The sequence below is a fragment of the Mesorhizobium sp. M1409 genome (assembly GCF_040317535.1).
GTDB lineage: Bacteria > Pseudomonadota > Alphaproteobacteria > Rhizobiales > Rhizobiaceae > Mesorhizobium.
Genome location: NZ_JAMYKV010000045.1, coordinates 1 through 56,731 on the forward strand (window position 1 = coordinate 1; position 56,731 = coordinate 56,731).

At 62.9% G+C, this 56,731-nt stretch carries 54 protein-coding genes, 1 tRNA gene and 1 other RNA gene (1 of these 56 cut by a window edge); 33 read left to right on the forward strand and 23 right to left on the reverse strand.

The annotated features are described in order from the left end of the window. Positions 1–81 precede the first annotated feature (81 nt). Positions 82–270 (reverse strand): YodC family protein, encoded by a 189-nt coding sequence (locus NKG99_RS27105; RefSeq protein WP_352872076.1) that lies wholly within the window; start codon positions 268–270, stop codon positions 82–84. A gap of 398 nt (positions 271–668) precedes the next feature. After that, a tRNA-Thr gene (locus NKG99_RS27110) sits at positions 669–744 on the reverse strand. Between the two features lie 323 nt (positions 745–1,067). Between NKG99_RS27110 and NKG99_RS27115 the strand changes: the two genes are divergently transcribed. Continuing rightward, positions 1,068–2,225, forward strand: a complete 1,158-nt coding sequence (locus NKG99_RS27115) for a hypothetical protein (protein ID WP_352872077.1) — start codon at positions 1,068–1,070, stop codon at positions 2,223–2,225. 24 nt (positions 2,226–2,249) lie between these two features. Here NKG99_RS27115 and NKG99_RS27120 read toward each other — a convergent pair whose 3' ends face one another. Next, a complete protein-coding gene (locus NKG99_RS27120; RefSeq protein ID WP_352872078.1) occupies positions 2,250–3,851 on the reverse strand; it encodes a cisplatin damage response ATP-dependent DNA ligase in 1,602 nt (533 codons plus the stop codon). 4 nt (positions 3,852–3,855) lie between these two features. Next, positions 3,856–4,866, reverse strand: coding sequence for a ligase-associated DNA damage response exonuclease (locus NKG99_RS27125; RefSeq protein ID WP_352872080.1), 1,011 nt, complete (start codon positions 4,864–4,866; stop codon positions 3,856–3,858). A 105-nt stretch (positions 4,867–4,971) separates the two neighbouring features. Between NKG99_RS27125 and NKG99_RS27130 the strand changes: the two genes are divergently transcribed. Further along, positions 4,972–5,889 (forward strand): class I SAM-dependent DNA methyltransferase, encoded by a 918-nt coding sequence (locus tag NKG99_RS27130; RefSeq protein WP_352872081.1) that lies wholly within the window; start codon positions 4,972–4,974, stop codon positions 5,887–5,889. Positions 5,890–6,006: 117 nt separating this feature from the next. Continuing rightward, positions 6,007–6,369: a hypothetical protein gene (locus NKG99_RS27135; RefSeq protein WP_352872082.1), complete on the forward strand. Its 363-nt coding sequence runs from the start codon at positions 6,007–6,009 to the stop codon at positions 6,367–6,369. Here the strand turns inward: NKG99_RS27135 and NKG99_RS27140 are convergent. The 10 genes from NKG99_RS27140 to NKG99_RS27185 form a co-directional block, all read right to left on the reverse strand. Then, a complete protein-coding gene (locus NKG99_RS27140; protein WP_352872083.1) occupies positions 6,366–7,307 on the reverse strand; it encodes a 2-hydroxyacid dehydrogenase in 942 nt (313 codons plus the stop codon). The genes NKG99_RS27135 and NKG99_RS27140 overlap by 4 nt on opposite strands. Before the next feature lie 129 nt (positions 7,308–7,436). Then, positions 7,437–9,065: an ABC transporter ATP-binding protein gene (locus tag NKG99_RS27145; RefSeq protein WP_352872084.1), complete on the reverse strand. Its 1,629-nt coding sequence runs from the start codon at positions 9,063–9,065 to the stop codon at positions 7,437–7,439. After that, positions 9,062–9,562, reverse strand: a complete 501-nt coding sequence (locus NKG99_RS27150; protein ID WP_352872085.1) for a type II toxin-antitoxin system VapC family toxin — start codon at positions 9,560–9,562, stop codon at positions 9,062–9,064. The genes NKG99_RS27145 and NKG99_RS27150 overlap by 4 nt, the downstream gene beginning before the upstream one ends. Beyond that, entirely contained in the window at positions 9,562–9,849 is a 288-nt protein-coding gene (locus NKG99_RS27155) for a hypothetical protein (RefSeq protein ID WP_352872086.1), read from the reverse strand. The genes NKG99_RS27150 and NKG99_RS27155 overlap by 1 nt, the downstream gene beginning before the upstream one ends. A 104-nt stretch (positions 9,850–9,953) precedes the next feature. Continuing rightward, positions 9,954–11,099: an ABC transporter permease gene (locus NKG99_RS27160; RefSeq protein WP_352872088.1), complete on the reverse strand. Its 1,146-nt coding sequence runs from the start codon at positions 11,097–11,099 to the stop codon at positions 9,954–9,956. Then, entirely contained in the window at positions 11,099–12,199 is a 1,101-nt protein-coding gene (locus NKG99_RS27165; RefSeq protein WP_352872089.1) for a microcin C ABC transporter permease YejB, read from the reverse strand. Before NKG99_RS27165 ends, NKG99_RS27160 begins: the two co-directional genes overlap by 1 nt. Before the next feature lie 30 nt (positions 12,200–12,229). Beyond that, positions 12,230–14,098 carry an extracellular solute-binding protein gene (locus NKG99_RS27170; RefSeq protein WP_352872090.1) on the reverse strand — a complete coding sequence of 623 codons (1,869 nt, stop codon included), beginning with the start codon at positions 14,096–14,098 and terminating at the stop codon, positions 12,230–12,232. Then, positions 14,098–15,975 carry an extracellular solute-binding protein gene (locus tag NKG99_RS27175; protein WP_352872091.1) on the reverse strand — a complete coding sequence of 626 codons (1,878 nt, stop codon included), beginning with the start codon at positions 15,973–15,975 and terminating at the stop codon, positions 14,098–14,100. The genes NKG99_RS27170 and NKG99_RS27175 overlap by 1 nt, the downstream gene beginning before the upstream one ends. A 262-nt stretch (positions 15,976–16,237) precedes the next feature. Next, positions 16,238–17,269: a hypothetical protein gene (locus tag NKG99_RS27180; RefSeq protein ID WP_352872092.1), complete on the reverse strand. Its 1,032-nt coding sequence runs from the start codon at positions 17,267–17,269 to the stop codon at positions 16,238–16,240. Between the two features lie 208 nt (positions 17,270–17,477). After that, entirely contained in the window at positions 17,478–18,155 is a 678-nt protein-coding gene (locus NKG99_RS27185) for a c-type cytochrome (RefSeq protein WP_352872093.1), read from the reverse strand. Between the two features lie 193 nt (positions 18,156–18,348). On the opposite strand from NKG99_RS27185, the gene NKG99_RS27190 reads away from it, so the two are divergent. Together NKG99_RS27190 and NKG99_RS27195 are read left to right on the forward strand one after the other, a co-directional pair. Next, entirely contained in the window at positions 18,349–19,077 is a 729-nt protein-coding gene (locus NKG99_RS27190; RefSeq protein WP_352872094.1) for a 3-deoxy-manno-octulosonate cytidylyltransferase, read from the forward strand. Positions 19,078–19,096: 19 nt separating this feature from the next. Continuing rightward, entirely contained in the window at positions 19,097–19,960 is an 864-nt protein-coding gene (locus tag NKG99_RS27195) for a prephenate dehydratase (RefSeq protein ID WP_352872095.1), read from the forward strand. On the opposite strand, the gene NKG99_RS27200 is transcribed toward NKG99_RS27195, so the two are convergent. Genes NKG99_RS27200 through NKG99_RS27210 form a run of 3 tightly spaced genes read right to left on the reverse strand, consistent with a single transcriptional unit; the run spans position 19,957 to position 21,705 of the window. Then, a complete protein-coding gene (locus tag NKG99_RS27200; protein ID WP_352604110.1) occupies positions 19,957–20,262 on the reverse strand; it encodes a Dabb family protein in 306 nt (101 codons plus the stop codon). The two genes, NKG99_RS27195 and NKG99_RS27200, sit on opposite strands and share 4 nt — an antisense overlap. Positions 20,263–20,299: 37 nt before the next feature. Next, complete coding sequence (gene nudC / locus NKG99_RS27205) at positions 20,300–21,244, reverse strand: NAD(+) diphosphatase (protein WP_352872096.1); 945 nt, start codon at positions 21,242–21,244, stop codon at positions 20,300–20,302. 41 nt (positions 21,245–21,285) lie between these two features. Then, positions 21,286–21,705: an HIT domain-containing protein gene (locus tag NKG99_RS27210; RefSeq protein WP_352872097.1), complete on the reverse strand. Its 420-nt coding sequence runs from the start codon at positions 21,703–21,705 to the stop codon at positions 21,286–21,288. Positions 21,706–22,015: 310 nt separating this feature from the next. On the opposite strand from NKG99_RS27210, the gene ffs reads away from it, so the two are divergent. The 12 genes from ffs (at position 22,016) to NKG99_RS27270 (ending at position 33,506) form a co-directional block, all read left to right on the forward strand. Then, an RNA gene (ffs, locus tag NKG99_RS27215) (signal recognition particle sRNA small type) lies at positions 22,016–22,112 on the forward strand. 105 nt (positions 22,113–22,217) lie between these two features. Further along, the gene (locus tag NKG99_RS27220) at positions 22,218–24,035 is read left to right on the forward strand and encodes a DNA polymerase III subunit gamma/tau (RefSeq protein WP_352872098.1); all 1,818 of its coding nucleotides are present in this window, start codon (positions 22,218–22,220) and stop codon (positions 24,033–24,035) included. Positions 24,036–24,065: 30 nt separating this feature from the next. Further along, positions 24,066–24,389: a YbaB/EbfC family nucleoid-associated protein gene (locus tag NKG99_RS27225; RefSeq protein ID WP_013527931.1), complete on the forward strand. Its 324-nt coding sequence runs from the start codon at positions 24,066–24,068 to the stop codon at positions 24,387–24,389. A gap of 26 nt (positions 24,390–24,415) precedes the next feature. Next, positions 24,416–24,823 (forward strand): hypothetical protein, encoded by a 408-nt coding sequence (locus tag NKG99_RS27230; protein ID WP_352872099.1) that lies wholly within the window; start codon positions 24,416–24,418, stop codon positions 24,821–24,823. 134 nt (positions 24,824–24,957) lie between these two features. Continuing rightward, complete coding sequence (locus tag NKG99_RS27235; RefSeq protein WP_352872100.1) at positions 24,958–25,884, forward strand: cell wall hydrolase; 927 nt, start codon at positions 24,958–24,960, stop codon at positions 25,882–25,884. Positions 25,885–26,086: 202 nt separating this feature from the next. Next, entirely contained in the window at positions 26,087–26,692 is a 606-nt protein-coding gene (gene recR, locus NKG99_RS27240; RefSeq protein WP_352872101.1) for a recombination mediator RecR, read from the forward strand. Positions 26,693–26,718: 26 nt separating this feature from the next. Next, positions 26,719–28,002 carry a lytic murein transglycosylase gene (locus NKG99_RS27245; protein ID WP_352872102.1) on the forward strand — a complete coding sequence of 428 codons (1,284 nt, stop codon included), beginning with the start codon at positions 26,719–26,721 and terminating at the stop codon, positions 28,000–28,002. A gap of 261 nt (positions 28,003–28,263) precedes the next feature. Continuing rightward, complete coding sequence (locus NKG99_RS27250) at positions 28,264–29,907, forward strand: ABC transporter substrate-binding protein (RefSeq protein WP_352872103.1); 1,644 nt, start codon at positions 28,264–28,266, stop codon at positions 29,905–29,907. Positions 29,908–29,924: 17 nt separating this feature from the next. Next, a complete protein-coding gene (locus NKG99_RS27255) occupies positions 29,925–30,986 on the forward strand; it encodes an ABC transporter permease (RefSeq protein WP_352872104.1) in 1,062 nt (353 codons plus the stop codon). Then, the gene (gene nikC / locus NKG99_RS27260) at positions 30,983–31,903 is read left to right on the forward strand and encodes a nickel transporter permease (RefSeq protein ID WP_352872106.1); all 921 of its coding nucleotides are present in this window, start codon (positions 30,983–30,985) and stop codon (positions 31,901–31,903) included. The genes NKG99_RS27255 and nikC overlap by 4 nt, the downstream gene beginning before the upstream one ends. Then, positions 31,900–32,763, forward strand: coding sequence for an ABC transporter ATP-binding protein (locus tag NKG99_RS27265; protein WP_352872107.1), 864 nt, complete (start codon positions 31,900–31,902; stop codon positions 32,761–32,763). The genes nikC and NKG99_RS27265 overlap by 4 nt, the downstream gene beginning before the upstream one ends. After that, complete coding sequence (locus NKG99_RS27270) at positions 32,760–33,506, forward strand: ABC transporter ATP-binding protein (protein WP_352872108.1); 747 nt, start codon at positions 32,760–32,762, stop codon at positions 33,504–33,506. The genes NKG99_RS27265 and NKG99_RS27270 overlap by 4 nt, the downstream gene beginning before the upstream one ends. A 52-nt stretch (positions 33,507–33,558) precedes the next feature. Here the strand turns inward: NKG99_RS27270 and NKG99_RS27275 are convergent, their stop codons facing one another. From NKG99_RS27275 to NKG99_RS27285, 3 genes are read right to left on the reverse strand one after another with little or no spacing between them, the layout of a single operon-like run. Continuing rightward, positions 33,559–36,660: an efflux RND transporter permease subunit gene (locus NKG99_RS27275; RefSeq protein WP_352872110.1), complete on the reverse strand. Its 3,102-nt coding sequence runs from the start codon at positions 36,658–36,660 to the stop codon at positions 33,559–33,561. After that, positions 36,657–37,730: an efflux RND transporter periplasmic adaptor subunit gene (locus tag NKG99_RS27280; RefSeq protein WP_352872112.1), complete on the reverse strand. Its 1,074-nt coding sequence runs from the start codon at positions 37,728–37,730 to the stop codon at positions 36,657–36,659. Before NKG99_RS27280 ends, NKG99_RS27275 begins: the two co-directional genes overlap by 4 nt. Next, a complete protein-coding gene (locus NKG99_RS27285) occupies positions 37,727–38,866 on the reverse strand; it encodes an efflux RND transporter periplasmic adaptor subunit (RefSeq protein ID WP_352872113.1) in 1,140 nt (379 codons plus the stop codon). The genes NKG99_RS27280 and NKG99_RS27285 overlap by 4 nt, the downstream gene beginning before the upstream one ends. Before the next feature lie 233 nt (positions 38,867–39,099). On the opposite strand from NKG99_RS27285, the gene NKG99_RS27290 reads away from it, so the two are divergent. Beyond that, positions 39,100–40,377, forward strand: coding sequence for a 4-aminobutyrate--2-oxoglutarate transaminase (locus NKG99_RS27290; RefSeq protein ID WP_352872114.1), 1,278 nt, complete (start codon positions 39,100–39,102; stop codon positions 40,375–40,377). 48 nt (positions 40,378–40,425) lie between these two features. Here the strand turns inward: NKG99_RS27290 and NKG99_RS27295 are convergent, their stop codons facing one another. The 3 genes from NKG99_RS27295 to NKG99_RS27305 are packed head-to-tail and all read right to left on the reverse strand — an operon-like array spanning position 40,426 to position 42,279. Continuing rightward, complete coding sequence (locus tag NKG99_RS27295) at positions 40,426–40,752, reverse strand: type II toxin-antitoxin system RelE/ParE family toxin (RefSeq protein WP_352872116.1); 327 nt, start codon at positions 40,750–40,752, stop codon at positions 40,426–40,428. Between the two features lie 5 nt (positions 40,753–40,757). Continuing rightward, positions 40,758–40,988, reverse strand: coding sequence for a type II toxin-antitoxin system ParD family antitoxin (locus NKG99_RS27300; protein WP_352872117.1), 231 nt, complete (start codon positions 40,986–40,988; stop codon positions 40,758–40,760). Positions 40,989–41,025: 37 nt separating this feature from the next. After that, complete coding sequence (locus tag NKG99_RS27305; protein WP_352872118.1) at positions 41,026–42,279, reverse strand: NAD(P)/FAD-dependent oxidoreductase; 1,254 nt, start codon at positions 42,277–42,279, stop codon at positions 41,026–41,028. A 433-nt stretch (positions 42,280–42,712) separates the two neighbouring features. Between NKG99_RS27305 and NKG99_RS27310 the strand changes: the two genes are divergently transcribed. The 15 genes from NKG99_RS27310 to lnt all read left to right on the forward strand — a co-directional run. Next, positions 42,713–44,002: an imelysin family protein gene (locus NKG99_RS27310; protein ID WP_352872119.1), complete on the forward strand. Its 1,290-nt coding sequence runs from the start codon at positions 42,713–42,715 to the stop codon at positions 44,000–44,002. A 111-nt stretch (positions 44,003–44,113) separates the two neighbouring features. Next, positions 44,114–44,425 (forward strand): (2Fe-2S)-binding protein, encoded by a 312-nt coding sequence (locus tag NKG99_RS27315; RefSeq protein WP_352629776.1) that lies wholly within the window; start codon positions 44,114–44,116, stop codon positions 44,423–44,425. After that, positions 44,391–44,876: a bacterioferritin gene (gene bfr / locus NKG99_RS27320; RefSeq protein ID WP_352629774.1), complete on the forward strand. Its 486-nt coding sequence runs from the start codon at positions 44,391–44,393 to the stop codon at positions 44,874–44,876. The genes NKG99_RS27315 and bfr overlap by 35 nt, the downstream gene beginning before the upstream one ends. Positions 44,877–44,888: 12 nt before the next feature. Beyond that, a complete protein-coding gene (locus NKG99_RS27325) occupies positions 44,889–46,490 on the forward strand; it encodes a di-heme oxidoreductase family protein (protein WP_352872120.1) in 1,602 nt (533 codons plus the stop codon). Then, complete coding sequence (locus tag NKG99_RS27330; protein WP_352872121.1) at positions 46,490–47,569, forward strand: imelysin family protein; 1,080 nt, start codon at positions 46,490–46,492, stop codon at positions 47,567–47,569. The genes NKG99_RS27325 and NKG99_RS27330 overlap by 1 nt, the downstream gene beginning before the upstream one ends. Before the next feature lie 352 nt (positions 47,570–47,921). Then, entirely contained in the window at positions 47,922–49,028 is a 1,107-nt protein-coding gene (locus NKG99_RS27335) for a DUF1513 domain-containing protein (RefSeq protein ID WP_352872122.1), read from the forward strand. A 108-nt stretch (positions 49,029–49,136) separates the two neighbouring features. Beyond that, the gene (tsaB, locus tag NKG99_RS27340; protein WP_352872124.1) at positions 49,137–49,814 is read left to right on the forward strand and encodes a tRNA (adenosine(37)-N6)-threonylcarbamoyltransferase complex dimerization subunit type 1 TsaB; all 678 of its coding nucleotides are present in this window, start codon (positions 49,137–49,139) and stop codon (positions 49,812–49,814) included. Positions 49,815–49,900: 86 nt separating this feature from the next. Further along, positions 49,901–50,395, forward strand: a complete 495-nt coding sequence (gene rimI, locus NKG99_RS27345; RefSeq protein ID WP_091579544.1) for a ribosomal protein S18-alanine N-acetyltransferase — start codon at positions 49,901–49,903, stop codon at positions 50,393–50,395. A 20-nt stretch (positions 50,396–50,415) separates the two neighbouring features. After that, the gene (gene olsA / locus NKG99_RS27350; RefSeq protein WP_352872125.1) at positions 50,416–51,216 is read left to right on the forward strand and encodes a lyso-ornithine lipid O-acyltransferase; all 801 of its coding nucleotides are present in this window, start codon (positions 50,416–50,418) and stop codon (positions 51,214–51,216) included. 73 nt (positions 51,217–51,289) lie between these two features. After that, positions 51,290–52,699 (forward strand): tRNA (N6-isopentenyl adenosine(37)-C2)-methylthiotransferase MiaB, encoded by a 1,410-nt coding sequence (gene miaB, locus NKG99_RS27355; RefSeq protein ID WP_352872126.1) that lies wholly within the window; start codon positions 51,290–51,292, stop codon positions 52,697–52,699. Positions 52,700–52,782: 83 nt separating this feature from the next. Beyond that, on the forward strand, positions 52,783–53,775 hold the full coding sequence (locus tag NKG99_RS27360; RefSeq protein ID WP_023758127.1) for a PhoH family protein: 993 nt from the start codon (positions 52,783–52,785) through the stop codon (positions 53,773–53,775). 18 nt (positions 53,776–53,793) lie between these two features. After that, positions 53,794–54,294: an rRNA maturation RNase YbeY gene (gene ybeY, locus NKG99_RS27365; protein ID WP_352872128.1), complete on the forward strand. Its 501-nt coding sequence runs from the start codon at positions 53,794–53,796 to the stop codon at positions 54,292–54,294. Positions 54,295–54,322: 28 nt separating this feature from the next. Beyond that, positions 54,323–55,417, forward strand: a complete 1,095-nt coding sequence (locus tag NKG99_RS27370) for a hemolysin family protein (RefSeq protein WP_352872129.1) — start codon at positions 54,323–54,325, stop codon at positions 55,415–55,417. Between the two features lie 16 nt (positions 55,418–55,433). Beyond that, positions 55,434–55,904 carry a VOC family protein gene (locus NKG99_RS27375; protein WP_352872136.1) on the forward strand — a complete coding sequence of 157 codons (471 nt, stop codon included), beginning with the start codon at positions 55,434–55,436 and terminating at the stop codon, positions 55,902–55,904. Between the two features lie 103 nt (positions 55,905–56,007). Further along, positions 56,008–56,731, forward strand: the 5' portion of a protein-coding gene (gene lnt, locus NKG99_RS27380; RefSeq protein ID WP_352872130.1) for an apolipoprotein N-acyltransferase. The gene runs 869 nt beyond the window's last position; only the first 724 of its 1,593 coding nucleotides appear in the window; its start codon is at positions 56,008–56,010; the stop codon falls past the right edge of the window.

Below are 56,731 nucleotides of genomic sequence, written 5' to 3' on the forward strand. Positions count from 1 at the left end.
CAACCGAACAAGCGCGCCTTAAATTGGCCAAGGCCTATCCAAAGCCAACGGCCAAAGAGTCATAATCCCTGTGCAGAGGTACTAGTCCGACTGTTCGGCCGCAACCAGTTGTTCAGGCTTGAACCCGGCATGTTGCGGGGTCCACACTTCGCCCTCGCGGTTGAACCAGTGGCACATATACATACCCGAGGCCGCGCCATCGCTCACCGTCATCCTGGGGCCCCCGGATTTCAGCCTGACGACGTCTCCGGTCTTGAAAGTATTGGGCATTTTGACCTCCCATGCTGAGGCCACGAGTTTCACACCAAACCAGGGTCTCGACAATGGCGGATGTACTTCGCCGGCGCCGCATTCCTTTGCACCAGCAGCGCGACGACGGCCGGAACGTCGTGAGCACGATCGGGCGCGAAGGCGATGCATCGCGGGTGGATTTCGGTGAGGTCGAGAGGGTCGTGGCGGAGCGGCTACGCTGGAGACGGCAAGTCTCTGAAGCCTCGGTTCGATCCCGAGGCGAGGCCTCCACCCCACACCAAGATGCTGTCGGACCAACAGGGACACCGATCCTGTCCGGCAAAGCATTCAGCCGAGACAATCGACAAAGAAGCGAGAGGCCGGCCGCAAGAGGCTTCGCGCATTGAGGGCGCCATTGACTGTTCGTTTGGGAGAAGTGGTGCCGCTTAGGTGACTCGAACACCTGACCCCATCATTACGAATGATGTGCTCTACCAACTGAGCTAAAGCGGCCCGGGAGGCCAGGGCCTCCAAGATGCGGGGGTGATAGACGCAACCGGCCGTGAATTCAAGATGTGACTTGGCGATTCATGCGAGCGTCTCGTGCCGCCATCGAAAGCCGGCCGCCGCGTCGTTCGCAAATCGGTCGCGAGGTCGCGCTGCGCACGCCTCCGGCGCGTGAAAATCGATGAAACATGCTGATTTCGTTGCCGGAACAGTGCCGCAATGGACTTTGCACACCTCTCCAAGGCAGAATGCGCCGCTCGCCCGTTGATTGATTGGCCGCCTGCGGCTAACGATCATGGCAAGGTTGGCGAACGGACAGAGGGACCCGCTTGGACGCGATCGAAAAAGCGATCCGGAACGCCTTGGAGAAAGGCAACGCCGAGGACCGCGCATTCCGCGAAAGGGTCTATCGCGCGGCTTTTTCCGCGCTCGACCGCGCGCTGAAGGCCAATCCGGACGTGACCGTGGAACTCGCCATCAAGCGCCGCAAGGCGATCCAGGTGAAAATCACTGAAATCGAATCCGAGTTCCTGCCGGCGGTGCCGGATGTCGGCCCGCGGGGCGATGCACCGGCGATCGAGCTTGGTGCGGACTCGGCGCCTGCGGTCGAGACCGGCCAGCAGGCACCGTCACCCGCTGCCGTCGATGAGCCAGTGCAATCCGCTGCCGACACGCCGCGCTCTGCCTCGGATGCGCCGCGCTCGCGTGTGCTGCCCGTCGTTCCCGACATCATGCCGGACGCCGCCCTTCCCGACGCCCCATCCATCGACAAGTCGGCTCCGGCCCCGGCCGGTGCCGCGGCGGAAGTGGCGCCCGATCGCGATGAACGGCGCATAAGGGGGCGTCGCCTGCCGCTGACCGCCATCTTCCTGACCGTGACGCTGCTTGCCGCTGTTGGCATCGGCCTGTTCTTCGCCGTACAGACCGGCGTCTTCAAGACACAGGCGCAACTCGACACCGCCCCGCCGCAAGCGCCGCCGACCGTCGACGACGACGATTTCACACCGGCCGAAGGCGGCCCGGCAAAGCCCGGCGCCGCGGACCAGGCGCACGACTGGATCAACGTGTTTTCGCCGACCGACGCGTCGCATGTCAGCGCCCCGTCGGACGCCAAGGCCGAGGTGATGAAGGACGATACCGGGTCGTTCCTGCGCATCCGTTCCGGCGCCTCCGGCTCGGCGATCAGCTTCGACGTCGGGCAAGGCGTGCTGGAGAAGCTCGCCGGCAAACATGCAGTGTTCGACATCATCGCCCGCTCCGAGGAGGGCAAGGAGACGCAGATCTCCGTCGATTGCAATTTCGGCGAACTCGGCGATTGCGGCCGCAAACGCTACGCGGTCGGCCAGCAGCAGAACGAATATCTGTTCGATGTGAAGTTTCCCGACAAGCGTCCCGGCTCGGCGGGCACGATCGCCATCAATTCCGATTTCGACAAGCAGGGCAAGGCCGCCGACATCTACGAGATCCGGGTTTCGGTCGAGCCGTAAAGCATCAGGCGCTGAAAGAGCGAGCTAACGATCGAGCAGCGCCTGCAGCGTCTCGATGCGATCGGCCTCGTTGGCCGGCTTGTCCCAGCGCAGCCGTGAAATACGGGGAAAGCGCATGGCGACGCCGGATTTGTGCCGGGTCGAGCGGTTGAGCCCCTCGAAGGCGACTTCCAGCACGAGGCCGTTGTCGCGGTCGGCCCGCACCGAGCGCACCGGGCCGAAACGCTCGACCGTGTTGTCGCGGACATATTTATCGATCTGCCTCAGCTCCTCGTCGGTGAAGCCGAAATAGGCCTTGCCGACCGGCACCAGCTCTTCTTCGCCTTCAGCACCCGACCAGACGCCGAACGTATAGTCTGAATAAAAGCTGGAGCGCTTGCCATGGCCGCGTTGGGCATACATCAGCACCGCGTCCACCGTGTGCGGATCACGCTTCCACTTGAACCACGGACCTTTCGGCCGGCCGGCGACATAGGGTGAGTCCCAGCGCTTCAGCATGACACCTTCGATGATTGGATGCAGCGGTACCCGCCGCAGTTCTTCCAGCGCATGCCAGTCTGAGAATTCGACGAACGGCGACAGATCGAACCGGCTTGGGTCGAGCGTCTTCACGAAGTTTTCGAGGCGGTCGCGGCGCTCGCGAAACGGCAGCGCGCGCAAATCCTCGTCGCCGATCTGCAGCACATCGTAGCAGCGCATGAAGGCCGGGTACTGCTGCTGCATCTTCGGCGTCACCGTCTTGCGGTTCAGCCGCTGCTGCAGATCGGAGAATGTCCCTGTCGCCTCTCGGGGATCGCCGACCAGTAGCTCGCCATCCAGCGTCGCCGAAAAATGCATGGCGTCGGCGAGGTCGGGAAAGGCGCCCGAAACATCGTCGCCGGTGCGCGAATAGAGCCGGCGGATGCCGCCTTCGGCCACCGCCTGGACGCGGATGCCATCCCATTTCCACTCGGCCGCATAATCCGCCGGATCGAGCTTTTCGAGATCGCCATCGCCGACCGGGTTCGACAGCATCACCGGGCGAAACGATGCCATCGCCGTATTCCGCGGCTTGTCGGCCTTGCCCTCCAGCCACGCGAACAGCGCCGTGTAGGGCGGCGACAGCCCGTGCCAAAGCTCTTCGATCTCGGTGACATCGACCTTGCCGAAATCCGCCAGCGCCTGTTTGGCCAGCCGCGCCGACACACCGATGCGCAGGCCGCCGGTGACCAGCTTGATGATGGCAAAGCGGGCCGAGATGCCGGCGCTGTCGAGCAGCCCTGCTAGCACCTTCGGCCCGTCGGAACGGCTTGCCGCCTGTAGCTTCGCGACGACCTCGCCCAGCGTCGGCTCGCGATTCGCGATGTTTCCGGGCGTTTGCGGCCAGACCAGCGAGACTGTCTCGGCCAAATCGCCGACATAGTCGTAGGAGTAGCCGAACAGCACCGGATCCATGCGCTCGGTGACCAACGTGCGCAGCATCGCCGGCTTGACCGCGGCGATGTTGAGATCGCCGGTGATGGCAGCCAGCGCCAGCCCGCGATCGGGATCCTCCACGGTGCGGAAATAGTCGGTCAGCAAGGTCAGCTTGCCGTTGCGCGACGGCGTCAGCACCAGGCGATCGAGAAGTTCGGCGAAGCGGTTCATGCCATCAATCGCCCTCGTCCTCGTACCCCACCAGGTGCAGTGGCCGGGCGGCGATGCCTTCGAGTTCGCACCAGCGCACCAGCGCTTCCTCGCGGCCATGCGTCACCCAGATTTCCTCGGCTCCGGTCTGCTTGATGGTGGCGGTCAGTTCATCCCAGTCGGCATGGTCGGAGATGATCAGCGGCAGTTCGACACCGCCCTGCTTGGCGCGCTGGCGGATGCGCATCCAGCCCGAAGCGAAGCACGAGATCGGATCGGGAAAGCGCCGTGCCCAGCGGTCGGCGAAGGCCGATGGCGGGCCGACGACGATGGCGCCGGTGAAATCATCCTTACCGCCACTTTCGACGGTTGCCGGCTCCAGGTGCCCGAGGTCGATGCCCTGGCTCTGGTAGTATTCGCTGAGTTTGGCCAGTGCGCCATGGATGTAGAGCGGCTTGTCATAGCCTGCGTCGCGCAACAGCCGCATCACCCGCTGAGCTTTACCAAGCGCATAGGCGCCGACCAGATGCGAGCGTTCGGGGAACTGCGCCGCCGATTTCAGCAGGCGAGCGATCTCCTCGGTGTCGGGTGGATGACGGAACACCGGCAGGCCGAAGGTCGCTTCGGTGATGAACACATCGCACTGGATCGGTTCGAATGGCGCGCAAGTGGCGTCCCTCTGCCGCTTGTAGTCACCGGAGGCGACGATGCGCATGCCCTGATGCTCGACCGATATCTGTGCCGAGCCCAGCACATGGCCGGCTGGGTGGAAGCTGACGCCGACGCCGTTGAGGTCGATCGTCTCGCCGAGCCGGGCTGCTTGTGTCGTTCCCGCGAAATCGTCGCCGTAGCGCAGGCCCATTATGTCGAGTGTCTGCCGCGTCGCCAGCACCGAGCGGTGGCCGGAACGCGCATGGTCGGAATGGCCATGCGTGATCAACGCCCGGTTGACCGGCCGCACCGGGTCGATGAAGAAATCGCCTCGCGGACAATAAAGGCCCTCGGGCCGGGGATGAAGCAGGTCGCTGGCGCGCATGGTCCCAAGATAGGATATAATTCCGCTGCGGGAAGCCTGTTGTAAGTGACTGCTGACTCCCGCATACAGCACCGCCGGCTCGATCCGCCGGCAGGACCCATCGCCATGAAACCGCTTCAGGCCTCGTCCGGCGACTTGAACGCCGATCGCCGTGCCGACTATGCCGAGATGCTCCATGCGGATGGCGATCACGCGGCAGCGGCGGAATTGCTGCTCGGTGCGCTGGAAATGACACCGCAATGGGCGATGGGCTGGTTTCGCCTCGGCGAGATCCAGCAGGCGGCGGGCGCGCCGGATCTGGCAGCACGGGCCTGGACGATGTCGCTGCAACTCGATCCATCGGATCATCAAGGCGCCGCACTGAACCTGCAACTGATCGGCAAGGCGCCGGCGGTCGACGCGCTCCCCAGCGCCTTCGTCGAGACCTTGTTCGACCACTATGCCGAGAGCTTCGATGAATCACTGGTCGACAGACTGGGCTACCGGCTGCCTGAGTTGCTCGATCAGGCCATTCGAACGGCAAGGCCAGGCCGCTTCCCGCTGGCGCTCGATCTCGGCTGCGGCACCGGCCTGATGGGGCAGAGGCTGCGGCCGATCGTCGATCGGCTGGAGGGTTATGACATTTCGGCAAGGATGCTGAGAAAGGCCCGTGCGAAGGGCGTCTACGATTTCCTTGATAAGGCCGATCTGCGGGATTTTGTCCATGCCGGCCCGAAAGCCGAGCTGGTGGCGGTGGCCGATGTCTTCATCTACGTCGGTGCGCTCGACGGCGTTGTGAAGACGATTGCCGGCTTGCTGGCCAGCGGTGGCCTGTTCGCGTTTTCCGTCGAGAGATTGGCCGGCGATGGCGATTTTGTCTTGCAGCCATCGCGCCGCTACGCGCATGCGGAACACTATGTGCGTGACGTCCTGGCTGCCAACGGATTTTCGGTCCTGTCCCTGGAAACGACCGTGATCAGGCAAGACCGGCGGGAACCCGTCAACGGGCTGGTCGTCGTGGCGGGCAAGCTGCCGGCGGCATGAGCCCGCTGTCTCGCCGTCCTCACAAATATCCGTGCTGCGAAAAAGTCCGATTTGCATGAGCGACTGATATTTGCGATCTGGTCGGATCAGAGCGGTATATCAGGAGGAGCATAGTCGATGCGCTGGAACATGATTGTCTTGGCATCTTGCGTGCTGACCGCCGGCTGCGTTGGCGGCAATTCGATGTCGGAACGGCAGGACGCCAACATCCAGTCCTCCCTGCGGTATGACAGCGTTCCGTGCGACCAGCTGCTGGCGCAGCGCAACGGGCTGGCGCAGCAATACAGACTTCCGACGACGGCCAAGCCGACATTCTCCAATCCGGCGATGGGCTTCGGCCCGTTCACGCCGGACATGCGCTCCAAGGCCAAGCGCGACACCGACCAGGCGAGTGGCGAGATCGATGCCATGAACCGGTCGATCGATCGCCGCGAATGCGGCCAGCCGGACAAGCAGAAGAAGCTCGCCCTGGCTGGTTAATACCCCGCCTTACGGTCCACCAGATTGTCGAGCTTTTCGCCGCGCTCGAAGGCGTCCATCTGGCGCAGCATGATCGGCACCAGATGGACGGGGTCGGAGGTCGCCGCCGCGTGCGGCGTGACGAACACTTTTGGATGCCGCCACAGCGGACTGGTCTTCGGCAGCGGCTCGACCTCGAACACGTCGAGGCTCGCCTCCTTCAGCGTGCCGTCATCCAGCGCCCGCAAAATGTCGGCGTCCTTCTGCAGGCGGCCGCGTCCGGCATTGATCAGCACCGAGCCGCCGAGGCCGTTGCGCTTCCGCAATTCCTTCAGCACGCCATAGTTGATGATGCCCTTGGTGTCCGGCGTCAGCGGCAAAAGCACCACCAGGATGTCGGTCGCCTTGAGGAAAGGGATAAGTCCGGCCTCGCCGGAATAGGTCGCCACGCCTTCCATGGCCTTGTCGCTGCGCGACCAGCCATTGACGGCAAAGCCGAGCGATAGCAGCACCGAGGCCGCCGCGCGGCCGAGGCTGCCGAGGCCCATGATGCCGACGGAAATGTCGCTGGCCGGCCTTTGCTGCGGCTCGTGCCAGACCTTCTTCGACTGCTGCGAGCGGTAAAGCAGACCTTGGCGATGATGGTCGAGCACCCGCCAGACGACATATTCGGTCATGTACTGGGTGAGGTTGTCGGCGACGACCTTGACGATCGGCACGTCGGGCAGGCCGGGGTCGGCGAAGATATGGTCGACACCGGCGCCGATCGAGAAGATGGCGCGCAGATTGGGCAGCGATGCGAGGATGTTCGGCTTCTGCTTCCACACCACGGCATAGGTGATCGACGGGTCGCTGGCGCCGTCCGGCTCCAGCACCACCTCGCGTTCGGCCGACAAAAGGTCGCGCCAGCGCTGCGGGTGAAAGCCGGTGACGGCAAGCAGGATGCGGCCTTTTTCCATAGCTGTACTTCTAGTCCCTCTTTACGCCACCGGTTCATAGTTTCATGGAAACGCTGAGCCGCTCTCTCTATTTGTTTGGCGCAATTCCGGACGGAAAACCGTTTCACACTTTTCCCGGAATTGCTCTAGTCACTCGCTGACGATGCCGACCGGTGCCGTCTCGATCTTGAAGGCGGCCGAGATCAGCGCCCGAGTATAGTCGGTTTGCGGATTTTCAAAAATCTGCTGGGAAGGACCGGCTTCGACGATCCTGCCATTGCGCATGACGATGACGTCGTTGGCGAGCGCGCGGATGACCTTGAGGTCGTGGCTGATGAAAAGATAGGCCAGGTCGTGCTTGGCCTGCAGGCCGCGCAACAGGTCGACGACCTGCGCCTGCACGCTCATGTCGAGTGCCGATGTCGGTTCGTCCAGCATGACGAAGCGCGGGTTGAGCACCATGGCGCGCGCGATGGCGACGCGCTGGCGCTGGCCGCCGGAAAACTCGTGCGGGTAGCGGTTGCGCGTCGCCGGATCGAGGCCGACCTCCTTCAGCACGGCGGCCACCTTGTCGTCGCGCTGGTCTGGCGACAGCTTAGGCTCGTGGATCTTCAGGCCTTCCTCGATGATCTCGGCGATCGACATGCGCGGGCTGAGCGAGCCGAACGGATCCTGGAAGACGATCTGCAATTCGCGCCTGAGCGGCCGCATGGCGTTGAAGGTCAGCTGGTTGATGTCGCGGCCGTTGAATTGGATGGTCCCGGTCGACGAGATCATGCGCGCCAGCGCCAGGCCGAGCGTCGTCTTGCCGGACCCGGATTCGCCGACCACGCCCAGCGTCTGGCCGGCCCGCACGGTGACATCGATGCCGTCGACCGCCTTCACATTGTCGACGGTGCGGCGGAAGAAGCCCTGCTTGATCGGGAACCAGACCTTTATGTCCTTGCCAGTCATGACAGGCTTGGCCGCGGCATTGGCGGCCGGCGGCTTGCCCTTCGGCTCGGCGGCCAGCAGATGCCTTGTATAGGCATGTTGGGGATTGGCGAAAATCTCCTTGGTCGGCCCGGTCTCGACGATCTTGCCCTTGGTCATCACGCAGACCCGGTCGGCAATCTTGCGCACGATGCCGAGGTCGTGGGTGATGAACAGCATCGACATGCCCTTGCGGCTCTTCAAGCCGGCCAGCAGCTCGAGGATCTGCGCCTGCACGGTGACGTCGAGCGCCGTCGTCGGCTCGTCGGCGATCAATAGTTCCGGCTCGTTGGCCAGCGCCATGGCGATCATCACGCGCTGACGCTGGCCGCCGGACAACTGGTGCGGATAGGCATCGAGCCGTTTTTGCGGATCGCGGATGCCGACCTCGTTGAGCAAGGCCAGCGTGCGCTCCTTGGCCGGGCGGTCGGCCATACCCTGGTGCAGCTTCAGGATCTCGACGATCTGCTGCTCGATCGTGTGCAGCGGATTGAGCGAGGTCATCGGCTCCTGGAAGATCATGGTGATCTTGTTGCCGCGCACCTGCCGCAACTGCTTCTCGCTCATCGCAAGCAGGTCGGCGCCCTGGAACAGGATCTTTCCTGACGGGTGGCTGGCGCTGGGATAGGGCAACAGCTTCAGCACCGAGAGCGCCGACACCGATTTGCCGGAGCCGGATTCGCCGACCAGCGCCACCGTCTCGCCCTTGGCGATGTCGAACGAGATATGGTCGACCGCCATCGACTGCTGTCCGCCTTGCGCAAAGGTGACGCTGAGGTCGCGAACGGAGAGCAAGGAAGCAGTCATGTATCAATTTCCGCTATAACTTTATCAAGGGCAGAAATCTCCGGTCGTATGATCGAAATTTGCGCTGTCAATTGGGGAGGGACAAGCCGATTTGGTGCGATAGAATAGGCTTCCTTCAATCTGGTATCGGCAGTCAGAAATTGCGTGCATCCGAAATGCATCGCCGTCGAAAGGTGAATAGCATCCGGCAGCCTGAGAGAAATGAATTGCGAGCGAAGCTGTGCTGCGTGCCAGAGAACCTCGCGAGTTACCGTCCCAATCGAGACAAAAGCGTTGCCAATCGAAACATTGTCATAGAGCTCGACAAGCGGCTCATTGCTCTTTTTCAGAGGGTCAACCATCAACTCTGCCAGCACGAGTTCGCTTGTCGCGAGGAAAGGCTGCTTTCTGCCCTCGTTCATTGAAATGAGCTGAAGCAGCTTTTTTGCCAGAGCATCGTTATTTTCGAAAGCGTAGATGAAAATGTTCGTATCGACGTAAAGCCGGAAGGCGGCCATCAATCCTCCCACTCATCGCGGAGGGCACGAACACGCGCAACAGCCTCGTCGAGACTTGTTCCCGCCGCGTTGGCCTGCGCATTCCGCATAAGTTCAAGCAATTGTTTGTGGCCGAGAGGCTGTTTGGCTTCCTCCTCTATCGTCACCTTAACCGAGGCGCTCAAAGCTATACCCTCTCGCAGTTCATCCGGGAGTTTGGATGCAGGGTAATGCTCAAGGATGACCTTATTCACACCTCTGTCCTTCCGTTGGTTCGATATGAGGATCTGCCGCTTCTGATCCGTCATTGACCATCGCCATCAGTCATCTCGACAATTAATGCATATGCTCATTTTCGTTTCGAACTGCCTCACCGGGAATATATCATGCTGAATGCCGATCCGCATCGTTGTCATCTGAACGTCTTGCGCGGATCGAAGGCGTCGCGTGTCGCCTCGCCGACGAAGACCAGCAACGACAGCATCAGCGAGATGACGATGAAGCCGGAAATGCCGAGCCACGGCGCGTTGAGGTTGCGCTGCGCCTGCTTGAGCAGTTCGCCGAGCGAAGCGGAGCCGGGCGGCAGGCCGAAGCCGAGATAATCGAGCGAAGTCAGCGTCGAGATCGAGCCCGAGAGCAGAAAGGGCATGAAGGTCAATGTCGCCACCATGGCGTTGGGCAACAGGTGCCGGAACATGATGGTGCGGTTGGGCACGCCGAGCGCGCGCGCCGCGTTGACATATTCGAAATTGCGGGCGCGCAGGAACTCGGCCCGCACCACACCGACCAGTGCCACCCAGGAGAACAGGAGCATCAGGCCGAGCAGGATGAAGAACCCCGGCGGCAGGATAGCGGCGACGATGAGCAGGAGGTAGAGCACCGGGATCGCCGACCAGATTTCGATGAAACGCTGGAACAGCAGATCCGTCCAGCCGCCGAAATAGCCTTGCACGGCGCCGGCCGCGACGCCGATCAGGGCCGATCCGGCGGTCAGGATCAGGCCGAACAGCACCGAAATGCGAAAGCCGTAGATGACGCGCGCCAGCACGTCGCGCGCCTGGTCGTCGGTGCCGAGCCAGTTCCAGTTGCCGACGACGCAGGCCGGGTCGTCAGCACCTTGCGGATACTGGTTGCATCGCGTCTTGGCGTCATACTCCCAGGACGGCTTGGCCGGGGCCGCCTCCGGAATGGCGTTGTTGACGGTCTGATAGGAGTAGCGCACCGGCGGCCAGATCATCCAGCCATTGGCGTTGATCTCGTCCTGGATGACCGGGTCGCGATAATCGGTGACGGCGTAGAAGCCGCCGAATTTTTCCTCGGGATAGGCAACCAGCACGGGAAACAGGATCTCGCCCTTGTAGGAAGCGATGATCGGCTTGTCGTTGGCGATGAATTCGGAAAACAGCGACAGCACGAACAGGACCAGGAAGATCCACAGCGACCAGTAGCCGCGCCGGTTGGCTTTGAAATTCTGCAGGCGGCGCTTGTTGAGCGGCGACAGAAACGGCCGCTTGATCCGCGCGGGTGGCGCTTCCGCGGTGACAGTGGCCTCCGACATCAGACGTCTCTCCGCTCGAAATCGATCCGCGGATCGACCCAGGTGTAGAGCAGGTCGGACAGCAGCCCGACGAACAGTCCGAGCAGCGAGAAGATGTAGAGGTTGGCGAACACCACGGGATAGTCGCGCTCGACCACCGATCTGAAGCCTAGCAGGCCGAGGCCGTCGAGCGAAAAGATGTTCTCGATCAGCAGCGAACCGGTGAAGAAGGCCGAGATGAAGGCGCCGGGAAAGCCGGCGATGACGATCAGCATGGCGTTGCGGAAGACGTGGCCGTAGAGCACCTGCCGTTCCGACAGGCCCTTGGCGCGCGCCGTCACCACATACTGCTTGCGGATCTCTTCCAGGAACGAGTTCTTGGTCAAAAGCGTCGTGGTGGCGAAGGCCGACAGCACCAGCGCCGTCAGCGGCAAGGTCATGTGCCAGAAATAATCGACGATCTTGCCCCACCAGGACAGCTGATCCCAATTGTCCGAGGTGAGGCCACGCAGCGGAAACCAGTCCCAGAACGATCCGCCGGCAAACAGCACCATCAGCATGATGCCGAACAGGAAGCCCGGGATGGCATAGCCGACGATGACGACGCCGCTGGTCCAGACGTCGAACGCACTGCCGTCCTTGACCGCCTTGCGGATGCCGAGCGGGATCGAGATCAGGTAGGATAGAAGCGTGATCCACAGGCCGATCGAGATCGACACCGGCATTTTTTCGAGGATCAGGTCGAGGACCGAAATGTCGCGGAAATAGCTGTCGCCGAAATCGAACCTGATATAGTTCCACAGCATCATGCCGAAGCGCTCGAGCGGCGGCTTGTCGAAGCCGAACTGCTTTTCCAGCTTCTTGATGAATTCGGGATCGAGGCCCTGCGCGCCGCGATATTTCGAACTGACATCGCTGGCGGCATCGAAATTGGCGCTGCCGCCTGCGTCGCCACCACCACCACCGCCGAGGCGGTCGCTGCCGCCCTGGTTGGTCAGCCTGGCTATGACCTGCTCGACCGGCCCGCCGGGGGCAAACTGGATCACGGCGAAGGATATCGCCATGATGCCGAACAGCGTCGGGATCATCAAAAGGATGCGGCGCAGGATATAGGCGCCCATCAGGCCTTTTGCCCTGCTTGAGCGAACATCTCAGCCTTTGCCAATTTTTGCCGCCTTGCCCTTATCGAACCACCACAGCGCCTCGACCGGAAAGCCGAAATCGGGCTTTTGTTCGGGAAAGCCGAACATGTCCCAATAGGCGCTTCGGTGATTCGCCAGAAACCAACTTGGAATCCAATCGCACCGCGCGCGCAAGACCCGGTCGAGCGCCCGCATCGCCACGGTCAGTGTTTCACGGTCCTTTGCCGCGCCGACGGCGTCGATCAGCGTGTCGATCGCGGGGCTCGAGACGCCGGGCAGGTTGCGTGACCCCGAGAGGTTGGCGGTGCTGGAATGGAAGAAGACCTCGACATCGTCGCGCGTCGGTGTCGCACTGAACGAGAAAGCGGCCGACAGCAGGTCGAAATCGAACGTTGCCTGTCTGGACTGGTACTGCGCCGAGTCGACCAGACGGATCGTGGCGTCGATGCCGATCGCCTTCATGTTGGCGACCCAAGGCGAATAGACCTGCACGAATGTGTCGTCGTCGACCATGAATTCGGCCGAAAGCTTGTTGCTTTTGTCGTTGACGACGAAGTCGCCGGACCGTTTCCAGCCCGCTGCGTTGAGAAGCTTCGCCGCCTTGCCAAGCAATTTGCGGTCGCGGCCGGAGCCGTCGGATGCGGGCAGAGCCACGGCCGCGCCGAACGCTTCTGCCGGAATCTGCCTGCGCAGCGGCTCCAGCAAGGCCAGTTCTTGCGGCGAAGGCGGTCCCTCGGCGCGGAAGTCCGATTTCTCGAAGCAGGATTGCGAGCGCTCGTAGGAACCGTAGAAGAAGTTGCGCCGGGTCCATTCAAAATCGAAGCAGAGAGCGATCGCCTGGCGCACGCGCGCGTCGCGAAACTGTTCGCGCCGTTGATTGACTGCGGTTCCCTGCATTGTTGGCCGCTTTTCCGCTGGGAATTCGTGTTTGATCACCTTACCGGCGGAAAATGCGGGGAAATCATAAGCGGTGGCCCAGACGCGTGAGGTGAACTCCTCGCGGTAGGTGATTTCGCCCTTCTTGAAAGCTTCGAAGCCAGCCGCCCGGTTCTGATAGAACTCGATGCGAATGCGGTCGAAATTGTTCTGGCCGCGATTGACCGGCAGATCGCGGCCCCAATAGTCGGCAACCCGGTCATACTCGATCCATGCCCCGGCCGAGAATTGCCTGACTTTGTAGGCGCCGGAACCGAGCGGCGGGTTCAGTTGCGAACTGTCGAATGGATTGGCCGTGTAAAAGGCCTTCGACAGGATCGGGAACTCGACGATGTTGAGCACGGTCCGGGCCGATTGCTTGCCGGAAAAAGTAAGCCGCAGCGTGCGATCATCCAGCGCGACGGCGTCGACCATATGTGTCAGTGACAGCGACAGATCGGGATGGCCCTTGTCCTTGTAGAGCTTGAGGGTAAAGGCCGCGTCCTGCGCCGTCAGCGGCGAGCCGTCGTGGAAACGCGCTTCGGGGCGAAGCGAGAAGGTGAAGCTGTTGCGGTCGTCCGACAGCATCACGCCGTCGGCGAGTTGGCCGTAGACGGCATCGGGCTCGTCGAGCGCCCGCACCATCAGCCCGTCGAAGCACATCTCCATGCGCGGCGGCGCATCGCCCTTTTGGGTGAAGGAGTTCAGCGTGTTGAAGGTCAGGGTGTTCTGGTTGTAGCCCCAGTTCGGCGGCGAGAAGTTGAAGGTGCCGCCCTTCGGCGCATCGACATTGACATAGTCGAAATGCGTGAAATCCGGCTTATATTTGAGATCGCCGAAGGCCGACAGGCCATGCAGCTTGGTGCCGGTCGCAATTTCGGCAAAAGCCTTCCCGGGCAGCAGGGCCGCGGCCGCGGCCGCGCCGCCCAGCGCCAGGAAATCACGGCGGGGCAGCACCGCCATCAATTGCTGCCCCTGTATTTGGCCGCCAGCGCCTTTTCCTTGTCGGGAATTATCCACCAGGAATCGATGTCGGCACCGACATAGGCGGGCTGCTTGTCCGGGAAGCCGAACTTGTTCCAGTAGGCCAGCCAGACCGCGGAGCGGTGATATTGCGGCACGACATAGAAGTTCCACAGCAGGATGCGATCGAGTGCGTGCGTGGCGGCGACGAGGTCGTCGCGATCGGTGGCGAAGATGATGCGGTCGACCAGCGCGTCGACGATAGGATCCTTGATGCCCATCAGATTGCGCGAACCGGGCGAGTCGGCGGCTTTCGAGCTCCAGAAGTCGCGTTGCTCGTTGCCCGGCGATTCCGACTGCTGCAGAATCCCGGTGACGACATCGAAATCGAAATTGTTGACCCGGTTGATGTACTGCGTCTGGTCGATGATGCGCAAAGTGGCGTCGACACCGATCTTGCGCAGATTGGCGATGTAGGGGCTGGCGATCACCTGATCGGTGTCGTTCCAGCCGAGGATTTCGAATTTGAACGGCGCGCCGGTCTTGGCATTGACCATCTTGCCGCCCTTGATCGCCCAGCCCGCCTTGGCGAAGAGATCGACCGCCTGTTTCAGGTACTTCCGTTCCGCTTGCGGCGAATCGTAGACCGGCAGCTTGAATTCCTGGGTGAAGAGTTCGGGTGGCAGCTTGTCGCGGTATTTTTCCAGGATCTCCAGTTCCTTGCCCTGCGGCAACCCGCTCGACGCCAGTTCGGTGCCCTGGAAATAGCTTGATGTGCGGGTGTTGAAGCCGAAGAACAGGGTGCGGTTCATGCTCTCGAAATCGAACGGGATGGTCAGCGCCTCACGCACCAGCCGGTCCTGGAACAGCGGCCGCCGCTGATTGAGGGCAAAGCCCTGCATCGGTTGCGGCGCCTTGGTCTGGAAGTCCTTCTTGACGACGTCGCCGGCCTGGAATGCCGGGAAGTTGTAGGCCGTTGCCCATTTGCGCGAGCTGAATTCGCGGTTGATATCCTCCAGCCCGCCCTTGGTGAAGGCGAGCCAGGCAGCGTTGTCGTCGAGGATATAGGTGTAGCGTCGCGTGTCGAAATTCTCGCGGCCGATCTTCACCGGCAGCTTGGCCGCCCAGTAGTCCGGCACGCGCTGCCAGATGATTTCCGAGCCCGGCTTGAAGCTGGCGATCTTGTAGGCCGCCGACCCGAGCGGAATTTCCAGCGTCGGCTTGGTGACGTCACGCTTCTTGCCGTTGGCATCGGTGCCTTCCCACCAATGCTTCGGCAGCACGGCGAGGTCGCCGATGATCTTGGGCAGTTCGCGGTTGCCCTTCTGGTTGAAATGGAACTCGACCTCGCGGTCCGAAATCGCCACCGCATCGGTGACATTGTCGAAATAGCGGCTGTATTGCGGGCTGTTGGCCTTGAGCACCTGGAACGACCAAATCACGTCGTCGACGGTGATCGGCTGGCCGTCATGCCACTTGGCGCGCGGGTCGAGCCGGTAGGTCGCCGAGGAATAGTCGGGGGGATATTTGTAGGCATCCGCGATCAGCGGATGGCTGGTGCTGCCTTCGTCGGTCGCCTGCTCCATCAGCGTGTCGTAGAGCAGGCCGCCGCCGAACCCGACCAGGCCGGCGGCCGGCGATCCCTGTACGATGTAGGGATTGAAACTGTCGAAGGTGCCGAGCACCACCGAATTCAACGTGCCGCCCTTAGGCGCGTCCGGATTGACGTAGTCGTAGTGCTGGAAATGGTCGCCGTATTTGGACTCGCCGATCAGCGATGAGGTGGTGCGCCATTCGTCGGCATGGCTCGTCTGCAATCCCGCCGCCAGAAGAGCTGCCGCCAGCATCGACTTGAGAAGCGTCCGGCCAACCGTCATGCACTATCCTCTTCGCAATGCCCGTTCATGGACAATCTAGACGATTTGGCGCTCGTGAAAACCGCCATGCGCGGCTTTGTCGCCGCCTATGCGGTTTTCCTAACGAAAAAGCCGGGCTGAACCCGACGAAAATATGTCACGTAGTGTCCGTTGCTATCCATTTTTTGAGGCGCTATCCGATACGGAAGCCGCACGACGCAGAGGCAACGGCCTAAGACCACGCAGCTTTCGAGAAGGCGCTAAGCTGCGCCAGCATCGAGACTTAGGATATTTTCGGGATGTAACGATCGGCAATTCCTGTCTGGCCAGCCGGCTCGACTCGATTGCCATCGATCATTGCCAAATAAGTGAATTTTCCAAACTTCTCTAAGGGTAATTCGGGCGCTTTCCCTAAAGCCCTGCAGAAAGCGTCTCGTGCCGCAAAAAACGCATGGACATCAGCCAATTCGAGGCAAGGGTGACTTCCTGGCGGTAGAAACGAGGGGGCAGGAATGTCTTGACCATGCGCGAGAAAGGCGTGGGCTAAAAAATTCTTCGACCCGAGAAAGCTATCGTAAGACCACCCCTCTATATGAGGGTAATTTTTCACAGGCTTACTCGCGTCCATCGTAAAAATTGGAAGAAGAGATTGGGAAGTTGCCATATAAATTAGATTTGACAGAATCGCGATATGAGAAATTATTTTCGCCTCTTTCAAGGCCTTGCCTCTAATCCTCCTATCACTCGGTGTTTTCAAAAAGCCAAAAATGTGAGCATTCCACAGGTACGGCTCTCTTGCGCGAAGTATATCGGCGCAGGAGCTGAAAAAATCGATAACTTCTGAATATTCAAAATTCTTGTAAGGAGATTTCAGAATCCTCTTCTTTGGATCCATCATCTCCGTCGTGTGTATTCGCCATTCCTTCGGATCTCGATCGGGAACATATTTGACCTTTAGCGCCGCCAATTCACGATCAATGTCCTGCAGCGGGCCAGATGTCGCGCCGATAAATGAATAAGCATGTTGATCATATGGCCCGACCTGTCTTTCAGCGTCGTCGCCGTAGAAAAAGACATGATGCTCAAAAGGTTTTGGATTCAAGTTAAAGCTGATTTTCGAACCGCAGGAGCATTCTTGCTCTGTAGTTTGTTGGAACCAAGCGCCCTTTTCACCTTTCGTCCCATCAGGATAAATAGGGATAAATGGCTCCTCGTGACGTGTCCATAAATCGGGCCGCACAATCGTTCCGCAATTGCCGCAAATTTCGGCTAGGTCAGCGATCTTCTGCGGCAAGAATGGTGGTTGAGTCGACATGGAGTCACAGTAGGCTCGTGAAGAGCACTAATCCACAAATTAGCGACTACTCCGACCCGCGCGCCGACGTTGGGGCCGATACACAGGAGCGGCGCAACGCCTACGGGGCAGAATAACGAGAAGAGCAGCTGCGGATCGACTAACGAAAAAGCGGGCCTTGGGCCCGGGCTGAACCCGGCTTGTTCAAGGTCGTCGAGATGATATCCGGTTATTGAGCGGGAGCCGGTGCGGGTGCGGCCGGAGCTGCCGGCTTGGCTGGCGCGGCACCTTCAGCCGGCTTCGCCGGGGCGGCACCATCGGCCGGCTTGGCGGGCGCGGTTGCGTCGGCGGCAGCGCCTGGCGCCGGCAGCGGCTTCGGATTGTCGGACAGCGTGCGTAGATAGGCGATGACGTTGGCGCGGTCCTCGTCCTTGGGCAGGCCGGCGAAACCCATCGCGGTGCCCTTCACGAATTTCTTCGGCGAGGTGATGAAGTGGTTGATGTTGTCGTAGGTCCACTTCTCGGCGCCGCCCTTGGAAAATTCCTTCATGCCGGCCGAATAGGCGAACCCTTCATGCTCGGCCACCGGGCGGTCGACGATATCCCACAGATCGGGGCCGACCTTGTTGGGGCCGCCCTTTTCGCCGGAATGGCAGGCCTGGCATTTCTTGAAGACGGCAGCACCTTGCTCGACATTGGCGGTCGCCAGCAGGTCGGCGATCGGCTTGGCTTCGGCGGCGGGCGCTGCCGGACCGCCCTCGGCGGGCTCGGCGGCCTCGATGGCGAAACCGGGCTTTTCCGGCGCCGGCGAGGCAAACAGCGCGTCGGACACAATGCCGACCGAGAAGACGACGAAAACGGTTCCGAGCAATCCGGCGAGCAGTTTGTTGACTTCGGTGGAATCCATACGCCCCTTGCTCCCTTTTCCGGCGGACCGAACCGTCCACTCCGTCCGTCGGTATCGTGACCCCACCCTGCCAGGGCGGTTAAATCGGGCGGAAACTAGGTCTTTTGCTGCGGCGTTGCAACACCTATAAGGGCGCTTCCAGTGAGACCTTTTGCCACTTTCCCTGCCCTCCTTGAGACGCCTTGCACCGCGCATGTCCACGCTGATCTTGATCCCGGCCCGCATGGCCTCGACACGCCTGCCGGGCAAGCCGCTGGCCGACATCGCTGGCGCGCCGATGATCGTCCATGTCGCCCGCCGCGCCACCGAGTCCGGCCTCGGCCGGGTCGTGGTGGCGACCGACACGCAAAGCGTGGCCGATGCGGTGCGTGCGCATGGTTTCGAAGCCGTGATGACGCGCATGGACCACGAATCCGGCTCCGACCGCATTCACGAGGCACTGGTCGCGCTCGATCCCGAGCGCAAGGTCGAAACCATCGTCAATGTGCAGGGCGACCTGCCGACCATCGATCCCGGCATCATCGCCGCATCGCTCAGGCCGTTCGAGGATAGCGCGGTCGACATCGCCACCCTCGGTGTCGAGATCGTCCGTGACGAGGAAAAGACCAATCCCAACGTCGTCAAGATCGTCGGGTCGCCGCTCTCCGGCACCAGGCTGAGGGCGCTCTATTTCACCCGCGCCACGGCGCCTTGGGGCGACGGGCCGCTCTATCATCATGTCGGCCTCTATGCCTATCGCCGTGCCGCGCTCGAGCGTTTCGTCGCGCTGAAGCCGTCGCCGCTGGAACGCCGCGAACGGCTGGAGCAGCTACGGGCGCTGGAAGCCGGCATGCGCATCGACGCCGAGATCGTCCAATCGCTGCCGTTGGGCGTCGATACACCGGAAGATCTTGAACGCGCCAGAACGATCCTTTCAAACTGAGAAACCCGAGAATTGGCCCATGCCTGAAAAGACCAACAGAATATCCTTCCAGGGCGAGCCGGGTGCCAATTCCGACACCGCTTCCCGCAACGTCTATCCATCGATGGAGCCGTTGCCGTGCCCGACCTTCGAGGACGCGTTCAACGCGGTCGAGACGGGGAAGGCCGACCTCGCCATGATCCCGATCGAGAACACCATTGCCGGACGGGTCGCCGATATCCACCATCTGTTGCCGGAATCGAAGCTGCACATCGTCGGCGAATATTTCCTGCCCATCCATTTCCAGCTGATGGCGCTGCCCGGGGTCAAACGCGATGAGATCAAGACCGTGCACAGCCACATTCACGCGCTTGGCCAGTGCCGCAAATACATCCGCAAGAACGGCTGGAAGGCGATCGTCGCCGGTGACACGGCCGGTGCCGCCAAGATGGTCTCCGAGGTCAAGGACCGCACCATGGCGGCCCTGTCGCCGGCGCTGGCCGCGACGCTCTATGGGCTCGACATCATCGAGCAAAATGTCGAGGACACCGACAGCAACGTCACCCGCTTTGTCGTCCTCACCAAGAACAAGCAATGGGCCGAGCGCCCATCACCGGACGTCAAGATGATGACCACCTTCATCTTCCGCGTCCGCAACGTGCCGGCCGCGCTCTACAAGGCGATGGGCGGTTTCGCCACCAACGGCATCAACATGACCAAGCTGGAGAGCTACCAGCTGGGGGCTTTCACCGCGACGCTGTTCTACGCCGACATAGAGGGTCATCCGGAAGATCCGCTGGTCAAGCTGGCGCTGGACGAGCTTCGCTTCTTCTCACGCGAAGTGCGAATTCTCGGCGTCTACCCGGCCAGCGCGTCGCGTGAGCAGTGGAAGGTCGCTGACTAGATCACCGCGCCCAGCGGCACGTAGTCGATTTCCATGAATGTCTCGACCTCCGGCACCCAGCGGTCGCGCACGAAGGCGACATGGTCGGGATGATCGTTGTACCTGGTGTAGGCAGCCTGGTCGGCGAACTCCATCGAGAAGCCGAAATGATAATCGTTCTTGGGGCTGATCTGCCGCAATTGCTCGAAATGCGTGACGCCCCTGATCGCGGTGAGGATTTTCTTGGCGTCGACCAGGAACCTCCTTTCCTCCAGCGAATGTGGCGGATGCTTCAGCGTGAAGACGACGGTGTGACGGATCATTTTCTGCTCCTGAAATGTCTTTCGATACTCGCTGCCATCACTCTGAGTCGACCCAGGCGCGAATGAGATGATGCGCAATGGCGCCTTTCGGTGGCGTGACCAAATTGCCGGGATGCTCCCTGGTCAGCATCGAACGCACCTCGTCGCGGGCAAACCAGCGGCAGTCCTCCAACTCGTTCAAATCGGCCTGGATATCGTCGTTGAGCGGCTCGCCGAAGCAGCCGATCATCAGCGAATAGGGAAACGGCCAGGGCTGGCTGGCGTGGTAGACGACACGGCCAAGCCTGATGCCGGCCTCCTCCAGCGTCTCGCGGCGCACCGCCGCCTCGATCGTCTCGCCCGGCTCGATGAAGCCGGCAAGGGCCGAGTACATGCCCGGCGCGAAATGCCGGCCGCGCCCGAGCAGGCACTTCTCCCGCGTCGCCGTCAGCATGATCGCCACCGGATCGGTGCGGGGAAAATGCTCGGTGCCGCAATTCGGGCAATGCCGCTTGTAGCCGCCGGCCCGCATCTGCGATTGCGTGCCGCATTTGCTGCAGAAACGATGGCTGGCATGCCAGGCGAGCAGGGCCGCCCCTTGCGCCATCGCGCCGGCAGCCGCCTCGTCGATCAGCCCTTGCATATAGACCGAGCGATAGTCGATGGCCTTGATGGTTTCCGGCAATTGCTCGGCGTCGATGCCGGCCGGCACCGCCAGCACCGGTCCAAGTTCGGAAAAACCGAGCAGGATGCCCTGCGCCAGGGAAACCTTGAAGGCCTCGCTCTCGGCGGCGGCGAACCAGGGGTCGAGACCGTTGCCATCCCCGAGTTTCAGATAGAGCCGGCCGCCATTCATCAGGAGCAGTCGCGTCGCCGGGTCGGCGAGCGCCTTGTTGACCGAATCGTCGGCGCGGTTTTCGGACTGCCGGTCGATGGTGTTGCCGGCAAAGCCGACGAACTGGCTCGGCTCGCGCAAGGGCGCGTCAAACAGGCGGAAGCTCATGGAGACTCTGGGGTAGGTTGCGGAATGGACACGGGGAACGCTTATAGCGCCGCCTTGATCGTTTCGGCAAACCGCCGCAGGTCGGAACGTTGATAGGGCTCACGCAGGCCGTGTCCCCACACCGGGCCTGGCCAGCCGGGATCGCCTTCCGAACGCGCAATGACGTGGATGTGCAACTGGCGCACGATGTTGCCAAGCGCGCCGGTGTTGATCTTGGTGCAGCCGGTCGCTTTCTTCAGCGCCTGCGCCACCATATTGGTCTCGAAGGTCAGCATCGCCTGGTCGAGCGGCGTCATGTCGTGGATCTCCTCCGCGCCGGGCCGCTGCGGCACTAGGAGCAGCCATGGCCAGCGGCGGTCGTTCATCACCCGCAACTCGCACAGCCCAAGCCACATCAACTGCTCGCTGTCCGCCTCCAGCCGGGAGTCCAGCGTGAATCCGGCCTTCAGGCCCGTCATCATCGGCGTTTCCCTTGCTTTTCTTGGTTTCTTCAAACGCAGGAACGCTAGAGCGGCGGCAAGAGGGCTGCAAGCGAATCATTGCGCCCCTCGCGGTCGGCAGCTTTTCACGATAGGAATTTTTTCTTGATTTCGTGACCTCAGCTATGGTACATGTTTGTCCATGGTGCTGATTTGCGCCAGTGACCCGCCGTACAGGCGGGTTTTTCGTTTGATGCTCCGTCAGCCCAACGCGCTGGCGAATGCTGCGAAGGAACCAGGGATTTCTTCTGCGCACTTGCATTTCATCGTCGAATTGCCGATATGGACAGCGGGAGGTTGGTGGTGGACGATCCACTCGCCAACCGGGTCAGGTCCGGAAGGAAGCAGCCCTAACGAGCCCGGAACGGGTCATTGTTCCAGCCTCCCACCTCATCGGCCCCTCTCGCGACATTGACGACGCATTGCAGCGCGGGCGAGACTATGCGCAGGAATCGGCCGCTTTCGGGCGCGGCCATTTGGAGCTTTACGGGCGTATGAGCGAAGCCGGCAATTCGGGACCAAAAAGCCTGGAGAATGGCAAGGCCGCCGCCTATCGCGTGCTGGCGCGCAAGTACCGTCCTTCGAATTTCTCCGAACTGGTCGGCCAGGAGCCGACGGTGCGCACCCTCACCAATGCCTTTGCCACCGGCCGTATCGCCCAGGCCTGGATGCTGACCGGCGTGCGTGGCGTCGGCAAGACCACGACGGCGCGCATACTCGCGCGTGCCCTGAACTATAAAACCGCTGATATCGACCAGCCTTCGGTCGACCTTGCCGTGCTCGGCGAGCATTGCCAGGCGATCATGGAAGGCCGCCATGTCGACGTCATCGAGATGGACGCCGCCTCGCACACCGGCATCGACGATATCAGGGACATCATCGAGCGCGTGCGCTACGCGCCGGTCTCGGCCCGCTACAAGGTCTACATCATCGACGAAGTGCACATGCTGTCGACGCAGGCCTTCAACGGCCTGTTGAAGACGCTGGAAGAACCGCCGCCGCACGTCAAATTCATCTTCGCCACCACCGAAATCCGCAAGGTTCCGATCACCGTCCTGTCGCGCTGCCAGCGCTTTGACTTGAGGCGCATCGACGCTGGCGCGCTGGTCGCGCATCTTTCCTCGATATCGGCCAAGGAAGGCATTTCGGTCGACGACGACGCGCTGGCGATGATCGCCCGCGCCGCCGAAGGCTCGGCCCGTGATTCGCTCTCCATCCTCGACCAGGCGATTGCCCATGGCGCCGGCTCCGTCAGCGCCGATGCGGTTCGGGCGATGCTGGGGCTCGCCGACCGCGCCCGCATCGTCGACCTGTTCGAACATGTCATGAAGGGCGATGTGGCGGCCGCCCTTGGCGAATTCCGCGCGCAGTACGATACCGGCGCCGATCCGGCCGCCGTGCTGACCGATCTTGCCGAGTTCAACCACCTGGTCACCCGGCTGCGTTTCGTGCCGACGGCCATCGAGGACGCCTCGCTCTCCGAAGACGAGCGGCAGCGCGGCGCGGATTTCGCCAGGACACTGTCGGTCAGGGTGCTGTCGCGGACATGGCAGATGCTGCTCAAGGGCATTCCCGAGGTGCAGTCCTCCAACAGGCCGGTCAGTGCGGCTGAAATGGTGTTGATCCGGCTGGCGCACGCCGCCGACCTGCCGACGCTGGACGAGGCGCTGAGATCGCTCGAGGGCGCAGCGCCGGCGCAAAATGGCGCGCCGCGTCCGAATGGCGCGCCCGCAAGTTCCGGCAATGGCGGTGGCGCCAGCGCGGTGGCGCAGACGCGCATGCCTGCCGGATCGGGCGGCGCACAGACCATGCGGCTGGTCGAAGCCACGCCAGCTCCCGCTGCCTTCGTCGCTCCGCCGGAACCGGTCGCGGAAGCGCAATCGGTGCCGCTGAAATCGCTCGCCGACATCATTGCCCTGGCCGACGCGCAACGCGACATCGCCTTCAAGGTGCTGGTCAAGAGCTGCATCCGTCTCGTGCGCATCGAGCCCGGCCGTATCGACGTGGGCCTGACCAGCGACGCGCCCAAGATGCTGCTCAACGACCTGACGACGAAGCTGCGCGCCTGGACCGGCCGCAACTGGCTTGTCTCGCTGTCGAAGGAAGAGGGTGGCCAGACGCTCGCCGAAATGGAATCGGCCAAGCGCGAGAACGCCTTCCTCGATGCCAAGAGCGACCCGACGGTGGCCGCCATCCTGGCGCGCTTTCCCGGTGCCAAGATCATCGACGTGCGCATTCCAGACGCGCCGGAAGCCGAAACGACCGAGGCCGAAGTGCCGGTCGAGCCGCTGGCTGACGACGACGAAACCTGATCCAGCCACGAATCCGCAAAGGACCCGACCATGAAAGATCTTCTCGGCCTGATGGGCAAGGCGAAGGAAATGCAGGCCAAGTTCCAGGCCATGCAGGACGAGATCGCCACGCTGGAAGCATCCGGCCAGGCCGGCGGCGGCCTCGTCAACGTCACGCTGACCGGAAAATTCGAGATGAAGTCGCTGAAGATCGATCCATCCCTGTTCAAGGAGGACGATGTCGAGATTCTCGAGGATCTGGTGCTGGCCGCCCATAATGACGCCAAGACCAAGGTCGAGCAGATCATGCAGGAAAAGACCAAGGCGCTGACCGCCGGTCTGCCGATCCCGCCGGGAATGAAACTGCCCTTCTAGCGTTCGGCGCGCCCCCCGTGATCGACATGACCGACGAGCCCTCCGAAAGATTGATCGAGCAGCGTATCCGCAACAGAATCTATGAGATCCTGGAAATCCTGGCCGATTGCGACGGCGGCGTCGATCTCGTCGGCATTAAGGGTTACTTCGATCTGTTCGAGGATTTCGTCCATCGCCCGTCGATCGAAGCCGGCACGTCGGCGCTTTCGAAGGACGAACGCGCCATCGTGCTGGAGATCGCCGAATTCCTGGAAGCGGCCTGCGAGACAAATCCGGACTTCACCAAGGCCGAATTCATCGAAAGCGACTGGCCGGCAAGGATCGCGCCGACGGCCAGGGACGCGCGGACGCTGTTCCTCCGGCGTGGCCTGTTTTCGGAGAAAATCGAAGAGGCTGAACCTGGCCAACCGGCGGCGATTGCGGCCGGGCGCTAGCCCGCGTAAAGCCATGCAACTGTGCCAATTTGGCAACAGGACCCTATTAATAACGTTTTGGCCATCTTTTTGCCTGAAAGTGTCTCATTCTTGCCGCAGCCTGGGGGCGGGCATGGAAGTGAGAGGGTTACCTGTTGATTGCCACGCGATGGAAGACGCCGCTGTTGCTCGGCGCCGTCATTTCACCCTTGTTTTTGGCTGCCTGCAGCCAGACCACTTCGCACGGCATGTCCGTCGCCAGCCTGACCGACGCCATCACGCCGAGTTTCCTGAGTTCCCGGGCCTACAGCCATACGCCGAAGGACAAGGAATGCCTGGAACGGGCGATGTTCTTCGAGTCCAATCGCTCGAGCCGCGACGGCATGATCGCCGTCGGCACGGTGGTGATGAACCGGCTTCGCTCCGGCAACCACGGAAGCACCATCTGCGAGGTGGTGGGCGAGCGCGGGCAGTTCGCGCCTGGCGTCATGACGAGGCCGATGAATTCGCGAGCGCTGCCCGATGTCGAGGAAGCCGCCGATGCCGTGCTCAAGGGCGAGCGCAAGGCCAAGCTGAAAGATACGATGTATTTCCACACCGCCGGGCTGCGCTTCCCTTACAAGAACATGCACTACACGATGGTTGCCGGCGGCAATGCCTTCTATGAGAAGCGCGGCCGCAACTGGCAGCCGTTGCCGGATGAGCCGCGGGTCGCCATTGCCTCGGCTGCGCCCGAGAAGCCGGCCGCACCGGTGATAATGGTCGCTTCCGCCGAGCCGGCACGTCCGGACACGACGGCAACCGTTCGATCCGCTGCTGTCCAACAGACCTATGTGACCGCGGCCGCCGCGCCGCCCGCGAAATCCGCGCGTGTCTCGGCGGAGCCCATGGTGGTCGCGATGCAGGAGCCGATGGAAGAACCGGATGCCGCCCGTTTTGGCGGAACCCTCAACACAAGGGTCATCTCCTCGGTTCAAAACGCGCCGCAGGAGGCGTCGATGGGATTCCAGTCGACGCCTGAGAACACCGACGCCATCGGCGCGATGATTATCAGCCAGGGCCGGCCGCTCGAAACCAACTGATCCGCGCTCCATGGTCCGCCCGATGGTCCACCAAGCCAATATGGCGGGTCATGCGGACACGGGATGTTTCAAAGCGCTCTGAAAAATCCTGGAGCGGTTCACCGTTTCGCGGAAACGGTGACCGCTCCAGCTTTTCGTTTTGACGCAACTCCGGACGGAAAACCGCTTCGCACTTTTCCTGGAATTGCTCTAGATCAGAGCGATGTCCAAGCGAATCGCCGGTCCCGAGATCGAACGCCTGATCCAGCTCCTGGCCAAGGTGCCTGGGTTGGGTCCCCGCTCGGCCAGGCGTGCCGCCCTGCATCTGATCAAGAAGAAGGAACAATTGCTGTCGCCGCTCGCCGCCGCCATGGCCGAGGCGGCCGACAAGGTGCGCATCTGCTCGACCTGCGGCAATGTCGATACGTCGGACCCGTGCATGATCTGTACCGATCCGCGCCGTGACGCCGGCACCATCATCGTCGTCGAGGACGTCTCCGATCTGTGGGCGCTGGAGCGGGCGGCGGCGATGAATGTGCGCTATCATGTGCTCGGCGGGACGCTGTCGCCGCTCGACGGCATAGGTCCCGACCAGCTCAACATGCGCTCGCTGGTCGACCGTGTCGCCGGCGGCGAGGTCAAGGAGATCATCCTCGCCGTCAACGCGACGGTCGAGGGCCAGACCACGGCGCATTACCTGACAGACCAACTGGCCGGCTTCGACATCAAGGTGACACGGCTGGCGCATGGCGTGCCGGTTGGCGGCGAGCTCGACTATCTCGACGAAGGCACGCTGGCCGCGGCGCTGCGCTCGCGGACGGCATTTTGACAAAGCTACGGGAGAGGGTGCGGATCATGATTGCTGCGCGTCCTTCGAGGCTGGGTGTGAAGGAACGCAAACCTCTCGGATTGGCTCTGTTTTCCTTTTTTGCAGTTCTTCTCGCGGTCCTCCTTTCCGCTCCCGCCTCCGCCGCCAAGGTCGACGACCAATTCCGCGCCTGGCTGCAGAACGACCTTTGGCCGCAAGCCAAGGCGAAAGGCATCTCCAAAAAAACCTTCGACGCCGCATTCGATGGCATCAACCCCAACCTGAAGCTGCCCGACCTGGTCAAGCCAGGCGAGAAGGCAACCACGCCGCGGAAACAGCACCAGGCCGAATTCGGCTCGCCCGGCGCCTATTTCGCCGAGAAGACGGTTCGTGCGGTGACGGCGGGCGGACGCGCGCGTGAGGCCACCAATGCCAGGACACTTGCGGCAATCGAAAAGCGCTATGGCGTGCCAGGCGAAGTGCTGTTGGCGATCTGGGGCCGTGAGACCGGCTTCGGCGCGGCGAAGATGCCTTACGACGCCTTCGAGGTGCTGGGGACCAAGGCGTTCATGTCGACCAAGAAGGATTTCTTTCGGACCGAACTCTTGGCCGCCCTCGAAATCGTCGAGCGCGGGCTGGCTCCGGTCGGCGCGATGAAATCATCCTGGGCCGGCGCGCTGGGCCAGCCGCAATTCATGCCGACCTCGTTCCTGAAACATGCCGTCGATTTCGATGGCGACGGCCGCGTCGACATCTGGAGCTCGACGCCGGATGTACTGGCTTCGATCGCCAACTACCTCGTCCATTATGGCTGGGTGAAGGGCCGCGGCTGGGGTTTCGAGGTGACCGTGCCCGAGGCGGTTTCCTGCGCGCTGGAAGGCCCGGACCAGGGCAAGAAGATCTCCGAGTGGGCGGCAATGGGCATCAAACGCGTTGGCGGCAAACCGTTTCCGGCGAGCGAGATGAAGGCCGAGGGTTTCCTGCTGATGCCGGCGGGACGCAGCGGCCCGACCTTCATCGCCACCCCCAATTTCTATGTGCTGAAGGAATACAACACCAGCGACCTCTACGCGCTGTTCATCGGCCATGGCGCCGATCGCATCGCCCATGGCGATCAGAATTTTGCAGGAAGCTGGGGCGCGGTCGGCGGGCTCCACCGTTCCGACATCGCCGTCCTGCAACGGGCGCTGGAGGCCAAGGGCTATGATGTCGGCAGCGCCGACGGACTGCCCGGCTTCAAGACCCGCCGTTCGATCGGCAAGTGGCAAGCCAAGAACGGCCGCGCCGCAACCTGCTTCCCCGATGCCGGCCTGGTAGCCACGCTGAAATAGCGCCGAAATCAGCAGGTTTTTCTCGATCGGCCGCCTCGACTGGCTGGCCTGGGCGCCGACAGGCCACCGGCCTTTCTGGCCCAATGAGTCGTCGTATAAATGCTCGTTGCCCGCCACGAGGCCGCCGGATATGGTGTTGACCAACTGGACAAAAACCGCAACGGTAAGAGATCAGACGGGCCGTCTCCAGGCCCGAAAAGAATTCCGCAACCCTGAGCCGGGAACTCAGGTCAACAAACAACAAAACAGGGAACAATCACGATGATGATGGAAAAGTTTGCTCTACGCTCCCGCATCTTGCTCGCGGGCGCAGCCATGTCCGCGCTGCTTCTGGCGGGCGCGCCAGCCGGTGCGGTCACGCCCGCCGACACGCTGGTCGAAGGTTTCGCGATCGACGACATCATCTCCATGGATCCCGGCGAGGCGTTCGAGCTGTCGACCGCCGAGGTCACCGGCAACACCTATGATCTGCTGGTCCGTCTCGACCTCAGCGACACCTCCAAGGTCAAGGGCGATCTCGCTGAGAGCTGGACCGTCTCCGACGATGGCTTGACCTACACCTTCAAGCTCAAGCCCGGCCTGAAGTTCGCATCCGGCAATCCGATCACCGCGGCCGACGTCGCCTATTCGTTCGAGCGCGCCGTAAAGCTCGACAAGAGCCCGGCCTTCATCATCGGCCAGTTCGGCATCAGCGGCGACAACGTCACCGAAAAGGCCAAGGCGGTCGACGATGGAACCTTCCAGTTCACCGTCGACAAGGCCTATGCGCCGAGCTTCGTCCTGAACTGCCTGTCGGCAACGGTTGCCTCGGTGGTCGACAGCAAGCTGGTCAAGGAACATGTCGTCACCGCGGCACCCACCGCCGATTACAAATGGGACAATGATTTCGGCAATGCCTGGCTGAAGACCGGCTATGCCGGCTCCGGCGTCTTCAAGCTGCGCGAATGGCGCGCCAACGAAGCCGTCGTCATGGAGCGCAACGACAATTACTACGGAGAAAAGGCCAAGCTAGCCCGCGTCATCTATCGCAATATGAAGGAAAGCTCGGCCCAGCGCCTGGCGCTCGAAGCCGGCGACATCGACGTCGCCCGCAATCTCGAGCCGAACGATCTCGACGCCATCGCCAAGAACGCCGACCTCACCACCACCAGCGCGCCGAAGGGCACGGTCTACTATATCAGCCTCAACCAGAAAAACCCGAATCTCGCCAAGCCCGAGGTCCGCCAGGCGTTCAAGTATCTGGTCGACTATGATGCCTTGAGCTCGACCATCCTCAAGGGCATCGGTGAGATCCACCAGACCTTCCTGCCCAAGGGCGTGCTCGGCGAACTCGACGAGAATCCGTTCAAGCTCGACGTCGCCAAAGCCAAGGAATTGTTGGCCAAGGCCGGTCTGGCCGACGGTTTCAGCGTAACCATGGACGTACGCACCGGCCAGCCGACGACGGGCATGGCGGAATCGATCCAGCAGACGCTTGGCCAGGCCGGGATCAAGCTTGAGATCATCCCGGGCGACGGCAAGCAGACGCTGACCAAGTACCGCGCCCGCAACCACGACATTTATATCGGCAACTGGGGCCAGGATTATTTCGATCCGAACTCGAATGCCCAGACCTTCGCCTCGAACCCGGACAATTCGGATGCCGGCAAGTCCCACACGCTTGCCTGGCGCAACTCGTGGGACATTCCGGATCTGACCAAGGAGACGGAAGCAGCGCTGCTGGAGAAGGACGCAGGCAAGCGCGCCGATATGTACAAGGATCTCGAGAAGAAGATCCTCGACACCAGTCCCTTCGTTATCATTCACCAGCAGCTGGAAGTGGTTGGCCTGCGCAAGAACCTCAAGGGCCTTGCGCTCGGCCCGAGCTTCGACACCAACTTCGTCGGGTCGGTCTCGAAAGAATAACGCCGCGGACGCGCCGCATGAGCGCGGTTGAAAACGAGGGCGGGCGCGGCAGCGCCCGCGCCGTCGCCATTGCATCATCGCTCGGCCGCTTCCTGGTCATCGCGATCACGACCTATCTTGGTCTGCTTGCGGTGACCTTCTTCATCGGCCGTGTCATCCCGATCGACCCGGTGCTGGCGGTGCTCGGCGACCGGGCGCCGGCCAATGTCGTCGAGCGCACGCGCCGCGAGATGGGCCTCGACCTGCCGTTGATCGAACAGTTCTATATTTATGTGAAGAATGCCCTGAACGGTAATTTCGGCGTCTCCGTGCTGACCACAAACCCGGTCATGACCGACATTCGCCGGGCACTTCCGGCCACGACGGAACTGGCGACGCTGGGAACGCTGATCGGCGCGCTGTTCGGCGTGCCGCTTGGTGTGCTGGCCGCAGTCAGGCGCGGCAGCCTCATCGACCAGATCGTGCGCATCATCGGCCTGATCGGCTATTCCGTGCCGATCTTCTGGCTCGGGCTGCTGGCGCTGGTGCTGTTCTACGCCAAGCTGCAATGGGTCGCTTTTCCGGCGAGGCTCGACGTCGTCTACGAATATACCTTCACGCCGATCACTGGTTTCTATCTGCTGGATTCCCTGTGGCAGGGGCAGTGGGATGTTTTCTATGATGCTTTCCGCCACATCATCCTGCCGGCCTCGCTGCTCGGCTACTTCTCGCTCGCCTATATCAGCCGCATGACGCGCTCGTTCATGCTCAACGAGCTGTCGCAGGAATACATCGTCGCCGCACGCGCCAAGGGCCTGTCGGAAACCCGCATCATCTGGGGCCACGCATTGCGCAACGCCGCGGTGCCGATGGTGACGGTAATCGCGCTCTCCTATGCCGGCCTGCTCGAAGGTTCGGTGCTGACCGAGACCGTCTTCTCGTGGCCCGGTATCGGCCTCTACATCACCAACTCGCTGCAGAACGCCGACATGAATGCCGTGCTCGGCGGCACCATCGTCATCGGCTCGGTGTTCATCGCCATCAACCTGCTCTCCGACCTGCTCTACCGCGTGCTCGATCCGAGGACGAAGTCCGCATGAGCGTCGAGACCATCCAGAGCCGTCGCGATTGGCTGCTCAGCGAGCGTCCGGCGTCGCGCATGCAGGCGAGGCTTGGCCGCGCCTATGTGGCGTGGCGGCGCTTTTCCGCCAACCGGCTGGCGTTTCTCGGCCTGCTCATCATCATCGCCTTGCTGGTCGTTGCCGCCCTTGCCGACGTGCTGGCGCCCTATTCGCCGACGTTTGGCGACCTGAAGAACGCACGTCTGCTGGCGCCGAGCGCCGAGCACTGGTTCGGCACCGACGATCTCGGCCGCGACATCCTTTCGCGCATCCTCTACGGCTCGCGCTGGACACTTTATGTGGTCATCCTTGTTGCCATCATCGCCGCGCCCATCGGCCTTCTGGTCGGCACCGTCGCCGGCTATGCCGGCGGCTGGACCGACGCCATACTGATGCGCATCACCGACATCTTCCTCGCCTTCCCCAAGCTGATCCTGGCACTGGCTTTTGTCGCGGCGCTTGGCCCCGGCATCGAGAACGCGGTGCTGGCCATTGCCATCACCTCCTGGCCGCCTTACGCCCGTATTGCGCGCGCCGAAACCCTGACAGTACGCAATTCCGATTACATCAAGGCGGTGCAGCTGATGGGCGCCTCGCCCTTCCGCATCGTGCTGCGTCACATCATGCCGCTCTGCATCTCCTCGCTGATCATCAGGGTGACGCTCGACATGGCCGGCATCATCCTAACCGCAGCCGGTCTCGGCTTCCTCGGCCTAGGCGCGCAGCCACCGCTGCCGGAATGGGGCACGATGATCGCTTCGGGGCGCCGTTTCGTGCTCGATCAGTGGTGGGTGGCCGGTGCGCCAGGCTTCGCCATCCTGATCGTCAGCCTTGGCTTCAACCTGCTCGGCGACGGGCTGCGCGACGCGCTCGATCCCCGGAGTGGTGACCAATGAGCGGCGACCCCAATCAGCAGCGATCAAAGAGCGCGTTGCTCGACGTAGAGGATCTGCGCGTCACCTTCCCGACCCGCACCGGGCTGATCGAGGCGGTGCGCGGCGTCTCCTTCTCGCTTGGCCGCGAGCGGCTCGGCATCGTCGGCGAGTCCGGCTCGGGCAAATCGCAGACCGGCCGCGCCATCATGGGCCTGACGCCGCCGCAGGCGCGGATATCGGCCGACAAGCTGGCTTTCGACGGCATTGACCTGCTCAGCGTCTCGCCACGCGAACGCCGGTCGCTGCGGGGAAAGCGCATCGCCATGATCCTGCAGGATCCGAAATATTCGCTCGACCCGGTGATGAGCATCGGCCGCCAGATCGTCGAGACGCTGCGCACGCATGAGAAGGTCGGCAAGGCCGAGGCGCGCGACCGCGCACTGGCGATGCTGGAGGCGGTGCAGATCCGCGATCCGGCCCGCGTCTTCGACCTGCATCCGCATGAAGTATCGGGCGGCATGGGCCAGCGCGCCATGATCGCCATGATGCTGATCGCCGGGCCGGAAATGATGATCGCCGACGAGCCGACCTCGGCACTTGACGTCACCGTGCAGCTCGACGTGCTCGGCATCCTCGATCGGCTGGTCGGCGAGCGCGGCATGGGGCTGATCTTCATCTCGCACGATTTGCGCCTGGTCTCGTCCTTCTGCGACCGCGTCATCGTCATGTATGCGGGCAAGGTGGTCGAGCAGCTCAAAGCCTCGGAACTCGGCCGCGCCCAGCATCCCTACACCCGCGGCCTGCTCAACTGCATGCCCAAGATCGGTGCCGACCGTCACCCGCTGCCGGTGCTCGACCGCAAGCCGGAGTGGGCGGCATGACGTCTGCGATTGCCGTCGACGGGCTGGAAGTGATCTTCGATCGTTTTCGCGCGCTGAAGGGTGTCAGCCTCGACGTGCAGCCGGGCGAATCCTTTGGCCTGGTCGGTGAATCCGGTTCCGGCAAGTCGACGCTGTTGCGGGCCATCGCTGGCCTCGCACCGGTCGCTTCGGGCAGCATCACCGTCAACGGCAAGACGCTTGGCGCGCGCCGCGACAAAGCCTTTTATCGCGAAGTCCAGATGGTCTTCCAGGATCCCTACGGCTCGCTGCACCCGCGCCAGACCGTCGACCGCCTGCTGCAGGAGCCGCTTGCCATCCATGGTTTTGCCGACGGCGAAAAGCGCATCCAGCGGGCGCTCGACGAGGTTGGCTTGGGAAACGGCTTTCGGTTCCGTTATTCGCACCAACTCTCCGGCGGCCAACGTCAGCGCGTGGCGATCGCGCGCGCGCTCATCCTCGAACCGTCCATCCTGCTGCTCGACGAGCCGACCTCGGCGCTCGATGCCTCGGTGCAGGCGGAAGTGCTCAACCTGTTGGAAGAGGTCCGCCGGCGGCGCAAGCTGACCTTCCTGATGGTCAGCCACGACCTCGCTATCATCACCCATATGTGCGAGCGGCTGATGGTGATGCAAAGCGGCGAGGCGGTGGAAAATCTCGCGGCGGCGGATCTCGTCGAGCGCCGCGTGACCAAGGACTACACGCGAAACCTATTGCGAGCCAGCGACGGGTTTGTGCGGGCGTAGCCTCTATCGCTTAAGTCGCGTTCCTTCACGCGGCGCTACTCGCAACTTGCCCTCAAGCCACTCCCCCTTCCGCGATGGCATCACCGGTCGGCGCAGTGTTGTCCGGCGCTTGCTTCGGCTCCTTGATCCTGAACCAGGCGACATAGAGCGCCGGCAGGAACAGCAGCGTGATCGCCGTGCCGGCGATGATGCCGCCCATCATGGCGAACGCCATAGGCGCCCAGAACACCTCGCGCGCGATCGGGATCAGTGCCAGGCTGGCCGCGGCGGCCGTCAGCGCGATCGGCCGCATGCGGTGTTCGGTGGCTTCGATGACGGCCGCCCAGCGGTCCTTGCCTTCGGCGACCAGATCCTCGATCTGCACGATCAGGATGACCGAGTTGCGGATCAGGATGCCGATCAGCGCCAGCACGCCGAGGATGGCGACGAAGCCCAGCGGGGCGCCGCTCGGCAGTAAGGCCGCGACCACGCCGATCAGCCCAAGCGGTGCGACGGCAACCACCAGGAACAGGCGCTGGAAGCTTTGCAGCTGGACCATCAGGATCGTCGCCATGATGAAAAGCATCAGCGGCACGACCGCCGCGATCGGGCCTTGGCTGTTGGCGCTTTCCTCGACCGAGCCGGCCGTGGCGATGGCATAGCCGACCGGCAGCTTGCCGATGAAGGCATCGACCGAAGGTTTCAGCTCGTCGACCACGGTCGCCGGCAGCGCGTCGCCGACCAGTCCGGCGCGCACCGTGATCGTCGGCACGCGGCTGCGCCGCCAGACTGTCGGCTGCTCCAGCTCGTAGTGGAAGTTGGCGACGGCGGCGAGCGGGATGGATTCGCCGGCACCGGTCGGCAATTGCATGTTGCGCAGCGTCTCGATCGAGCCGCGTTCGGCATCGCGTGACCGCGCCACGACGTTGATGAGGTAGGTGGCGTCGCGCACCTGGGTGATGGTGACGCCGCCGACCACGCTGTTCAGCGCATTGGAAATGTCCGAGGAGGTGACGCCGAGTTGGCGCGCCTTGTCCTGCAGCACATCCACTTTCAGGACCCGCGACGGCTCGTTCCAGTCGAAGGTCGGCGCGCCGAGCTTCGGGTTGGCCGAGATGACGCCGGCCAGCTGTTGCGACAGCGTCCTCACCGTCTGGATGTCGGGGCCGCTGACGCGGTATTGCACCGGTCGGCCGACAGGCGGGCCGAGTTCGAGCGTCTTGACGAAGGCGTCGGTGCCGACGAAGTCGTCGCGCAGCATCGTCTCGATTGCCGCCTTCACCCTGTCGCGGGCTTCGACGTCCTTGGTGACGATGACGGTCTGGCCGAAATAGGGATTGGCCGGCTGCACGTCATAGGCCAGCACGAAGCGCACCGCGCCCTGGCCGATATAGGAACTCCAGTGGTCGATATCAGGGTTGCCGGCAAGGGCTGCCTTCTCGAACCGCTCCATCTGGTCGCGCGTCTCGGCGATCGAAGAGTTCTGCGGCAGGTTCCAGTCGACGATCAGTTCCGGCCGGTCGGAGGACGGGAAGAACTGCTGCTGGACATAGCCCATGCCGACGATCGAGGCGGCGAACAACAGCACCGTGCCAATGATCGTCAGCCAATGGCGGCGCACCGATCCGACCAGCACGCTGCGGAACAGCGAGGTGAAGCGGCCGGGCTTGTCATGATGCTTCTGTTTCATCGTCGCCGGCAGGATGGTGACGCCGAGCAGCGGCGCAAACAGCACCGCCACGATCCATGACACCAAAAGCGACACGGCGATGACGACGAACAGCGTGTAGGTGTATTCGCCCGCCGCGCTGTTGTTGAGGCCGATGGGGATGAAGCCGGTGACCGTCACCAGCGTTCCGGTAAGCATCGGAAACGCGGTCGAGGTGTAGACATAGGTCGCCGCCTTGCGCAGATTGTCGCCGGCTTCCAGCCTGGCCACCATCATCTCGACGGCGATCATGGCGTCGTCGACCAGCAGGCCGAGCGCGATGATCAGCGCGCCCAGCGAAATACGCTGCAGGGAGATGCCGAGATAGTCCATGAACAGGAAGGTGATGGCCAGCACCAGCGGGATCGACAGCGCCACGACGAAGCCGGCGCGCACGCCAAGGCTGATGAAGGACACCGCGAGCACGATGGCGACCGCCTCGAACAGCGCGCGGGTGAAGCCCGAGACCGCTTCCTCGACGATGACAGGCTGGTCGGCGACCAGATGCACGCCGACGCCGATCGGCAGGTCGGCGACGATCTTGTCCATCTCGACCTTCAGCGCCTTGCCGAAGTCGAGCAGATTGGCGTTAGGCTTCATGCCGATGGCTAGCCCGATCGCATCCTCGCCGTTGAACCGGAACAACGCCGTCGGCGGGTCGGCATAGCCGCGGGTGATGGTCGCCACATCGCTCAGCCGGAAGAAGCGGTCGTTGACGCGCAGATTGATGGCACGCAGGCTTTCTTCCGACGTGAACTGGCCCGAGACGCGCACGCTGACGCGTTCGGGGCCGGTCTCGATGACACCGGAAGGCGCAATCGCGTTCTGTGCCTGCAGGCTGGCCACGATCGCCTGCTGGTTCAGGCCAAGGGCCGCGATCTGGCGGGTCGAGAATTCGAGATAGATCGCCTCGTTCTGGGCGCCGATCAGGTCGACCTTGCCGGCATTGGGCACGGCCAGGATTTGGGTGCGCGCCTGCTCGACATAGTCGCGCAACTGGCGCGATGTCAGCCCGTCCGCCGTGAAGGCGTAAATATTGCCGTAGACGTCGCCAAAACTGTCGTTGAAGAACGGACCTTGCACGCCCTCGGGAAACTGGGCGCGGATGTCGTTGATCATGTTGCGGATGCGCACCCAGGTCGGGGCCACGTCGCGCGCCTTAGTCGACGGCTTCAGGTTGACGAAGACGACGGTCTTGCCGGCCGTGGTCACCGACTTGCTGTAGTCGAGGCTGTCGAGCTCCTCCAGCTTTTTCTCGATGCGATCGGTGACCTGCCTCACCGTCTCATTGACCGAGGCGCCCGGCCAGTTGGCCTGGATCAGCATGGTCTTGATGGTGAAGGCCGGGTCTTCCTCACGGCCGAGATTAAGATAGGCCGAGACGCCGGCGACGACGAACACCAGCATGAAATACCAGACCAGCGAACGGTGGCTGAGCGCCCAGTCGGAGAGGTTGAACCCCTTCACTTGGTGGCTCCTTCCAGGATTTTGACCGTCTCGCCCGCTGTCAGGCTGTGCACGCCGGCGGTGACGATGCGCATGCCCGCGTCAAGTCCACCGGTGACCGTGAAGCTGCCGCCGCGTTTGGCGCCGACCTGGATATCGTGCACGGCGACCTTCGATTGCGCATCGACGATCCAGACCTGCTGCTTGCCATTCTTTTCGAGCAGCGCCGACAGCGGCAGTTCGATCGTCGGGTCGATCGCCGTCACCCGTGTCGCCGTCACGGTCGAGCCGAGCCGGAACGCGGCCGGCGCGTTGAGCAGCGTCAGGCGCACGCGGCGTGTGCGGGTCGAACTATCGGCCTGCGGCGCGATCTCGCGCAATTTGGCCTCCGTGCGGATCGAGGGCAGCGACTGCAGGATGACGTCGAAGCCGGTTCCGTCGGTCAGGTCGCCGGTCAACTTGTCGGGAATGTCGACGACGGCTTCGCGCACGTCCGAGCGCGCCACCGTCACCACGGTCTGGCCGGCCGATACGGTCTGCCCGACTTCGGCGCCGGTGGCGGTGACGACGCCATCGAAATCCGAAAACAGGCGGGCATAGCCAAGCTGCTCCTGAGATTTAGCCAGCGCCGCCCTGGCGCGCTCGACATTGGCCTGCGCGGCTTGCCGTGCCTGCTGGGCTGCCTCATAGGTGGCCTGCGAGGTGTTCTTGTCTGCCAGCAATGCGCGCTGGCGCTCCTCGCTGGCGTAAGCATTGGTGAATTCCGCCTGCGCGTTGGAGAGGCCAGCCTTGGCTGCCTGAACGGCCAATTCCAGCGCCGTCGGATCGAGCGTGGCGATCGTCGTGCCCTTGGTGACGAGATCGCCGACATCGACATCGCGGCTGACGACGCGGCCAAGCAGGCGGAAGGCAAGGTTGGCGCTGAATTCCGGCTCGACGACGCCGGCGAAGCCAAGCGTCTGGTTGGTGCGCGGTTCGATCACCACCGAAAGCACCGGCCGGACGATTTCAGGCGTTTTTTCCGGCTCCGCCGAACAGGCGCCGACAACAACCAGCGCCGACAGGGCGATCATGCGCGCCGGCCGGTTCATTGTGTTGCCGCTCCGGCGATTTCGACCGTCTGGCCGGGACTGAGCAACTGACCGCCGGCGGTGATGACGTGCTGGCCGGGCTTGAGCCCCTTATCGACGACGATGACACCGGAATCATAGGCAAGGATGTCCACCGGCGCGATGGTGACCGCCTTGGAAGCCGGGTCGACGAGCCAGACCGCTGGCTTGCCGTCGCTGGAGGTCAGCGCCTGCCAAGGCAGGATTACGGCCTTCACCGGCGCGGCACTGACCGTGCCGATGACGGCGGCGCCGAGCGGCATGGCGGCAGGGGTCTCGGGAATGGCGACCTTGACCCGAACCGAAGCCGAGGCGGCGTCGACCACCGGCGAAATCTCGCGCACCTTGCCTGTCGCCTTCACTGATGGATCCGACACCAGCGTGATCGACACTGGTGGTGGTGCCATCGAGCTGCCGGCGACCAGCGTTTCGTGGACATTGAAGACTGCGTCGCGGTCGCCGTCCTCGGCGATGGTGAAGACTGTTTGTGCCCCTTGCACCACCTGGCCGGCTTCAACCGCGCGGGCGGTGACGACACCGGGCGCGCCGGCCCGCAACTCGGTGAAGGTGAAGCTCTCCCGGGCATTGTCGAGCGCGCTCCGCGCCTGCTGGACGCTGCCTTGCGCCACGCTCTGCGCCTGTGCTGCCTGATCATAGTCGCGGCGCGTCGTGAAGCCCTGCGCGAGCAGCGTCTTCTGGCGCTCGAAGGCGGCGGATGCCTGCGTCAACTGCGCCTGTGCTGCGTCGAGATCGGCCTGCGCAGAGCGCAGATCCGATTCCTGTTCCTGCGGGTCGATGCGGGCCAAAAGCGTGCCCTTGTCGACATGCTGGCCGATCTCCACCAGCCGTTCGGCGACACGGCCGCCGACCCGGAAAGCCAGATTATTCATCGTGCGGGCCGCGATGACCCCGGTCAGCGACGTGGTCGGTGCGTAGCTGGAGATTTCGACCTCGGCGGTACGCACCATGATCGGCAGCTTGTGTTCGGCCGCCTCCTGCTTCTGGCAGCCGGCGAGAAGCAGGCCGGCCATCGCGCAGGCAAGGATCGAGGTGTTTCGAAACGGCAAAGGGCCGGAACGCGGTGATTGCAAGGCGGACGATGTCGCGTTCCTTGTCATGGCTTCCCTGCCTGCGTGGGACGTTCCCAGTGCGGAGCCCCGCAGGCCCGTCCGAAGATAATCGATCCCTTGGAAAAGGGAACCTCCCTCGCACGCGTATCGGTCGACTGGTTAAGCCGGGATCACAGGCCCAATCGCCTGCCGGTGGTGCCGACTTGAGGAAAACGTGAAATAAGGTCAGAAGACGTGTCAGCGGCATCAAACAAGAAGGGCGCCGGCCCGATGAGGACACCATGAAGAATTCAGCCATCTCCGAACGCAAGAACCAAGCGATCTCGCGCGGCGTCGGCATGACCACGCAGATCTATGCCGACCGGGCCGAGAATTCGGAAATCTGGGATGTCGAAGGCCGTCGCTACATCGACTTCTCGTCGGGCATCGCCGTCGTCAACACCGGTCATCGTCATCCCAAGGTGATCGCGGCGGTCAAGGCGCAGCTCGACCGCTTCACCCACACCTGCCATCAGGTGGTGCCCTACGAAAGCTATGTGCGGCTGGCCGAACGGCTGAACGGCATGCTGCCCGGCAAGTTCGAGAAGAAGACGATCTTCGTCACCACCGGCGCCGAGGCGGTCGAGAACGCTATCAAGATCGCCCGCAACGCCACCGGCCGCCAGGCGGTCATCGCCTTTGCCGGCGGCTTCCACGGCCGCACCTTCATGGGCATGGCGCTGACCGGCAAGGTCGTGCCCTACAAGGTCGGCTTCGGCGCCATGCCGGGCGACGTCTATCACGCGCCGTTCCCAGTGCCGCTGCATGGCGTATCGGTCGCCGATTCGCTGGCCGCCCTCGACCGCCTGTTCAAGGCCGATGTCGACCCGGCCCGTGTTGCCGCCATCATTATCGAGCCGGTCCAGGGCGAGGGTGGCTTCTACGACGCGCCGCGCGAGTTCCTGACGGCGCTGCGCAAGCTTTGCGACCAGCACGGCATGCTTCTGATCGCCGACGAGGTGCAGACCGGCTTTGCCCGCACCGGCAAGATGTTTGCGATGGATCACCATGAGGTGGCGGCCGACATCACCACCATGGCCAAGAGCCTGGCCGGCGGTTTCCCGCTGGCCGCGGTCACCGGCCGCGCCGAAATCATGGATGCGCCCGGCCCCGGCGGACTCGGCGGCACCTATGGCGGCAGCCCGATCGGCGTCGCCGCGGCGCACGCCGTGCTCGACGTCATCGATGACGAAAAGCTGTGCGACCGCGCCAACACGCTGGGTGCAAGGCTGAAGCAGCGGCTGCAGTCGATCCGCGACGACGTGCCCGAGATCGTCGACATCAGAGGCCTCGGTTTCATGAACGCGGTCGAGTTCAACGACGTCAAGAAGGGCCTGCCGTCGGCCGAGATCGCCAACGCGATCAGGCTGAAGGCGCTCGACAAGGGCCTGATCCTGCTGACCTGCGGCGTCTATGGAAACGTCATCCGCTTCCTGGCGCCGATCACCATCCAGGACAGCGTCATGAACGAGGCGCTCGACATCCTGGAAAGCTCGATCCGCGAAGTCTGCGCTGCTTGATCGGGCGCCCATTTCTCCTGACGGCCTCGCGAGCGGGTGAACGTGCCGTCAGGAGCTTGGATTCTGTAACCAGGCTGGAATGTCCATCTTGGCGTGCAGGACCCGCCACACATCGATATGGTCGATCTGCTCAAGATAGAAAATCAGGTATGGGTAGCGCTTGAGTTGCACGCTACGCAGCCCAGGCAATCCAATTTCATAACCATACCTGAGAGAGCCCGATGCCGGATGGCGGGCTATCAGTTTGTAGGCGTTTTGAAGGTCCTCGATATAGCCCAACGCCATATGCGAACCAACTTCGCGTGCATAATAATCAACGGCGTCCTCGATATCCCGCAGAGCAAGGCCTCGAGGAACAATTGCCTTCGTGGCCACTTAATTTATTGGCTCTGCGCTCGTTTTCTCAGCGCGGCGAAATAGTCATCGTCTACGGGAGCGCCCGGCGCGGATGATGCGCCCTCGAGGAGCAAACCGCGCAGAAGTTGACGATCCTGATCGTGGCGGATCAATTCACGCACATACTCGCTGCTCGTGCCATAGCCGCGATCCGTCACTTGCTGATCGACAAAATGCTTCAAGCTGTCGGGCAGTGAGATATTCATGGTGCTCATTCAGGCATTTTATTGCGTATGGCAAAAATTGGCAATCCTAAGCACTGGCCTTGACTGGCTCCATGTCCTGATACGCGGCCAACGCCGCTTTCAGGCCCTCGGGGCCTGCCGCGATCGTTTCCGGCGTCGGCGAGAAGCCGGCGCCGAGCATTTTGCGGCCAAGCATGTGGTCGCCGGGACGGTTGACGGATTCGATGCCGAGCAGCCGGTCGCCAGCATAGTGATAGATCGAGAATTTGTTGTCTGGCAGGTCGCCCAGCACGACATGGTGGTCGCCACCGGCGGTCAGGCCGACCATCTGCAATTTCATGTCGCCGATATCGGACCAGAACCACGGTACCGCCGAATAGGCGTCGGCATGGCCGGTGATCGTACGCGCGGCAAGCCGCGCCTGGTCGGTGGCATTCTGCACCGATTCCAGCCGCACGTCGCCGCCGGTGAACCAGTGCCGGTAGGAGGCAGCGTCGCCGATGGCGAGGATTTCAGGCGCCGAAGTGCGCATCTGGTGATCGACGCGGATGCCGTTGGCGATGCTAAGGCCTGCTGTCCGCGCCAGTTCGACATTCGGCACGGCGCCGATGCCGACGATGACCATGCGCGCCGGCAGCCTTTCGCCTGACGAAGTCATCGCTGCCGTGACATGGCCGTTTTCGCCTTCGAGCCTTGCAATCGAGGTGCCGGTGAGGACGCGCACGCCTGTCGCTTCCAGCCGTTGGCGCACATGGCTCGCCACGACCGGCGCCACGGCGCGGCCGAGCAGCCGGTCCAGCGCTTCGACCACGGTCACCGTGCGGCCGGCGGCCCTCAGCGTCGCGGCGATCTCCAGCCCGATGAAGCCGCCGCCGAGGATCACGACCTCGTCGCTCCGGGCGCTCAGTTCACGGATCAGCCGCGCATCGGCGAGCGAGCGCAGCGACAGCACGCCGGAGAGATCGGAGCCTGGCAACGGTAGGATACGTGGGCGCGAGCCGGTCGCCAGGATCAGGTGATCGAAAGCAAGTGCGCCGCCGCCGGCAACATCCAGGCTGCGGCGTTCGGCATCGATGCGATCGATCCTGACGCCCGGCCGATAGTCGATGGCGCTGCCGGTGTAGAAGGCCTCGCCGCGCAAGGGTTGCGGTTTGGCCTCGGCATCCTTGATGAAGGTCTTCGACAGCGGCGGCTTGTGGTAGGGCAGTTCGTTCTCGTCGCCGACGAGGATCACCGGCCCGTCATAGCCGTCCTCGCGCAAGCTTGCGGCCGCTTGCACGCCCGCATGTCCCGCGCCGACAATGACCACACCGTTCTTCATCGCATTGCAATCCTGATAAGAGTCTAGGATGTCCCGCCAAGTGGCAATTGTCTGGCGCCGCCGCAAGAGAGCTTTTGCGGGTCGCACCCGGGATGGCGGCTGTCAATCGTACAGTTCGTCCGCAAGACCGGTGCAGGCAAGGGATAAAGTTGATAGTTGTAGTTTAGAATAATTCTAAACTATTGTTTCAATTGATTTTTCTTGCTGATCTCCATTGACATCCGGCGATGTCGCAGCTTTATGGAAGCTCGCGCGTCAGCGCATCCCTTTAATGTCTGGGCCTTGAACCCTTTCGATTGGAGGCATTTTGGTGTCTTTCTTCCGCGAACCGCGCGATGGCGCGGCATCTCTTGCGCCCAATGGCTTGCAGATCGCCAGGCGCCCGTTGCCGCGTGCGCCATTTACAGAATTTCCGAGAAACTGGAGAGTGATTATGACAGCACGATATGGCGGCAGGTTTGCCGCGATCGGCGCCACGGCCCTGCTGACGGCGGCGGTGTTCGTGTTGCCGGCCAAGGCGGAAACCGATGCGAAGGCGGTCATCAAGACCTATTCCGACATCGCGCTCGCCAAGTATGAGGATTCGCTGACCACCGCGCAGGCGCTCGACAAGGCAGTCGATGCGCTGCTCGCCAACCCCTCTGCGGAAACGCTCAATGCGGCCCGCGACGCCTGGAAGGCATCGCGCGTTCCCTACCAGCAGACCGAGGTCTACCGTTTCGGCAACAAGATCGTCGACGACTGGGAAGGCAAGGTGAATTCCTGGCCGCTGGACGAAGGCCTGATAGACTATGTCGCCAAGAGCTACGGCACCGAATCGGACGCGAACTCGCTCTATACGGCCAATGTGATCGCCAACAAGGAGATCGAGATCAACGGCAAGAAGGTCGATGCTTCGAACCTGACACCGGAATTCCTCTCCGGCACGCTGCAGGAAGCCGGCGGCGTCGAGGCCAATGTCGCCACCGGCTACCACGCCATCGAATTCCTGCTCTGGGGCCAGGACCTGCATGGCACCGGCCCGGGCGCCGGCGAGCGCCCCTACACCGATTACGACCTCAAGAATTGCACCGGCGGTAATTGCGATCGTCGCGCCCAGTATCTGAAGTCGGCCAGCGATCTTCTGGTCTCCGATCTGCAGGAGATGGTCGGCAACTGGAAGGAAGACGGCGCTGCCCGCAAGAGCCTCGTGGACGGCGAGCCGAACACCGCCATCTCGACGATCTTCACCGGCATGGGCTCGCTGTCCTACGGCGAACTGGCCGGCGAACGCATGAAGCTCGGCCTGCTGCTGCACGATCCGGAAGAGGAGCATGACTGCTTCTCCGACAACACCTACAACTCGCATCTCTACGACGCCATCGGCATTCGCGCTGCTTACCATGCCAACTATACCAGCCTCGACGGCACCGTCGTTTCGGGTCCCTCGGTGGCCGATATGGTGAAAGCAGCCGATCCGGCGATCGACAAGGAGCTGTCGGACAAGCTCGATGTCACGGTCGCCAAGATGGAGGCGATCAAGGCGCGGGCACTGGCCGGCGAGGCCTATGACCAGCAGATCGCCGAGGGCAACACGCAAGGCAATGCCGCCGTGCAGGCAGCGATCGACGCGCTGATCGACCAGACCAAGTCGATCGAACGAGCCGTTGGCTCCCTGAAGCTCAGCACCATCGCCTTCGAGGGGTCCGACAGTCTCGATGCACCCGACAAGGTGTTCAAGTAAGGTCGAAAGGCTGGAGCCTGATCCGGAGCCGGACATCGGCTTCGGCATGCGCTCCCGTAGGAAATAAAGCCACACGGCGCGGGAGGCGCCGTCAGCCATCCGAGCAAATTAATGCTGATCTGCCATTGCAACATCATCACTGAGAAGGAGATCGAGCAGACGATCGTCGGGCTGCTGGATCAGGATCCCTGGCAGCTGATCGTACCGGCGAAGGTCTATCATGCCATGCAAAAGCGCGGTCGCTGTTGCGGCTGCTTCCCAAATGTGGTGGAAACGATCATTCGGGTCACCGAAAATTACCACGCCCGCTCGGAGGCGAGCGGCGTGGATATCGTTTCACACCTGGATCGCGTCAGAAGCCTGCGCGTCCAATACGGGAGCAGAAATCATGAAAGGCGACCCGCAGGTCATCGAGCGGCTTAACGAGGCCCTTTTTCTGGAGCTAGGGGCCGTCAATCAGTACTGGGTGCATTTCCGTCTGCTGGAGGACTGGGGATACGCCAAGCTGGCAAAGAAGGAGCGGGCGGAATCGATCGAGGAGATGCACCATGCCGACAAGCTCGTGGCTCGCATCATCTTCCTTGAAGGCCATCCGAACCTGCAGTCCGTGGCGCCGCTGCGCATCGGCCAGAACGTCAAGGAAGTGCTCGAATCCGACCTTGCCGGCGAATATGACGCGCGTACCGCCTACAAGCGTTCACGCGAAATCTGCAACGACGCGGGCGACTATGTGACGATGAAGCTGTTCGAGGAATTGCTGGCCGACGAGGAAGGTCATATCGACTTCCTAGAGACGCAGCTCGACCTGCTTGCCTCTATCGGCGAGGAAAAATACGGCCAGCTCAACGCCGCATCGGCGGACGAGGCGGAGTAAGGGCATGCGGGAATGCGGCGCCTGCTAGAATTCGTGCGCCGCTCGCGGAGGGCCGATGGCTCGCCGCTCCCTCGGAAGACGCCAGCCGGATTGGCGCGTCGGCGCTGTATCGTCCTCGTGATGGCGCTCACCTCTTCGGCGATGGCCGGAAATCTTCAACCCGCCGGCCTCGCCACCACGCGCACCGACCTCAATGCGAAGGATCAGGCGCGCGTCACCGCAATCACAAGGCCGACGTCGGATTTCTCCAGGCCCGAGCAATTCGAATTGATGCAAGGGGGCGCCGGCACGTCAAGAAAGGACGTCAGCCGCGATTCCTTCTCGCAATCCTCGGCCAACATCACCTTCGAGGAAGAGGGCGACTTCAAGCTCGGCAATGCCCTGTTTCGCAAGAACTGGGTGTCGTCGCCGTCCTCGACGCAGGCCTCGGACGGGCTCGGCCCGCTGTTCAACGAACGCGCCTGCCAGAATTGCCATCTGAAGGATGGCCGCGGCCGTCCGCCGCAAGGCGACGCCGTCACCACCTCGATGTTCCTGCGGCTGGCGCGTGAGGCCAGCAGCGCGGAAGAGAGAGCAGCACTTGCCGACCACAAGGTGCTCAATTTCCCCGACCCGGTCTACGGCGCGCAATTGCAGGAACTGGCGGTGCCCGGCCTGCGCGGCGAAGGCCGGATGCATGTCGACTATCGGGAGCGTAAGGTAGAGCTGACGGATGGCACCGTGATTTCCTTACGCAAACCAAGCTATTCGGTTGTCGATCCTGCCTATGGACCACTCGATCCGCGCATCACGCTGTCGCCGCGCCTGACGCCGCCGATGATCGGCCTTGGCCTGATCGAAGAGATTGCGCCGGCCGATATCCTTGTCCGCGCCGACCCGAATGACGTGGACGGCGATGGCATTTCCGGCAGGCCGAACATCGTGCGCGACGGCCGGGGCGGAGAGCTGACGCTTGCTCGTTTCGGCTGGAAGGCGCAGACCGCGTCGATCCGTCAGCAGGCAGCTGACGCCTTTGCCGGCGACATCGGCATCTCGACGCCGGAAGAACCAAAACACTGGGGGGATTGCACCGCCGCGCAGGCCAAATGCCTCGCCATGCCGACCGGTGCGCAGCAGCGTCTCGGGCCGGTCGAAGCGCCGCCGCCGGTGATGGATCTCGTCACCTTCTATTCGCGGAGCCTCGCCGTGCCGGCGCGCCGCGACCTCGACCGGCCAGATGTGCTCACGGGCAAGAAGATCTTCTACGAGATCGGCTGCATTGCCTGCCACACGCCGAAATTCGTCACCCGTCGCGGCACGCCCAACAAGGCGCAGGCCTTCCAGTTGATCTGGCCTTATTCCGACTTTCTGCTGCACGACATGGGGCCCGATCTGGCCGACGGCCAAGCCGTGGGCGATGCGACGGGTAATGAGTGGCGCACGCCGCCGCTGTGGGGCATCGGCCTGACCGAGACGATCAACGGCAATTCCTTCTTCCTGCATGATGGGCGCGCGCGCAGCCTGACCGAGGCGATCCTTTGGCATGGCGGCGAGGCGCGGAAGGCGCGCGACCGCTTTGCCGCCGCTGATGCGGCCGACCGCGATGCGCTGCTCAAATTCCTGGAGTCACTGTGATGCTCAAGCGCTGTGTGTTGTTTCTCGTTCTTCCGCTGGCTCTGCTGGGCGCCGTCCCGGCATCCGCGGCGGTCAAAGCCTCCGAAATCATCCAGGGGGCAATCGACGGCTTTGTCCGCCCCGCCTATGCCGGCCTGCATGAGCATGCGGAAGCCCTAACGAAAGCGATGCACAAGCTCTGCGAAGCGCCCTCGCAAGGGAAGCTCGATGCCGCGCGCGCGGCATTTTCCGCCACCCTCTATGCCTGGTCCTCAGCCGAAATCATCGGATTCGGACCGATCAAGGAGAACAACCGGCTGGAACGCATGCTGTTCTGGCCGGATCGCAAGAGCATCGGCCTGAAGCAGGTGCAAGCGGCCTTGGCGGAGAAGGATGCAACCGCCACCGATCCGGCACAGCTGGCCGGCAAGAGCGTCGCCATGCAGGGACTGGGCGCGCTCGAATTCGTGCTCTATGGCGACGGCGCCGAGGGACTTTCCGGCAAGGATGATCCCTATCGTTGCGCCTATGGCGCGGCGGTTGCCGGCAATATCGAAACCATGGCCGGTGAGGTCAGCGCCGCCTGGAACAAGCCGGACGGCTTTGCCGCTCTTTGGGCCAATCCGGGGCCTCAGAACGCACTTTATCGCGACGGCAACGAAGCGGTGACGGAACTGGTCGGCGTCTTCATCAATGAGCTGGAAATGGTTCGCGACGTGCGCCTGAAAGGGTTTTTCGGCGGAAAGCCGGATGCGGACAAGCCGAAACAGGCGATCTACTGGCGCTCGCGGAACACCGCCAATTCGCTAGCCGGCAATCTGTCCGGGATAGACACGCTGTTCCAGGCATCGAAGCTTAGCGATGCGTTGCCGGCCGATGCGCGCTGGATGGCCGAGTCGATCCACATCCAGCTGGTCAACGGTGTCGCCACCGCGAAGTCCATCCAGGGCCCGATCGACAAGGCGCTTGCCGATCCGGCACTGCGTGACAAACTCGACCATTTCGCGCTGATCACCTCCAGCCTGTCGACCTTGATCGGCACCAGGCTGACCGCCGAATTCGGCCTGACCGCCGGCTTCTCGTCGCTGGATGGGGACTGAGCATGATCTCGAGATTGGCCAAAACGCCCATAGTTTCGTCATCCTGGGGCGAAGCAAGGAGCGAAGCGACGCAGCGCAGACCCCGGGATCCATGCCGCGACTTCAAAGCGCTGCCGCGGTCCAGAATTTTGCTCCGTTGCACCCGACGGTCGAGGTCACGGCATGGATCCTCGGGTCTCCGCGACGTCGCTTCGCTCCTGCTCCGCCCGTGGATGACGAAATTCCGGAGGCTTCGGCCAACTTCCAACGTCTGCGATAGATCATTCCAAGAACCGGTAGGTGCCAAGCGTCAGCTCCGATCCGCAAAAATCACCCTGTCTTGGAGCGAGCCAGTGCAGGGGAGGATCGCCTCTTGAAAACCTCCCTCATCGATCGCCGCGATTTCCTGAGGGCTGCGGGTATCGGCTTTGCCGCCGCAATGACGCCGTCGGCCTTGGCAAAAACGCTTACGGCGGACGCCGTCTTCGCTACCGCCTTCGTCAAGCGCGACGGCAGCTATGGCGCCGCCGTCCTGTCCGAGGCTGGCAAAATCCTGCACGCGATCGACCTGCCTGATCGCGGCCATGACGTCACCTTCGATCCCATATCGAAGCGTTCGGTGGTCTTCGCTCGCCAGCCCGGCACGTTCGCCGTTGTCTTCGATCATTCCGGCCGTGACGCACCACTGACCATCGCCAGCATCGCCGGCCGGCATTTCTTCGGCCATGGCGCGTTCTCGCCCGACGGGGCGCTGCTATACGCCACCGAAAACGACTTCGACAACGCTGCCGGTGTGGTCGGCATCTACGACGCCCGGGCGAAGTTCAACCGCATCGGTGAGTTCCCGACCCATGGCATGGGTCCGCACGAGCTTCTGCTGCTGGGCGACGGCAGGACGATCGCGGTTGCCAATGGGGGCATCGAGACCCATCCGGATTACGGCCGCGCCGAGCTCAACATCGCGACCATGAAGCCGTCCTATGTGCTCATCGACCGCGTCACCGGCGATCTCATCGAGAAACACGAATTGCCGGCCGCGCTGCACCAGCTGTCGATCCGCCACATGGACGCCGACCCGTCCGGCACCGTCTGGTTCGGCTGCCAATACCGGGGGCCGGGCACCGATCGTCCGCTGCTGGTCGGCCGCGCCGCGCGCGGCAAGGATTTGCAGCTCCTCGACATGCCGCGGGACGTGCTGTCCGGCTTCCGCAATTATATCGGTTCGGTAGCCGTCAATCCGCTTGCCGGCACCGTCGCCGTCTCGTCGCCGGAAGGCAATTCGCTTGTCGTGATCGATTCGACGAGCAGCCGGGTCGTCTCGGCCAGCGCACTGGTCGAGGTTTGCGGCGTGGCGCCCGACGGGACCGGCTTCATGGCCACCACAGGCGCCGGCGAAATCGTCGAGGGCAGCGGTGCGACACGCTCCGAACCGGACTATGTCTGGGACAACCACATGCTGCGCATCGAACAGGCGGCGTAGATATTTCCTGCCGGGCCGAAGCGAAGCCATTTAACGAATTATGCACTATCCCCTTGCGGTGGCGGGCCATGGCGGGCACAGGGAATTGTTTTTCGAACCGGTCGCTTCATGAAACTGCTTGCCATCGACTGTGCCGCCAACCTCTGCGCCGCTTGCGTCTATGACGCGGCGGCGAAGCAGGAGCTTGCCCGTTCGGTGCTCGATCTCGGGAAGGGCCATGCCGAGCACCTAATGACCGTCATCGCCGAAGCGCTGAAGGCAAGTGCCACCGACTATGCCGGTCTTGGCGCCATCGCCGTTTCGGTCGGCCCGGGTTCCTTCACCGGTCTGCGTGTCGGCGTCTCGACCGCGCGTGGCTTGGCGCTGGCGTTGAAGATCCCCGCGATCGGGGTGACGACGCTCGAGGCGCTGGCCGCTGAAGCAGCAGCGGCATTTCCCGGCCGCGCCGTGCTGGCGGCGCTCGATGCGGGTCGCGAGGAAATCCATGCCGCCCTCTACGATGAAATGTCGGCTTTGACTTACGGTCCGGCTGTGGCCACACTGGCTGACGTCGTGGCGATGGCGACGGAAAATTCTTCGGTGCTTGCCGGTACCGCGGCGGCGCTGATCGTCGCATCGGCGGGGGGCGGCTTCGATATCGGCCCTCGGACAGCCACGGCGGACATTGTCACCTACGCCGGCCTGGCTGCCGCCAAGGGTCCGGGCGAAAGGCCAAAACCGCTTTACTTGCGCGGCGCCGACGCCAAGCCGCAGGCCGGATTTATACTAGCAAGGCTCAGACCATGATCCCGAAAAGTCGATGTCGGTTTTCTCGGACAAACGGGAAACCGTTTTGTCCAGAGATCATGGTCAATCAAGAAAACGAAAACTAAATGCGCATACCTTTTCTCCAACCACGCCGCCGGGACTATGCGCTCGAGCCGCTGAAGATCGCCGACAGCCCGGCGGTCTCGCTGCTGCATCGCGAGGACTTTGTCCGCCCATGGACGGATGGCGAATTCGCTGCCTTGCTCGAACAGGACACCGTATTCGGCTATGCCGCGCGCGAAACCGGACAGGGCTCCAAGCCGCCCGTTGGCTTCGTGCTGGCCAGACTCGCGGCCGGCGAAGGCGAGATACTGACCGTCGCGGTGGCGCGATCGCACCGCCGGCAAGGGCTGGGCTGGCAATTGATGGACGCGGTACTGCGCGAACTGCACGCGCAGCGTGCCGAAGCGCTGTTCCTGGAGGTCGACGAGACCAATGTCGCGGCGATCGCGCTCTATCGGCGGCTGGGCTTCCGCGAGGTCGGCAAGCGACCGAATTACTACAAGTCGCCGGAACGCGGACCGACCGGCGCGCTTGTCATGCGCCGCGATCTTCGCTAGCCAGAGGCCGGGATAGGGCGATGATCAAGAAAATCAGGATTTTCCTGGCGCTGGGCCTCGTCGTCGCCGGTTCGCTGGTCCTCGTGCCCTTGCAGATACTGTCGATGAAGACCGGCTGGTGGCCGGAAACCTTCATCCTCAAGATATGGCACAGGCTGATCATCAGCGCGCTCGGCATGCGCATCCATGTCAAGGGAACGCTATCGACCAAGCGTCCTTTGCTTGTGGCATCCAATCACATCTCGTGGACCGACATCATGGTGCTCGGCTCATTTGCCGACGTGAAATTCATCGCCAGAGCCGATATGGAAGGCTGGCCGCTGATCGGCATGCTGTCGAAGCTGCAGCGCACCGTGTTCATCGAGCGTGAGCGCAAGCGGTCCTCGGGCGACCAGGCAAGCGAGATCGCCAGCCGCATGGCCAAAGGCGACGCCATGGTGCTGTTCGCCGAGGGCTCGACAGGCGACGGCAACATCGTCCTGCCGTTCAAGAGCACGCTGTTTGGCGCCGCGTCGATGGCGATTTCGGAAGGTGCGGCCGAGCAGGTCTTCATCCAGCCGGTGGCGATTGCCTATACCCGCCTGCATGGCGTGCCGCTCGGCCGACGCCACCGCCCGCTTGCAGCCTGGATCGGCGATGAGGATTTGATGCCGCATCTCAAGGTGTTGCTGGCGGAGGGGGCCCTCGACGTTGAGGTGCATTTCGGCGAGGCGATTGCTTTTTCCAAGGGTTCGAACCGCAAGGAAACGTCAAAACTGATGGAAAGTCAGGTGCGCGGGATGATGCAGGCAGCGCTTGCCGATCCGCGCCCGAGCCGCTAGCCCCGGCCGCGCTCGTGGGCGCATGCCGAGAATGGTCTGTTTTTTGTCACGGAAAGGCGTTAGAAGCCGCCAGATGGACTTGAACACGATCGAAAGCGACGACATCCGCACCGCGGCCGGACAGCCGGAGGTGCTTTCAACGGCGGCGAAAAAAGTCTTCATCAAGACCTATGGCTGCCAGATGAACGTCTATGATTCACAGCGTATGAGCGATGCGCTCGCCGCCGATGGCTATTCCGCGACCGATGCCATCGGCGAGGCCGACCTGGTGTTGCTCAACACTTGCCATATCAGGGAGAAGGCGGCGGAAAAGGTCTATTCCGAGCTCGGCCGTATCCGCGATATGAAGGCCGAACGCGCCTTGGCCGGCCGCGAGATGCTGGTCGGCGTCGCCGGCTGCGTGGCGCAGGCCGAAGGCGCCGAGATCCTCCGCCGTTCGCCGGCCGTCGACCTGGTCATCGGCCCGCAGACCTATCACCGGCTCCCCGATGTGCTGGCGCGGGTGCGCGGCGGCGAGAAGATCGTCGAGACCGACTACGCCATCGAGGACAAGTTCGAATACCTGCCGCAGCCGAAGCGCGCCGAGGTCATCAAGCGCGGCGTCACCGCCTTCCTCACCGTGCAGGAAGGCTGCGACAAATTCTGCACCTTCTGCGTCGTGCCCTACACCAGAGGCTCGGAAGTCTCGCGGCCGGTGGCACAGATCGTCGCGGAGGCTGAGCGCCTGGCGGAAGCCGGCGTGCGCGAAGTGACGCTGCTTGGCCAGAACGTCAATGCCTGGCATGGCCGCGGCGAAAACGGCGAGGAATGGGGCCTTGGCCGCCTGCTGTTCAGGCTGGCCGAAATTCCCGGCCTGGCGCGGCTGCGCTACACCACTAGCCACCCGCGCGACATGGATGACGAACTCATCGCCGCCCACCGCGATCTGCCGGCGTTGATGCCCTATCTGCATCTGCCGGTGCAATCAGGTTCCGATCGCATCCTCAAGGCGATGAACCGCCGGCATACGGCCAAGGATTATCTGGCGCTGCTCGACCGCATCCGCACTGCCCGGCCTGACATAGCGCTTTCAGGCGACTTCATTGTCGGCTTCCCCGGCGAGACCGAAGCGGATTTCGAGGCGACCATGGAACTGGTGCGTCAGGTGAGCTACGCTTCGGCCTTCTCGTTCAAATATTCGCCGCGTCCCGGCACGCCGGGCGCTGAAATGCCCGATCATGTGCCGGAAACCGTCAAGGACGAGCGTCTGCAGCGGCTGCAGGCCCTGCTTGTGAAACAGCAGCAGGATTTCGGCTTGAGCCTCGTCGGCAGCACCATCGACACGCTGATCGAGAAGCCCGGCCGCCAGGCCGGCCAGAAGGTCGGCCGCTCGCCGTGGCTGCAGCCGGTTATTGTTGATGAAAAGGCCGGCGAAATCGGTGACATTATCCAGGTGCGAATCACGAAGACGGGCTACAACAGCCTGTTCGCCGAATTGGCCTGAGGGTCTCGGCAGATAAGGAGAGACGGTTGAGCGCTGCGGAAGTGAAGAATCTGCCCCAGACCACTGCATCCGGGGCTTCTGATATGGCGCATATCGTTCTGACTTTCGACAACAACAAGCTTGCCAGCGCCCTTTACGGTCAGTTCGACGAAAACCTCGCCAGGCTCGAGCAGAAGCTCGGCGTCGACATCCGCTCGCGCGGCAACCAGCTGACCATCAAGGGTTCGGCGTCAGCCGCCGAGCAGGCGCGCCGCGCCCTGGACAACCTCTACGGCATTCTCCAGAAGGGCGTCGATATCGGCCAGTCCGACGTCGATGGCGCCGTGCGCATGGCAATCGCCGCCGACGATCAGTTGACGTTGCCGACGCTGGAGCGCAAGGGCAAGGTCTCAGCCGCCCAGATCGCCACCCGCAAGAAGACGATCTATGCCCGATCGCTCAACCAGGACGCCTATATGCGGGCGCTGGAGCGGTCGGAACTGGTGTTCGGCATCGGTCCGGCCGGCACCGGCAAGACCTATCTCGCGGTGGCGCATGCGGCGATGCTGCTCGAGCGCGGCATGGTCGAGCGCATCATTCTGTCGCGGCCGGCGGTCGAGGCCGGCGAGCGGCTCGGCTTCCTGCCGGGCGACATGAAGGAAAAGGTCGATCCCTATCTGCGGCCGCTCTATGACGCGCTTTACGACATGATGCCGGCCGACAAGGTCGAGCGCGCCATTGCCGCCGAAGTGATCGAGATCGCGCCGCTCGCCTTCATGCGTGGCCGCACGCTGGCGCACGCCGCGGTCATCCTCGACGAGGCGCAGAATACCACGCCGATGCAGATGAAGATGTTCCTGACCCGTCTCGGCGAGAACTCGCGCATGATCGTCACCGGCGATCCCACCCAGATCGACCTTCCCTCGAACACCAAATCAGGCCTGGTCGAAGCCTTGCGTGTGCTGGACGGCGTGGCAGGGGCGGTCACCGTGCGCTTCAACGATGGCGACGTCGTTCGCCATCCGCTGGTGGCGGAAATCGTCAGGGCCTATGACCGGGATGCCAAACTGGCGCGCGGCCTCGGCGCCGAGAATTGATTTTGACGATGCGGCTTCATGCCTGAGGACAAGATATCCGGCGACGGGGCACTTCCCGTCGACATCGATATATCTGTCGAAGCGGGCGAATGGCCCGATGAGGCAAACCTGACGCGGCTGGTCGATCGCGCCGTCGCGGCTGCCTTTGCCGAGACCGGCGTGGCGGGCCGTTCCGAACTCAGCCTCGTTTTTTCCGACGATGCCCATATCCGGGCCCTCAACGCCGGTTGGCGCGGCAAGGACAAACCGACCAACGTCTTGTCTTTCCCGGCTTTTCCGTTGCTGAAAGGAGCCCCGCTGCCGCCGATGCTGGGCGATATCGTGCTGGCAGCCGAGACGGTCGCGCGCGAAGCGGCACTGGAAGACAAGCCTGTCGAGAACCATATCACCCATCTCGTCATCCATGGCCTGCTGCACTTGCTGGGCTACGATCACGAGACCGACGCCGGGGCCGAGGCGATGGAAGCCATCGAACGTGCTGCGCTCGCAAGGCTTGCCATTCCCGATCCCTACGCGTAACTACTTCTGACCAATTGACCGGACGACGATGAACGACAAACCAGAGACTGCCGCCCGCCCCGACGCCGGCAGTGCGACCAAGGCTTCCGATAAGTCGGAAGAGGGATCAAGTCCGAGTACCGTTACCTCTGGTGCTGCCAGCACCGGCAGCGTTGCCAGCGAAATATCGCCCGCCGGTCCCTCCCTGTTCGACCGCGTTCTGGGCCTGTTTAGGCAACGCAACGGAACCAGCCTGCGTGAGGAAATTGCCGACGCGCTTGCCGAAACGACGAGCGACGCCGGGGCCTTCTCGCCCGGCGAACGCGCCATGCTCAACAACATCCTGCGGCTGCGCGAGGTGCGCGTCGAGGACGTCATGGTGCCGCGCGCCGACATCCAGGGGGTCGAGATCACGACGACGCTCGGCGACCTCCTGGGCACCTTCGAACAATCCGGCCATTCGCGCATGCCGGTCTATTCCGAGACGCTCGATGATCCGCGCGGCATGGTCCATATCCGTGACGTACTGGCTCACATCACCAAGATCGCGCGCGTCAAAAAGGGCCGCGCGACCAGGAAAACCCCCGCCGCCACGGTTCTCGATCTCGCACAGGTCGACCTCGCGCGCACCATTGGCGATCTCAATCTGATCCGCCCGGTGCTGTTCGTGCCGCCGTCGATGCTTGCCTCCGACCTGATGGGCCGCATGCAGACGACGCGCACGCAGATGGCGCTTGTCATCGACGAATATGGCGGCACCGACGGCCTTGCCTCGCTCGAGGACATCGTCGAGATGGTGGTCGGCGACATCGAGGACGAGCATGACGATGATGAGCCGATGATCACCCAGAGCGGTGACGGCGTGTTCATCGTCGACGGCAAGGCCGAGATCGACGATGTCGCCAAGATGATCGGCGGGGATTTCGCCGCCGGCGAACATGGCGAATATGTCGACACCATAGGCGGCATGATCTTCAATACGCTTGGCCGCGTCCCGGCTCGCGGCGAGGTGGTTCAAGCCATTCCCGGCTTCGAATTCCATGTGCTGGATGCCGATCCACGCCGCGTCAAGCGCGTGCGCATCGTACAGAGCCAGAAGGGCGAGCGCCGCCGGCGCGCCACGGCCCGTGCCGAACAGGCGTGAGCGTTTCGCTCGCCCGGTGACGGTCGACGACCCATTCAAGCGCGCAAGCCTGGGCTCCGGCGTGTTCTACAAGGATCCTCGGGCCGCGCTGGACTGGCTTGAGGCGGCCTTCGGCTTCGAGCGCAGCATGGTGGTCAGTGATGCCGAGGCAAAGCTCGTCCATTCCGAGATGCGGTTTGGCGACGGCCACATCATCGTCGATTCCGAATGGATCGATTACGTCGCCAGCCCGGCTTCGGTCGCCGGCAAGAACACGCAGTCGGTCCTTGTCAAGCTGAAGGACGGTCTGGATGCCCATTGCGAGCGTGCCAGGGCCAAGGGTGCCGAGATCGTCCAGGAGCCGGCGGATCAGTTCTATGGCGAACGCCAGTATCGGGCGCGCGATCCCGAGGGCCATGTCTGGACCTTCACGCAGACCATCCGTTCGGTTCCGCGCGAGGAGGCCGAACGGCTGGGCGGCGTTCAAATCGACGGCTGGCACCGGTAGAGTGGTGACCGGAGCTTACATCGCGGCCTGCCATCCGGCGTTTGGCCCGCGGACCGTGGCCTGTTAAATCTTGCGTCCTGATTCGCGCGACTCGGAAGTATGCATGGTGCGCCTTGCCGGCCGGATAATTCTGCTTTGGGGTTGGCGGCGCGCGCTCGTGGCGTTTATCGCAGGTGCGTTTGCCGTGCTTGGCCAGGCGCCCTACGATTTCTTCGCCGCCTGTTTCATCTCGTTTCCCGTGCTGGTCTGGCTGCTCGACGGCGCCACCGGCGAAGCCTCCGGCAGCCTGTTCCGTCGCTTGCGACCGGCCTTCGCCGTCGGCTGGTGGTTCGGCTTTGGCTATTTCCTTGCCGGCCTCTGGTGGATCGGCTCGGCCCTGCTGGTCGAGGCCGACAGCTTTGCCTGGGCGCTTCCCTTCGCGGCGGTCGGCATTCCCTTCGCACTCGCCTTTTTCTACGGCTTTGCGGCCATGGTTGCCCGGCTCTTGTGGAGCAGCGACATCGGCCGCATCGCTGCCCTTGCCTTCGGCTTCGGGCTGGCGGAGTGGCTGCGCGACTTCCTGTTCACCGGTTTCCCCTGGAATGCCATCGGCTACGCGGCCATGCCCGTGCCGCTACTGATGCAAAGCATCTCGGTGACCGGCATGATCGGCATGAACGCGCTCGCGGTGTTCGTCTTCGCGCTGCCGGCGCTGCTGGCGACGCGTCGGCATCTGCGTCTCGGCGCCGGGCTGTTTGCCATGCTCGCCGCCGCCCATGTCGGCTTCGGCTATGTCAGGCTTGCCGCTCCCGAACCGCCGGCGGCGCACAGCCTGGACGTCCGCATCG

Excerpts from the sequence above, each read along its gene's own strand:
- NKG99_RS27105 (WP_352872076.1), bottom strand. The coding sequence starts at position 270 with ATGCCCAATACTTTCAAGACCGGAGACGTCGTCAGGCTGAAATCCGGG.
- NKG99_RS27120 (WP_352872078.1), bottom strand. The coding sequence starts at position 3,851 with ATGAACCGCTTCGCCGAACTTCTCGATCGCCTGGTGCTGACGCCGTCG.
- NKG99_RS27125 (WP_352872080.1), bottom strand. The coding sequence starts at position 4,866 with ATGCGCGCCAGCGACCTGCTTCATCCCCGGCCCGAGGGCCTTTATTGT.
- NKG99_RS27130 (WP_352872081.1), top strand. The coding sequence starts at position 4,972 with ATGAAACCGCTTCAGGCCTCGTCCGGCGACTTGAACGCCGATCGCCGT.
- NKG99_RS27135 (WP_352872082.1), top strand. The coding sequence starts at position 6,007 with ATGCGCTGGAACATGATTGTCTTGGCATCTTGCGTGCTGACCGCCGGC.
- NKG99_RS27140 (WP_352872083.1), bottom strand. The coding sequence starts at position 7,307 with ATGGAAAAAGGCCGCATCCTGCTTGCCGTCACCGGCTTTCACCCGCAG.
- NKG99_RS27145 (WP_352872084.1), bottom strand. The coding sequence starts at position 9,065 with ATGACTGCTTCCTTGCTCTCCGTTCGCGACCTCAGCGTCACCTTTGCG.
- NKG99_RS27150 (WP_352872085.1), bottom strand. The coding sequence starts at position 9,562 with ATGGCCGCCTTCCGGCTTTACGTCGATACGAACATTTTCATCTACGCT.
- NKG99_RS27155 (WP_352872086.1), bottom strand. The coding sequence starts at position 9,849 with ATGACGGATCAGAAGCGGCAGATCCTCATATCGAACCAACGGAAGGAC.
- NKG99_RS27160 (WP_352872088.1), bottom strand. The coding sequence starts at position 11,099 with ATGTCGGAGGCCACTGTCACCGCGGAAGCGCCACCCGCGCGGATCAAG.
- NKG99_RS27165 (WP_352872089.1), bottom strand. The coding sequence starts at position 12,199 with ATGGGCGCCTATATCCTGCGCCGCATCCTTTTGATGATCCCGACGCTG.
- NKG99_RS27170 (WP_352872090.1), bottom strand. The coding sequence starts at position 14,098 with ATGGCGGTGCTGCCCCGCCGTGATTTCCTGGCGCTGGGCGGCGCGGCC.
- NKG99_RS27175 (WP_352872091.1), bottom strand. The coding sequence starts at position 15,975 with ATGACGGTTGGCCGGACGCTTCTCAAGTCGATGCTGGCGGCAGCTCTT.
- NKG99_RS27180 (WP_352872092.1), bottom strand. The coding sequence starts at position 17,269 with ATGTCGACTCAACCACCATTCTTGCCGCAGAAGATCGCTGACCTAGCC.
- NKG99_RS27185 (WP_352872093.1), bottom strand. The coding sequence starts at position 18,155 with ATGGATTCCACCGAAGTCAACAAACTGCTCGCCGGATTGCTCGGAACC.
- NKG99_RS27190 (WP_352872094.1), top strand. The coding sequence starts at position 18,349 with ATGTCCACGCTGATCTTGATCCCGGCCCGCATGGCCTCGACACGCCTG.
- NKG99_RS27195 (WP_352872095.1), top strand. The coding sequence starts at position 19,097 with ATGCCTGAAAAGACCAACAGAATATCCTTCCAGGGCGAGCCGGGTGCC.
- NKG99_RS27200 (WP_352604110.1), bottom strand. The coding sequence starts at position 20,262 with ATGATCCGTCACACCGTCGTCTTCACGCTGAAGCATCCGCCACATTCG.
- nudC (WP_352872096.1), bottom strand. The coding sequence starts at position 21,244 with ATGAGCTTCCGCCTGTTTGACGCGCCCTTGCGCGAGCCGAGCCAGTTC.
- NKG99_RS27210 (WP_352872097.1), bottom strand. The coding sequence starts at position 21,705 with ATGATGACGGGCCTGAAGGCCGGATTCACGCTGGACTCCCGGCTGGAG.
- NKG99_RS27220 (WP_352872098.1), top strand. The coding sequence starts at position 22,218 with ATGAGCGAAGCCGGCAATTCGGGACCAAAAAGCCTGGAGAATGGCAAG.
- NKG99_RS27225 (WP_013527931.1), top strand. The coding sequence starts at position 24,066 with ATGAAAGATCTTCTCGGCCTGATGGGCAAGGCGAAGGAAATGCAGGCC.
- NKG99_RS27230 (WP_352872099.1), top strand. The coding sequence starts at position 24,416 with ATGACCGACGAGCCCTCCGAAAGATTGATCGAGCAGCGTATCCGCAAC.
- recR (WP_352872101.1), top strand. The coding sequence starts at position 26,087 with ATGTCCAAGCGAATCGCCGGTCCCGAGATCGAACGCCTGATCCAGCTC.
- NKG99_RS27245 (WP_352872102.1), top strand. The coding sequence starts at position 26,719 with ATGATTGCTGCGCGTCCTTCGAGGCTGGGTGTGAAGGAACGCAAACCT.
- NKG99_RS27250 (WP_352872103.1), top strand. The coding sequence starts at position 28,264 with ATGATGATGGAAAAGTTTGCTCTACGCTCCCGCATCTTGCTCGCGGGC.
- NKG99_RS27255 (WP_352872104.1), top strand. The coding sequence starts at position 29,925 with ATGAGCGCGGTTGAAAACGAGGGCGGGCGCGGCAGCGCCCGCGCCGTC.
- nikC (WP_352872106.1), top strand. The coding sequence starts at position 30,983 with ATGAGCGTCGAGACCATCCAGAGCCGTCGCGATTGGCTGCTCAGCGAG.
- NKG99_RS27265 (WP_352872107.1), top strand. The coding sequence starts at position 31,900 with ATGAGCGGCGACCCCAATCAGCAGCGATCAAAGAGCGCGTTGCTCGAC.
- NKG99_RS27270 (WP_352872108.1), top strand. The coding sequence starts at position 32,760 with ATGACGTCTGCGATTGCCGTCGACGGGCTGGAAGTGATCTTCGATCGT.
- NKG99_RS27280 (WP_352872112.1), bottom strand. The coding sequence starts at position 37,730 with ATGAACCGGCCGGCGCGCATGATCGCCCTGTCGGCGCTGGTTGTTGTC.
- NKG99_RS27285 (WP_352872113.1), bottom strand. The coding sequence starts at position 38,866 with ATGACAAGGAACGCGACATCGTCCGCCTTGCAATCACCGCGTTCCGGC.
- NKG99_RS27290 (WP_352872114.1), top strand. The coding sequence starts at position 39,100 with ATGAAGAATTCAGCCATCTCCGAACGCAAGAACCAAGCGATCTCGCGC.
- NKG99_RS27300 (WP_352872117.1), bottom strand. The coding sequence starts at position 40,988 with ATGAGCACCATGAATATCTCACTGCCCGACAGCTTGAAGCATTTTGTC.
- NKG99_RS27305 (WP_352872118.1), bottom strand. The coding sequence starts at position 42,279 with ATGAAGAACGGTGTGGTCATTGTCGGCGCGGGACATGCGGGCGTGCAA.
- NKG99_RS27310 (WP_352872119.1), top strand. The coding sequence starts at position 42,713 with ATGACAGCACGATATGGCGGCAGGTTTGCCGCGATCGGCGCCACGGCC.
- NKG99_RS27315 (WP_352629776.1), top strand. The coding sequence starts at position 44,114 with ATGCTGATCTGCCATTGCAACATCATCACTGAGAAGGAGATCGAGCAG.
- bfr (WP_352629774.1), top strand. The coding sequence starts at position 44,391 with ATGAAAGGCGACCCGCAGGTCATCGAGCGGCTTAACGAGGCCCTTTTT.
- NKG99_RS27325 (WP_352872120.1), top strand. The coding sequence starts at position 44,889 with ATGCGGCGCCTGCTAGAATTCGTGCGCCGCTCGCGGAGGGCCGATGGC.
- NKG99_RS27330 (WP_352872121.1), top strand. The coding sequence starts at position 46,490 with ATGCTCAAGCGCTGTGTGTTGTTTCTCGTTCTTCCGCTGGCTCTGCTG.
- tsaB (WP_352872124.1), top strand. The coding sequence starts at position 49,137 with ATGAAACTGCTTGCCATCGACTGTGCCGCCAACCTCTGCGCCGCTTGC.
- rimI (WP_091579544.1), top strand. The coding sequence starts at position 49,901 with ATGCGCATACCTTTTCTCCAACCACGCCGCCGGGACTATGCGCTCGAG.
- olsA (WP_352872125.1), top strand. The coding sequence starts at position 50,416 with ATGATCAAGAAAATCAGGATTTTCCTGGCGCTGGGCCTCGTCGTCGCC.
- miaB (WP_352872126.1), top strand. The coding sequence starts at position 51,290 with ATGGACTTGAACACGATCGAAAGCGACGACATCCGCACCGCGGCCGGA.
- NKG99_RS27360 (WP_023758127.1), top strand. The coding sequence starts at position 52,783 with ATGGCGCATATCGTTCTGACTTTCGACAACAACAAGCTTGCCAGCGCC.
- ybeY (WP_352872128.1), top strand. The coding sequence starts at position 53,794 with ATGCCTGAGGACAAGATATCCGGCGACGGGGCACTTCCCGTCGACATC.
- NKG99_RS27370 (WP_352872129.1), top strand. The coding sequence starts at position 54,323 with ATGAACGACAAACCAGAGACTGCCGCCCGCCCCGACGCCGGCAGTGCG.